This is a genomic window from Microcoleus sp. PH2017_05_CCC_O_A, assembly GCF_020738785.1.
Taxonomy (GTDB): domain Bacteria; phylum Cyanobacteriota; class Cyanobacteriia; order Cyanobacteriales; family Microcoleaceae; genus Microcoleus.
In genome coordinates, this window is sequence record NZ_JAEQCB010000074.1 from 1 (window position 1) to 49,440 (window position 49,440).

The 49,440-nt window shown below is 44.4% G+C and carries 48 protein-coding genes and 1 pseudogene; 28 read left to right on the forward strand and 21 right to left on the reverse strand.

Going from position 1 to position 49,440, the window contains the following annotated elements; genetic code table 11:
- The first annotated feature begins 258 nt into the window (after window positions 1-258).
- The 4 genes from JGK20_RS18110 (at window position 259) to JGK20_RS18125 (ending at window position 3,394) form a co-directional block, all read left to right on the forward strand.
- Complete coding sequence (locus tag JGK20_RS18110; RefSeq protein WP_293224419.1) at window positions 259-1,824, forward strand: APC family permease; 1,566 nt, start codon at window positions 259-261, stop codon at window positions 1,822-1,824.
- Between the two features lie 105 nt (window positions 1,825-1,929).
- Complete coding sequence (locus tag JGK20_RS18115; RefSeq protein WP_293224421.1) at window positions 1,930-2,328, forward strand: P-II family nitrogen regulator; 399 nt, start codon at window positions 1,930-1,932, stop codon at window positions 2,326-2,328.
- Entirely contained in the window at window positions 2,328-2,651 is a 324-nt protein-coding gene (locus JGK20_RS18120) for a YnfA family protein (protein ID WP_293224423.1), read from the forward strand. The genes JGK20_RS18115 and JGK20_RS18120 overlap by 1 nt, the downstream gene beginning before the upstream one ends.
- A 224-nt stretch (window positions 2,652-2,875) precedes the next feature.
- A complete protein-coding gene (locus JGK20_RS18125; RefSeq protein WP_293224425.1) occupies window positions 2,876-3,394 on the forward strand; it encodes a hypothetical protein in 519 nt (172 codons plus the stop codon).
- 287 nt (window positions 3,395-3,681) lie between these two features.
- Here the strand turns inward: JGK20_RS18125 and JGK20_RS18130 are convergent, their stop codons facing one another.
- Window positions 3,682-4,395 (reverse strand): response regulator transcription factor, encoded by a 714-nt coding sequence (locus JGK20_RS18130; protein WP_366039130.1) that lies wholly within the window; start codon window positions 4,393-4,395, stop codon window positions 3,682-3,684.
- Window positions 4,396-4,801: 406 nt separating this feature from the next.
- Here JGK20_RS18130 and JGK20_RS18135 point away from each other — a divergent pair, with 406 nt between their 5' ends.
- The 4 genes from JGK20_RS18135 (at window position 4,802) to JGK20_RS18150 (ending at window position 10,320) form a co-directional block, all read left to right on the forward strand.
- Window positions 4,802-5,662, forward strand: coding sequence for a phycobilisome linker polypeptide (locus tag JGK20_RS18135; protein WP_293182351.1), 861 nt, complete (start codon window positions 4,802-4,804; stop codon window positions 5,660-5,662).
- A 336-nt stretch (window positions 5,663-5,998) separates the two neighbouring features.
- Window positions 5,999-6,751 (forward strand): phycobilisome rod-core linker polypeptide, encoded by a 753-nt coding sequence (locus JGK20_RS18140; RefSeq protein WP_293231642.1) that lies wholly within the window; start codon window positions 5,999-6,001, stop codon window positions 6,749-6,751.
- Between the two features lie 558 nt (window positions 6,752-7,309).
- Window positions 7,310-7,615: a CpeR family transcriptional regulator gene (locus tag JGK20_RS18145; protein ID WP_293182355.1), complete on the forward strand. Its 306-nt coding sequence runs from the start codon at window positions 7,310-7,312 to the stop codon at window positions 7,613-7,615.
- 20 nt (window positions 7,616-7,635) lie between these two features.
- Window positions 7,636-10,320: a PAS domain S-box protein gene (locus JGK20_RS18150; RefSeq protein WP_293182357.1), complete on the forward strand. Its 2,685-nt coding sequence runs from the start codon at window positions 7,636-7,638 to the stop codon at window positions 10,318-10,320.
- 386 nt (window positions 10,321-10,706) lie between these two features.
- On the opposite strand, the gene JGK20_RS18155 is transcribed toward JGK20_RS18150, so the two are convergent.
- The 3 genes from JGK20_RS18155 to JGK20_RS18170 all read right to left on the reverse strand — a co-directional run bounded on the left by JGK20_RS18155 (window position 10,707) and on the right by JGK20_RS18170 (window position 16,701).
- Window positions 10,707-11,879, reverse strand: a complete 1,173-nt coding sequence (locus JGK20_RS18155; RefSeq protein ID WP_293231645.1) for a hypothetical protein — start codon at window positions 11,877-11,879, stop codon at window positions 10,707-10,709.
- Between the two features lie 228 nt (window positions 11,880-12,107).
- Window positions 12,108-15,143, reverse strand: a complete 3,036-nt coding sequence (locus JGK20_RS18160; RefSeq protein WP_293182361.1) for a poly(A) polymerase — start codon at window positions 15,141-15,143, stop codon at window positions 12,108-12,110.
- A 541-nt stretch (window positions 15,144-15,684) separates the two neighbouring features.
- Complete coding sequence (locus JGK20_RS18170; RefSeq protein ID WP_293231648.1) at window positions 15,685-16,701, reverse strand: adenosine kinase; 1,017 nt, start codon at window positions 16,699-16,701, stop codon at window positions 15,685-15,687.
- Window positions 16,702-16,880: 179 nt separating this feature from the next.
- On the opposite strand from JGK20_RS18170, the gene JGK20_RS18175 reads away from it, so the two are divergent.
- The 4 genes from JGK20_RS18175 to JGK20_RS18190 all read left to right on the forward strand — a co-directional run bounded on the left by JGK20_RS18175 (window position 16,881) and on the right by JGK20_RS18190 (window position 20,641).
- Window positions 16,881-18,440, forward strand: coding sequence for a bifunctional aminoglycoside phosphotransferase/ATP-binding protein (locus JGK20_RS18175; RefSeq protein ID WP_293197110.1), 1,560 nt, complete (start codon window positions 16,881-16,883; stop codon window positions 18,438-18,440).
- Window positions 18,441-18,527: 87 nt separating this feature from the next.
- Entirely contained in the window at window positions 18,528-18,851 is a 324-nt protein-coding gene (locus JGK20_RS18180; protein WP_293156260.1) for a hypothetical protein, read from the forward strand.
- 406 nt (window positions 18,852-19,257) lie between these two features.
- Window positions 19,258-20,052: a YdcF family protein gene (locus JGK20_RS18185; RefSeq protein ID WP_293190229.1), complete on the forward strand. Its 795-nt coding sequence runs from the start codon at window positions 19,258-19,260 to the stop codon at window positions 20,050-20,052.
- A gap of 352 nt (window positions 20,053-20,404) precedes the next feature.
- A complete protein-coding gene (locus JGK20_RS18190) occupies window positions 20,405-20,641 on the forward strand; it encodes a hypothetical protein (RefSeq protein WP_293156254.1) in 237 nt (78 codons plus the stop codon).
- Between the two features lie 170 nt (window positions 20,642-20,811).
- Here the strand turns inward: JGK20_RS18190 and JGK20_RS18195 are convergent, their stop codons facing one another.
- On the reverse strand, window positions 20,812-21,792 hold the full coding sequence (locus JGK20_RS18195) for an ABC transporter ATP-binding protein (protein ID WP_293231663.1): 981 nt from the start codon (window positions 21,790-21,792) through the stop codon (window positions 20,812-20,814).
- 110 nt (window positions 21,793-21,902) lie between these two features.
- Between JGK20_RS18195 and JGK20_RS18200 the strand changes: the two genes are divergently transcribed.
- Window positions 21,903-22,091, forward strand: a complete 189-nt coding sequence (locus JGK20_RS18200; protein ID WP_293231650.1) for a hypothetical protein — start codon at window positions 21,903-21,905, stop codon at window positions 22,089-22,091.
- 138 nt (window positions 22,092-22,229) lie between these two features.
- Here JGK20_RS18200 and JGK20_RS18205 read toward each other — a convergent pair whose 3' ends face one another.
- Both JGK20_RS18205 and JGK20_RS18210 read right to left on the reverse strand, forming a co-directional pair.
- Complete coding sequence (locus tag JGK20_RS18205) at window positions 22,230-23,159, reverse strand: phosphoribulokinase (RefSeq protein WP_293197109.1); 930 nt, start codon at window positions 23,157-23,159, stop codon at window positions 22,230-22,232.
- A 165-nt stretch (window positions 23,160-23,324) separates the two neighbouring features.
- Window positions 23,325-23,507: a hypothetical protein gene (locus JGK20_RS18210; RefSeq protein ID WP_293182375.1), complete on the reverse strand. Its 183-nt coding sequence runs from the start codon at window positions 23,505-23,507 to the stop codon at window positions 23,325-23,327.
- A gap of 367 nt (window positions 23,508-23,874) precedes the next feature.
- Between JGK20_RS18210 and JGK20_RS18215 the strand changes: the two genes are divergently transcribed.
- A complete protein-coding gene (locus JGK20_RS18215; RefSeq protein WP_293182377.1) occupies window positions 23,875-25,008 on the forward strand; it encodes an adenylate/guanylate cyclase domain-containing protein in 1,134 nt (377 codons plus the stop codon).
- A 568-nt stretch (window positions 25,009-25,576) separates the two neighbouring features.
- Here JGK20_RS18215 and JGK20_RS18220 read toward each other — a convergent pair.
- Window positions 25,577-25,834 carry a hypothetical protein gene (locus tag JGK20_RS18220; protein WP_293156235.1) on the reverse strand — a complete coding sequence of 86 codons (258 nt, stop codon included), beginning with the start codon at window positions 25,832-25,834 and terminating at the stop codon, window positions 25,577-25,579.
- A 219-nt stretch (window positions 25,835-26,053) separates the two neighbouring features.
- On the opposite strand from JGK20_RS18220, the gene JGK20_RS18225 reads away from it, so the two are divergent.
- The 3 genes from JGK20_RS18225 to JGK20_RS18235 all read left to right on the forward strand — a co-directional run bounded on the left by JGK20_RS18225 (window position 26,054) and on the right by JGK20_RS18235 (window position 29,244).
- Window positions 26,054-28,459, forward strand: a complete 2,406-nt coding sequence (locus tag JGK20_RS18225; protein ID WP_293231653.1) for an ATP-binding protein — start codon at window positions 26,054-26,056, stop codon at window positions 28,457-28,459.
- Between the two features lie 84 nt (window positions 28,460-28,543).
- Entirely contained in the window at window positions 28,544-28,735 is a 192-nt protein-coding gene (locus tag JGK20_RS18230) for a hypothetical protein (protein WP_293182381.1), read from the forward strand.
- Between the two features lie 110 nt (window positions 28,736-28,845).
- A complete protein-coding gene (locus tag JGK20_RS18235; RefSeq protein WP_293190233.1) occupies window positions 28,846-29,244 on the forward strand; it encodes a hypothetical protein in 399 nt (132 codons plus the stop codon).
- 78 nt (window positions 29,245-29,322) lie between these two features.
- Here the strand turns inward: JGK20_RS18235 and crn3 are convergent, their stop codons facing one another.
- The 7 genes and pseudogenes from crn3 to JGK20_RS18275 form a co-directional block, all read right to left on the reverse strand.
- The gene (gene crn3, locus JGK20_RS18240) at window positions 29,323-29,652 is read right to left on the reverse strand and encodes a CRISPR-associated ring nuclease Crn3/Csx3 (RefSeq protein ID WP_293182385.1); all 330 of its coding nucleotides are present in this window, start codon (window positions 29,650-29,652) and stop codon (window positions 29,323-29,325) included.
- Between the two features lie 276 nt (window positions 29,653-29,928).
- On the reverse strand, window positions 29,929-30,882 hold the full coding sequence (locus JGK20_RS34595) for a DUF192 domain-containing protein (protein ID WP_366039135.1): 954 nt from the start codon (window positions 30,880-30,882) through the stop codon (window positions 29,929-29,931).
- Window positions 30,866-32,569, reverse strand: a pseudogene (locus JGK20_RS18255) (NAD+ synthase). Before JGK20_RS18255 ends, JGK20_RS34595 begins: the two are co-directional and overlap by 17 nt.
- Window positions 32,570-32,777: 208 nt before the next feature.
- Window positions 32,778-33,083: an isochorismate lyase gene (locus tag JGK20_RS18260; protein ID WP_293182391.1), complete on the reverse strand. Its 306-nt coding sequence runs from the start codon at window positions 33,081-33,083 to the stop codon at window positions 32,778-32,780.
- A gap of 201 nt (window positions 33,084-33,284) precedes the next feature.
- Window positions 33,285-34,034 carry an NUDIX domain-containing protein gene (locus JGK20_RS18265; protein ID WP_293190239.1) on the reverse strand — a complete coding sequence of 250 codons (750 nt, stop codon included), beginning with the start codon at window positions 34,032-34,034 and terminating at the stop codon, window positions 33,285-33,287.
- Window positions 33,995-34,594 carry a nicotinate-nucleotide adenylyltransferase gene (locus JGK20_RS18270; RefSeq protein WP_293190241.1) on the reverse strand — a complete coding sequence of 200 codons (600 nt, stop codon included), beginning with the start codon at window positions 34,592-34,594 and terminating at the stop codon, window positions 33,995-33,997. Before JGK20_RS18270 ends, JGK20_RS18265 begins: the two co-directional genes overlap by 40 nt.
- Window positions 34,595-34,750: 156 nt before the next feature.
- Window positions 34,751-36,154, reverse strand: a complete 1,404-nt coding sequence (locus tag JGK20_RS18275; RefSeq protein WP_293190243.1) for a nicotinate phosphoribosyltransferase — start codon at window positions 36,152-36,154, stop codon at window positions 34,751-34,753.
- 154 nt (window positions 36,155-36,308) lie between these two features.
- Here JGK20_RS18275 and JGK20_RS18280 point away from each other — a divergent pair, with 154 nt between their 5' ends.
- Window positions 36,309-36,443 carry a hypothetical protein gene (locus JGK20_RS18280; protein WP_293182397.1) on the forward strand — a complete coding sequence of 45 codons (135 nt, stop codon included), beginning with the start codon at window positions 36,309-36,311 and terminating at the stop codon, window positions 36,441-36,443.
- Between the two features lie 95 nt (window positions 36,444-36,538).
- Entirely contained in the window at window positions 36,539-36,688 is a 150-nt protein-coding gene (locus JGK20_RS18285; RefSeq protein WP_293182399.1) for an isochorismate synthase, read from the forward strand.
- A 349-nt stretch (window positions 36,689-37,037) separates the two neighbouring features.
- Here the strand turns inward: JGK20_RS18285 and JGK20_RS18290 are convergent, their stop codons facing one another.
- Window positions 37,038-37,724: a diacylglycerol/polyprenol kinase family protein gene (locus tag JGK20_RS18290; protein ID WP_293231667.1), complete on the reverse strand. Its 687-nt coding sequence runs from the start codon at window positions 37,722-37,724 to the stop codon at window positions 37,038-37,040.
- Window positions 37,725-37,853: 129 nt separating this feature from the next.
- Between JGK20_RS18290 and JGK20_RS18295 the strand changes: the two genes are divergently transcribed.
- The 4 genes from JGK20_RS18295 to JGK20_RS18310 all read left to right on the forward strand — a co-directional run bounded on the left by JGK20_RS18295 (window position 37,854) and on the right by JGK20_RS18310 (window position 39,482).
- Window positions 37,854-38,570 (forward strand): DUF4336 domain-containing protein, encoded by a 717-nt coding sequence (locus JGK20_RS18295; RefSeq protein ID WP_293231655.1) that lies wholly within the window; start codon window positions 37,854-37,856, stop codon window positions 38,568-38,570.
- A gap of 132 nt (window positions 38,571-38,702) precedes the next feature.
- Window positions 38,703-38,909 carry a hypothetical protein gene (locus JGK20_RS18300; RefSeq protein ID WP_293211048.1) on the forward strand — a complete coding sequence of 69 codons (207 nt, stop codon included), beginning with the start codon at window positions 38,703-38,705 and terminating at the stop codon, window positions 38,907-38,909.
- Between the two features lie 2 nt (window positions 38,910-38,911).
- Complete coding sequence (locus JGK20_RS18305; RefSeq protein WP_293231657.1) at window positions 38,912-39,178, forward strand: type II toxin-antitoxin system YafQ family toxin; 267 nt, start codon at window positions 38,912-38,914, stop codon at window positions 39,176-39,178.
- A gap of 13 nt (window positions 39,179-39,191) precedes the next feature.
- Complete coding sequence (locus JGK20_RS18310) at window positions 39,192-39,482, forward strand: antibiotic biosynthesis monooxygenase (protein WP_293216464.1); 291 nt, start codon at window positions 39,192-39,194, stop codon at window positions 39,480-39,482.
- 315 nt (window positions 39,483-39,797) lie between these two features.
- Here JGK20_RS18310 and JGK20_RS18315 read toward each other — a convergent pair whose 3' ends face one another.
- A complete protein-coding gene (locus JGK20_RS18315) occupies window positions 39,798-40,775 on the reverse strand; it encodes a glycosyltransferase (RefSeq protein WP_293231659.1) in 978 nt (325 codons plus the stop codon).
- A 128-nt stretch (window positions 40,776-40,903) separates the two neighbouring features.
- The gene (locus tag JGK20_RS18320) at window positions 40,904-41,374 is read right to left on the reverse strand and encodes a tetratricopeptide repeat protein (protein ID WP_293182411.1); all 471 of its coding nucleotides are present in this window, start codon (window positions 41,372-41,374) and stop codon (window positions 40,904-40,906) included.
- 76 nt (window positions 41,375-41,450) lie between these two features.
- Here JGK20_RS18320 and JGK20_RS18325 point away from each other — a divergent pair, with 76 nt between their 5' ends.
- Both JGK20_RS18325 and JGK20_RS18330 read left to right on the forward strand, forming a co-directional pair.
- Window positions 41,451-42,836 carry a glycosyltransferase family 4 protein gene (locus tag JGK20_RS18325; protein ID WP_293231669.1) on the forward strand — a complete coding sequence of 462 codons (1,386 nt, stop codon included), beginning with the start codon at window positions 41,451-41,453 and terminating at the stop codon, window positions 42,834-42,836.
- Window positions 42,837-42,874: 38 nt separating this feature from the next.
- Window positions 42,875-44,794 carry a hypothetical protein gene (locus JGK20_RS18330; RefSeq protein ID WP_293231661.1) on the forward strand — a complete coding sequence of 640 codons (1,920 nt, stop codon included), beginning with the start codon at window positions 42,875-42,877 and terminating at the stop codon, window positions 44,792-44,794.
- Window positions 44,795-45,233: 439 nt separating this feature from the next.
- Here the strand turns inward: JGK20_RS18330 and JGK20_RS18335 are convergent, their stop codons facing one another.
- A complete protein-coding gene (locus JGK20_RS18335; protein ID WP_293156176.1) occupies window positions 45,234-45,380 on the reverse strand; it encodes a hypothetical protein in 147 nt (48 codons plus the stop codon).
- 184 nt (window positions 45,381-45,564) lie between these two features.
- Window positions 45,565-45,720 carry a hypothetical protein gene (locus JGK20_RS18340; RefSeq protein WP_366039139.1) on the reverse strand — a complete coding sequence of 52 codons (156 nt, stop codon included), beginning with the start codon at window positions 45,718-45,720 and terminating at the stop codon, window positions 45,565-45,567.
- A 166-nt stretch (window positions 45,721-45,886) separates the two neighbouring features.
- Between JGK20_RS18340 and JGK20_RS18345 the strand changes: the two genes are divergently transcribed.
- The 3 genes from JGK20_RS18345 (at window position 45,887) to JGK20_RS18355 (ending at window position 47,610) form a co-directional block, all read left to right on the forward strand.
- On the forward strand, window positions 45,887-46,225 hold the full coding sequence (locus JGK20_RS18345; RefSeq protein ID WP_293182415.1) for a hypothetical protein: 339 nt from the start codon (window positions 45,887-45,889) through the stop codon (window positions 46,223-46,225).
- A 205-nt stretch (window positions 46,226-46,430) separates the two neighbouring features.
- Entirely contained in the window at window positions 46,431-47,006 is a 576-nt protein-coding gene (locus tag JGK20_RS18350) for a DUF4360 domain-containing protein (protein WP_293182417.1), read from the forward strand.
- Window positions 47,007-47,148: 142 nt separating this feature from the next.
- Window positions 47,149-47,610 (forward strand): helix-turn-helix domain-containing protein, encoded by a 462-nt coding sequence (locus tag JGK20_RS18355; RefSeq protein ID WP_293182419.1) that lies wholly within the window; start codon window positions 47,149-47,151, stop codon window positions 47,608-47,610.
- A gap of 498 nt (window positions 47,611-48,108) precedes the next feature.
- Here the strand turns inward: JGK20_RS18355 and JGK20_RS18360 are convergent, their stop codons facing one another.
- A complete protein-coding gene (locus JGK20_RS18360) occupies window positions 48,109-49,362 on the reverse strand; it encodes a URC4/urg3 family protein (RefSeq protein WP_293182421.1) in 1,254 nt (417 codons plus the stop codon).
- Between the last annotated feature and the right edge of the window lie 78 nt (window positions 49,363-49,440).

Below are 49,440 nucleotides of genomic sequence, written 5' to 3' on the forward strand. Positions count from 1 at the left end.
AGGCTAACACTGCATAATTTCAGCCCAAAAGCGTTTGGCTTCCAAGTTTTCACAACTGATAAAAAAATCCGACCCACATCTGCGGAATGTGGGTTATAAGTAATAACTTATATGCGGTCATGCTTCGCCCTCTTCAAAAACCAGATGCACCCGATCTCAGAGCTCACAATGACCAAAAGCAATTTCCTCCGTGGCCTCAGATTCATTCCTTCGCAGGCTTAGGACGGGATCGACAATTTCAAAGCTCAAAAAAAACCCATGACAAACTCTAATGGAGAATTCAAGCCTACCCTAGGACTGGTAGGCATTACGATTAACGCGATGGCGCTGATTGCACCGGGCGCTTTTCTGTGGACGACTTACCAATTGCAAGCCCCGCCGGATTCTGCTAAAAATATGTGGGCTGCGATCGCCCTAGCAACTGCGATCGCCCTGCTGACAGCAAGCTGTTATGCAACGCTTTCTAAAGCTTACCCCGAAGCAGGTGCCGGCAGTTCCTATTACTATGCAGAAGCAGCAATCTTAGCGAAACAGGAACACAAACACTTTCGTTTGGCGCGTTTGGCAAAGTTTGTAACCGGCTGGGCTGCACATTTGTACTACTGGGTGTACCCCGGCATCATGATTAGCTTTATGGGAACGCTTGTCGTTTACATCGGGCAGTTGTTTAACCCTGATTTTGCAGCGGATTGGTTCAGCAAAACCTTAATTTGCTTTATCTTCACTGGGCTGGTGGGCTTTATTGCCCTCCAGGGCGTTACCGGTTCTACGCTGATTAATATCATCATCAATATTGTGCAAATTAGCTCTCTCACCTTCCTGGGATTGTTGATGATTGTTTACCGATTAGGTCATCCGAATGTGAATTATGAACACGCAAATGCTTTTAGCGTTGTGATGCCTCATGATTTATCGGGATTGATTTACCAAGCGACGATCGCAATTCTGTTACTTGTCGGATTTGAATCGGCAACAGCGATGGCTGGTGAGGCCATTAATCCTCAGCGCGATATTCCTCGCGGTGTTATTCTCTCTTTATTTATTCAGGCTTGTATCTGTTATTTCTTCGAGTATTTCGCGGCTAATTTTTTCATTGGCGACCAATATACTGCAACTGTTGATGGCAAAACTGTAACGGGATTTGCCGCTGCATTATCGTCGGGTGCGCCGATCGGCGATATCGCGAAAATTTTGGGAGATACGCTACTATTTGGTAACGGATTTCTGCTGCAAATTACGATCGCCAGCACAGTCGTCATGGCATTGATCGGGACAGCGCTATCGTCGCTGTCAACGGGTGTTCGGATCAGTTATGCCATGGGGAGCGATCGGGAATTACCCGCCGTATTCGGCTTTTTACACGGGCGTTACAATACGCCTCACATCGGAATTTACTTTCTAACTGGACTTTCCGCTTTGATTGGGGCTTATGCGGTGCAGAGTGTGGATAACGTGACGATCGTTACGTTAGTGTCTAACATTGGCACGTTTATGCTCTACGGAATTACCTGTGGAGTAACGTTAGTTGCTACCCTAGAGCATTTGCTAGATGAGGAACACAACCCAATCAAAACTGTTGTGATTCCCGTTTTGGGTTTGGTCACGAATTTACTTATGGTTTGTGGCATTTTTTACTACGGTTTGACTGGAACTGGTAATGCCAAAACTAATTCTATGACTGCGATCGGCATTTCTGTTGCCTTCTTTTTTGCCGGATTTGCTTACCTGATTGGAGACAGCTTGATCAAAGGCAAACCTCTGTTTTTGCCGTCGGATATTAATCATCCCCTGCGCGATAACACCTCTGCATCTAAATCTCCATAGTTAAACAGTTGACCTGTGGTAGGGGCGGTGCCCCCGTGCCCGCCCTCTTAGCTGCCGATTGAGGGCGGGGGATGCTATACCCAAGATATTTGGTAATTGAAATCTATGCAATTAGTTCTTGCGATTATCCAGCCTGCTAAATTGGATTCCATCAAGGAAGCCTTAGTCAAACTTGGTATTCAAGGAATGACTGTCACAGGCGCAAAAGGATTCGGACGGCAAAAAGGGAAACCGCTTGCTTTTTTGGGACTCTTAGATATGGAAGGCAAACCTTTTACGGTTGACTTTCTGCCGAAAGTCAGAATTGAAATTGTCGTGAACGACGATATGGTTGATGCGGTTGTCGATACGATTGTGACAACGGCGAAAACAGGAACTGTCGGAGATGGCAAATTGTTTGTGATTCCGGTAAGCCGAACAGTTCGCATTCGCACAGGCGAAGAAAACGAAGCTGCTTTGACAATCGAAGAACCTGCAACTTTGAGCGATTCCTGGAAAAAATAATGATTCAATCTTTGTTGCTTTTTGTGTTAGCTGGAGTATGCGAAATTGGCGGTGGCTATTTATTTTGGCTGTGGTTGCGCGAAGGCAAAAGCCCTTGGTTAGCCGTAATTGGGATGGTTATTTTAGGGGTTTACGGAGTGGTGCCAACGCTGCAACCGGCTACTTTTGGGCGAGCATATGCGGCTTACGGGGGTGTGTTTATTGTGTTGTCAATTCTGTGGGGCTGGATTGTCGATCGCATTGCTCCTGATAAGTACGATTTACTCGGAGGGTGGATTGCTTTGCTGGGCGTTTTGGTGATTATGTATGCGCCTCGCCGTTAGTTAGCATGATTCGGCATCATTTGGAATGATTCGGCGGTTGAAACCGCTTCTTGTCATACGAAGTCTGCCTCCGCAGACTAAGAGATCGCGGGTTGAAGTTCAGCCACGATCTCTTTTTTGTCAGCTTTTGCTGACAATCAGCTTTTTTCATGCTTGCTTTTTCAAAAAATGTGTTAAATAGTAGTTAAAGATACAGAAAATAATTAAATTATTAGAAATAAACCATGTTTAATACGATTTTGAGCCAGCAGCGACAAGTCCTCGGAACCTTTTCTAGCCGTGAAGACGCAGGACAGGCTCTGGATTGTCTGGTGTTTTCAGGCTTTCCGCTAGCGCAGGTGTTCTTGCTGGGGCAAAGGTGCGAGGAACAGCAAAATTCTTTAAACCTTCCCTCAGAGTCGTTTGGAGCGATCGCAGGCACTGCAACTGGTCTGAAAAAAGGAATGTTTCTGGGCAATTTGGTGGGGGGTGCCACCGGGCTACTGTTAGGAGTGGGACTCCTTGCCCTTCCCGGTGTGGGTCAAGTATTGCTGTCTGGGGCGATCGGCTTTACGCTGTTGAGTGGCGGAATTGGCACGGCTGCGGGTGGATTGATGGGAGCTTTAATTGGATTGGGGCTGACTTCAGAGCAAGCTAAAGCCTATCAGCAGCAGATTTCTCAGGGCAGTGTTTTACTAATCGTAGAAGGCAGCGGACAAGAGGTCGATCGGGCTAAATACTTGCTCGCAAAATCGGCAGTCTAAACTTTAAGAATATCGGGTAAAAATCGAAGTATGACAGCAGTAAGAACCAAGAAGGAAGAAAGAAGGAAGATGAAATACAAAGACGAATCAACCCGAAATAATAAAGCATATTCTATGTAGATGTGGTACACACAATCTTGTCGTAAGTAAGGTGCGTCGCCACCAGTAAATCAGCAAATTATCCAAGATATCGGAGCGACGCACCCTACAAATTAACAGCACACAATATATCTGCTACTGTACTTCATGAATCTGGAATAGGCTGTATCAGTATAGGTGGCAATTTCTTACAAGCTCAGTGGCTTGAGCCTAGAGTTACTGACCGCATTTACAGGGGAATCTGATTGCTTCAGGCGATAGCCCATACTGTGAACTGTCTCAATTAAATCTTCAGCAGCTCCCGCAGCTTTGAGTTTTTGACGCAAACCTCTGATGTGAACCTTGACAGTATTTTCTTCTGGTGGAGATTCCAACGACCAGACGTGTTCGATCATGACACTTCGACTGAGAACACGGCGACCATTTCGCAACAGAAGTTCCAGAAGCGCGTATTCTTTGGGCGTGAGATGGAGTGGGGTGTATCTATAGCTAACTTCATAGGTACTGGGGTTGAGGCGAATTTCTTCCCATTCTAAAATCGGCCCAGAAGTGCTACTACCTCGACGCAATAAGGCTCGAATCCGAGCAAATAGTTTTTGCAAGTCCACGGGTTTGACTACATAATCATCAGCCCCAGCATCAAGCCCATTAATTTCATCACTGAGGGTGTCACGGGCTGTGATCATCAGGACAGGCATAGTATAGCCGTGAGATCGCAATCGATGGCAGAGACTAATTCCATCAAGTTCTGGTAACATCAAATCTAGCAGCAGCAAATCATAGTTGAGCATCTTTGCTTGATGCCATCCAGATTCCCCATCGGTAACTATATCAACAACATAGCGCTGGTCTGTCAAGGCTTCTGCCAACGTTTCTGCAAGGCGCAGATCGTCTTCAACCAAGAGAATCCTCATAATCAAGAGGCTGGGGGAAAGTACAAAGCCACTTATTGACTTTTAGACAAGATTGAGTTAGCGAACCAGAGCGCTCTAACACCAATAGGGCTAGGGCGATCGCCATGCTGGCTCCTCAACATCTTATTCGCATTTGGGCCCCAAATTTTACCGATTTGCGATCGAGATGTCAACAAGTTTTGACCCAAGGGAAGCTCAGAAACCATTGGCCAAAGCTTTCTTAACAAATATTGCCAAAAATCACGATTTATTACTTATTGAGAATCTTTCCGATTTCTTTACCATTTTCTGACTCATTTCTTTACTTGTTATATGTAATTGTAGGTGGGATCGGCACTTGGATGGGGTCAATTCTCCCACCCACTTGATAGTTAATTTGGGAGATTAGTGTTAAATGGCTTTTGGACCAGCTTCAAGATTGGGAGTGAGCCTGTTTGATGAAACCCCACCAATAGAGCGGGTTACAGGTAACTCCAATGAAGACCTTGAAACCATCATTCAGGCAGTATACCGACAAGTTTTGGGAAATGCCTACGTCATGGAGAGCGAACGCCTCACCGTTTGTGAGTCGCAGTTTAAACGCGATGAACTGACGGTACGGGAGTTTGTGCGTCGGGTTGCAAAGTCTGACTTGTATCGATCGCGATTTTTCGATAGTTGTGCTCGCTATCGGGCGATCGAACTCAACTTCAGACATCTACTTGGTCGCCCTCCGCTGGATCTCGAAGAAATGCGGAGCAAAAGTACCATTCTGGATACCAAGGGCTTTGAGGCTGAGATCGATTCTTATCTCGATAGCGATGAATACCAGAATACTTTTGGAGATGACATTGTTCCCTACATCCGGGGATACAAAACCGAAGCTTGTCAAAGCATGGTGCAGTTTACCCATACCTTCGAGTTGGTGCGAGGTGCTTGTAGCAGCAGCTTGAAGGGAAATCTGGCTGGTAAGAGTCCGCGTTTGAATTCCCTAGTAATTCAGGGCACGCCAACCGCCGTAATTTCTCCAGCCAGCAGCGGATCGACATTCCGCAATCCATCCGGTAGCGCTCGGACTCGTCATGGCGCTGGATCGGATGAAAACGGAAAAGTCTATCGCATTGAAGTTACCGGCTATCGCGCCAATGTGGTGAATCGGATTTCCAAGTTTCGCCGCAGCAACCAAGTTTACCTGGTGTCGTTTAACGAGCTATCCGAAACCTATCAACGGATTCACAAACAAGGTGGGACGATCGCTAGTATCACCCCTGTCTAGTTGAAAGTCGATCAATTTTAGATTTTAGATTTTAGATTTTAGATTTTAGATTGAAGAATTATTCGGGGCTTGTAATGAGAATTCGGAGCTTTGCTTCAATCAACAATCAACAATCAATCATCAAAAATCAACAATCATTCCGGTACAACTGGAATTGATATAAGCCGTGTATTGCTGACATATTGAACCATTCTCAATTAACCTTTTACGAACAGGCTCTCCGGTCTGTTCCACAAGAAATCCACTCTTTGTGGAACAGGCCGGAGAGCCTGTTGCTGAAAATGGTGCAAGATTTCAGCTACTACCAACTATTATCTGTAAAGGAGATTAATTGCAATGGCAGATTCGACAAAATGTGAACTGTGGCCAACCAGCGGTGTAGATGAGGTGCAAGCTGTGATTCGCGCCGTCTACAAGCAGGTTTTGGGCAATCCCCACGTGATGGAAAGCGAGCGCTTGGTAACTGCGGAATCTCAATTGTGCGATCGCAGCATCTCCGTGCGTGAATTTGTCCGATTGGTTGCTAAATCTGATTTTTATAGCACTCGCTATTTTCAAAAGTGCGCTCCCTATCGATTTGTAGAACTCAATTTCCTGCACCTGCTAGGTCGTGCACCACAAGATCAAACAGAAATTTCTGAACACATTATCCGCTGTGTTGAGCAAGGCTACGGTGCCGAAATTGACTCCTATATCGACAGCGACGAGTATCAAACCGCTTTTGGTGAAAACGTTGTTCCCTACTACCGAGGCAGAAGCAGCGAAGCAAATACCAAGCAAGTAGGTTACAATCGGATGTCGCTGCTCGATCGGGGTTTCGCCCAAATCGACAGTGCCGTCAAAGCATCTCAGTTAGTTTACGCCGTTGCTACCAACAGCGCTAACGCCATCAAGCCCTCAACCAGTCGAGGAGGCGCTTATGTCGCAACCGAAAAGATGTTCAAAATTGTGGTAACAGGGTCTAAGTTCGATCGACCTCGGCGCCTCAGTAACACGACATACATTGTGGCAGGAGACAATATGACTCCGCAAATTCAGCGGATCAATCGCACCTCTGGCAAAATTGTCAGCATCACTGAGATTCTCTAAATCCAACAAAAACAAGAAGTTTAATAGATGGATTTAAGTCATATTTAGAGGGTTTTTCTGGCTTCTCTAATTAGATTCAGCTATCTCTAAATTTCTAGCAACAATTGGATAGAAATTGAGATTATATCAGTTTCTCAAAATAATTGTACAATCTACATCTTTGGGTCGATATTCTACAATCAACCTACTGTTATTACTGTATAATTTGGGATAACTGGTATTCCCTCATTTTGAGAATATTAAGTATCTCCCGAATTGGAGGATGCCCGATTCGGGAGAATGCCAACTCTATTAATAAACTAGCTGGAGAAAATTTAATTTGAAATCCTCATCACGTTTTTGCGATCGACCATGATTCTCTATACTCCAATACTTAAGACAGTTTGTTTAAAGCCTCTGTAAGTTTGACAGTACCAGCCCTGCAATTTTTAAATTTTTTTCTGCGTTGCCATTAAAAACAAACTTGGAAAAAATAGTTCACAATAGATCCAGCCTAGGTTTCATGTACTCGATTAGCACCTAAAACTGTCCGAAGTATTGATACTCAATCATATTAGAATGTTGCCACCACAAGCCCAAAAAAAGTTGCAATGCTGGATTCGCAGCCGTCATTTAATTTGTTCTGGCAATTTTTACATCTTTGAAACTATAGACTATAGCGCTATTGAGCGATTTACCGAGTCGATTACGGCTTTAGGAGGAACATTAATCTCGGTTCAGCCGATCGACAAAATTTGGATGGGCGATCACCGTCAAGTCATTCTATATCGTGCCAAAGCCAGTTTGCATACGCCTTGTCACAACCTCAAGCAATACTGGTTTAAATATGGTAGTTTCCAGACTAGGTTCGATCCAAGCTCTTGATCTGGCTGATACTGGTTAGCATGGTTGTAGCATTGTTGTTGTCTGTTGGTGGCATCCTGATTTTCATAGGAATTATCCAACCATTTTCTATGCTAAGTAACATTTTTCTAGTTGCGATCGGCGTTTTAGTTGTGGTAGTAATTTGCCCCTGCTTCAAACAGGAAGTAGCCCGACGACAAACAGCCGAAGGGGTGCTGCGCCAACAAACCGATCGCGAACGGTTAGTCAATCAAATTGCTCAACACATCCGACAATCCCTGGATTTAGACCACGTGCTAGAAACCACGGTAGCAGATGTGCAACGCTTTCTGGAAGCCGATCGCGTTCTCATTTACCGCCTGTGGCCAGACGGAACGGGCAGCGCCATTAACGAAGCCGTTTTACCCCCTTACCCCGTCATTTTAGGAACATCCTTTCCACCAGAAGTGTTTCCCAGCGAGTACCATGAGGCTTATTCTCTGGGAAAAACCCGCCTCATAGAAAATATTGAAGAAGCCGATCTCGAAACTTGTCTGACTGATTTTCTCCAACAATTTGGAGTCATAGCAAAATTGGTTGTCCCCATCGTCCAAGAAAATCGGCAGGTTGAGGGGAATCCTTCTGTACCCTATCTTTGGGGGTTATTGATTGCTCACCAGTGCGATCGCCCGCGCATCTGGGAAACCTGGGAATTGGAGTTAATGCAGCAACTAGCGACGCAGGTGGCGATCGCCATTCAACAGTCAGAATTATACCAACAGCTTCAACAACTCAACGCCGAACTAGAACAGCGCGTCCAACAACGTACCGAAGAATTAGCTGAAGCCAACGTCGCTCTACGAGACGAAATTGGCGAACGACAGCGCACCGAAGTAGAACTGCGCCACACCAACCACACCCTAAAAACCCTGATTAGCGCCTCTCCTCGCGCTATCTTCACGCTGGATATAGAAGGGTACGTCAAAATTTGGAATCCTGCCGCCGAACAGATGTTTGGTTGGACTGAAGCAGAAGTCATCAACCATCCCAACCCAATTTTTATCGACGATCCATTAGAAAATTATTCCACTCTCCGCAGCAATCTCCTGCAAGGAATCACATATAGTGTCGAACTGCGCCGCCACAAAAAAGACGGAAGTGCGATCGACATTATCTTCTCCGCTGCTCCTTTAAAGAATAGTGAGAATCAGATTGAGGGCATTGTCGCAGTGATTGCCGACATTACCGAACAAAAGCAACAGGAAGAACAGGTGCGACTCCTCCAATCAGTTGTTGTTAACACAAATGATGGCGTCGTAATTACCGAAGCGGAAGCGATCGATGAAGTTGGTCTTCGCATCATCTATGTCAATGAAGCATTTACCCAGATTACAGGATATAGCCTAGAAGAAGTTTTGGGTAAAACACCCCGGATTTTGCAGGGTAAAAAAACCGATAGCACAGAATTAGACAAAATTCGGATAGCACTTTCGCGTTGGGAATCTGTCACCGTTGAAGTGATTAATTATCGGAAAAATGGCTCCGAATATTGGAATGAATTTAGTATTGTTCCTGTTGGCGATCGCACGGGTTGGTATACTCACTGGATCGCCATCCAGCGAGACACCACCGAACGAAAACAAGCAGAACAAGCCCTGCGACATAGCGAAGAACGGTTTCGATCGCTCATTGAAAATGCTCTAGACATCATTATGATTCTAGATACAGATGGTACGATCGGCTATGTCAGTCCTTCTGTGGAAAAAGTCTTAGGGTATTTAGTATCTGAACTCGTGGGGAAAAAAATATTTGAGCCAATTCACCCAGATGATTTTACCACTACTTATCAAAGTCTCACCAATACTTGGCAAAGTGCAGAACTCAACCGTCCCATTGAATTCCGCTATCGGCACAAAGATAATTCTTGGCGAACCTTGGAAGCGATTAGCCAGCCTTTTATAAACAATGCAGCCACCACACAAATTATCGTCAATACTCGTGACATCACCGAACGAAAACGACTGGACGAAATTCGGTTAGCCCTGGAGCGCGAAAAAGAACTGAGTATTCTGAAAACCCGTTTTTTTTCAATGGCATCCCATGAATTTCGCACTCCACTCAGTACGGCTTTAGCAGCAGCTCAAATTCTAGAAAACAGCCCAGACGAATGGAATGACTCCCAAAAGCGACTGAGAAACCTGCACCGAATTCAGGATTCTGTAAGGAATATGGTGCAATTGCTCGACGATATTTTAACCATCAATCGCGCCGAAACTGGGAAACTAGAATTTAATCCAAAATTTTTGGTTTTGGACAAATTTTGCGAACAATTTGTGGAAGAAATGCGGCTCAGCGCTGGCAGTCAGTATACCATCACCTTTACCTGTGAAGGAAATCCAATTCCCGTTTGCTTGGATGAAAAATTGTTGCGATCGATTCTGTCCAACGTATTATCCAATGCGATTAAGTATTCGCCTAAGGGAGGTAATGTGCATCTTGGTTTAGAGTTTCAGTTGCATCAGGTGCTACTCCAGGTTTGCGATCGAGGAATTGGCATTTTTCCAGAAGATATAAAGCAGTTGTTTGAGCCATTTCACCGAGGTAAGAATGTCCGAACTATCCCTGGTACGGGATTGGGATTGATCGTGGTTAAAAAGTGCGTTGACTTGCATCAAGGTAGTATTGAGATTACCAGTGAAGTTGGTATTGGTACAACTTGTGTGGTGACACTTCCGCTGGTATTATAAAACTATCAATAGGTCAAGGTATGTTGTTGCGCTTCAGCGCTCTTTCCTAATATTTGTAAAGAGCGCCCAAGCGCAACTACGTACCTAATTTGTCTGACTACAATAAAACCGTCCTTTCTGGATAGGATATATACAACTACTAATAGGCTAAGGTATGTAGTTGCGCTTCAGCGCTCTTTCCTAATATTTGCAAAGAGTGCCAAGCGCAACAACGTACCTAATTTGTGTGACTGCAATAAAACCCTCCTGTCAGGATAGGATATATAAAACTACCAATAGGTCAAGGTATGTAGTTGCGCTTTAGCGCTCTTTCCTAAGATTAGCAAAGAGCGCTGAAGCGCAACAACGTACCTAATAAGGAATGAAAATTAAATAACTTACAGTTTTTATTGTTCTTGTGGGATGGGCGTCCCGCCCGTCCCGAAAAGACGGGCGGGACGCCCATCCCACAAACTTGTGTAAGTTATTAAATGGCCGGCTGGGGCTTCGAGCTTGACTGGTGGGGTAGCTTTGAGATCGTCGAAGAGGGCTTTTTCTTCACGAGCAATTGCATTGTAATCATTCACTTTCTGCTTGTAAATATCGAATTGCTCTTGAAAAGCAGCAACGCGCTCCTGCTGTTCGCGCACTCCATCGTTAAATTCTTGCACTTTTTGATTGTAATCAGATTTTTTTTGTTCAAACTGAAACACCTTTTCTGGAGAGCCGTTACCCTGTCGGTAAGATTCTTCAGCTTGTTCCTTAAAACGCATTAAATCCAATTGCAACGCATCTAGATTGCGTTTCTTCGATCCGAGTTCGAGATTGTGCTCTTTGATTGTTTGCTTGGTTTGTGCGAGACTTGCTTCTAAGGTCTCAATTTCAGGTTTGAGTTGCTGGGATTTCTCATCTAATTTTCGCACAATCTCTTGAGACAGATCGGCTAACTTTACCACTTGTTGGCGATCGCGAAAGTAACGCTGATAGTATTGTTCGAGTTCGACATCGCCGAGATAGCCGAGCTCTGTCCCCAGATACGAGTGCAATTCGTTAACATACAAAGCTATATCCTTTTGCTGGTATTGCTTCAATATGCTAGACAAGCGATCGTTTTTGATTTGCAAAGCAGCTTGTTTGAGTTGGGGTGTTAGCTTGTCGCGATCCGATGGACTGAGGCGAGTGTAAGCGGCATGGAGCATTTCATGGGCTGCTGTCACTTCCATCACGCCTTGAAATCGATCGTCTGTAACCGACTGAATCGCGATTTTGCCCGATTTACCGTTGGTGAAATAGCACCCAAAGATAATTAAGGTATCCTTCACCTTTTCTTTTGTTTGACAGATTTTAAAGAAGGTTTGCTTGGGTTCGATGGTTGGAGTTTGCCGGTAGAAAATTTGTTGCGCTTCCCGCGTCATGGTGGTGGCGGTGGCGAGACGTTCGATTGCTGCTGAAGGTGGCGCTACACCAATCCACTCGTCAAGCTGCGAATTTAAGACAATCCTAGAGATGGCCACAACTAGCACAATTATCCAGAAGTTCTGCGATCGAAATAAGTTTTTTATCGACCATTTTATATTCATAAAAATTTTGGTAAATCCATTTCTTTAAAAACTGCTAGGCGCAGATAACGCTGGTAGGTTAGTGACTCGGTGGAGGCGCTAATTTGAGTTTTTATTTGGGAATGTAGGATGCAAATTCATCGGAGCGCTACAGTTGAATTACAATTTTACCATTGAGTTACACCAGACGACCGATCGATCTGCCTTTCTTGTTCAAGAAAAGATGTCAAATGGGTTCTGTAGCCTTTCTCAGGTAGATGAGGTACAATGTGACCAACCCGACTGGACATGATATGAGTCGCGATCGCACAACTCGATCTGCAAGATACTGCTACAATCGTTAGCAGCATTGAACCGATCGATAAACTCATTGCTAATTTGGGCGATCGCACCAGAATCTTCATCTATATTACAGATGATACCTAGCACGACACTAACTAGATTTTGCCTTCTCCGAATTCCAGGCCAAGGTCTGACAGAAATATTTAGTTTTTGCTCTAAATCGATCGCTAATCCAATTATGTGACCTTCAATCCAGCCGCCGCATTTTTCTAAATTACCAACTTCTGCACTACTTACCGTCAATACTAAAAACGCATTTGATTGTTCCAGTAAATCAACGGACTCAAATAGAGTTGTCCAAGTGGTATTTCCCGCCAATACTTCCGACGCAATTTCTGCACCGCGACCCAATTCGCGGCGCAATATTTCTGCGGTCGATCGCGTGACATTTCTGGTACTGTTTTGACAAGGTGCGATCGATGTAATTACAGGCAACCATTCCCGCGATTTTTGTACTTGATACTGTGTTCCGGCTTCAGTTAATGCTATTGGTTGAGTCCAATCGTGTTGGCTGAGGATTTGGAAAAAATGAGCAAGTAATATATCTAGGTTTAAGTGTTCGCTATGAATAGAACTCCAAGCTGTCAGTAATGCCCAAGAAAAATTACCGAGAAATCCCCAAGCATTACCGTGAATCTGACGTGCTTTCGCCCAGGTTCGCACCGCCCTTAACAAGTTTATAAATAAATCCCAGGACAAATGTTGGCTGACTGTATCTACCATTAAATCCGCTTCCAAAGCACCTACTACGGCACTCCAACTGACGGCATCAAAAAATGGTCTAGCCTCTTGAGATAATGGTTCAATTATCTGGAATTGTCCGAGGGTTGTGGCAGAGAGTAAATCGACTGCCACTCCTTCTATTTCCATTCTCAATACTGGTACTCTCCCCGATTTTACCAGTTGGGAGCAATAGCACAATCCTGCTAATCTAGTTTGTACCTGTTTGAGGAATGTTTCTCCTGTTAAAGGGGCAGGAATTATACAAAGTAAATCTAAATCGCTGTGGCTGCTTTGTATGCCGATCCGCGCCGATCCAATTTGCTGTAATAATGGTTGGTAGCCTAAACATTCTTGACAGGCTTGGGTGACGATCGACTGAATTAGTTCTTGATGCAGTGTCTGTGTTTGGCTTAGTTTTGGATCGAGTTGGTTGATTATTTGTATTAGTGATAAGTTAGACTCATTTTCTCGTGTTTTTGCGCCGGGATTTTCTGGGGGAGTTGCCGATTTTAAAGGTATCCGATATCTAATCTCGAATGGTTCGTTATCGCGACGGCTAATTAGGGCGATCGAGTCTACTTGAAATTTGACTGGATGCCATTGGGAAAGTTCGGTTTTGGCGACTTCGGTTGTGTCAAATTGACCTACAGTTAAATGGGGTGTGAATCCGTTAGCTGATTTGCTACTTTGTTCATCACATTGCGGAAATATTTGTTGAAGTATTGCTTGTAATTGATGCAGTGGATCGGCAGGTTGAGGAATCGGATTTAACCATGCCGTACAGCTAGAAGAGTGCGTGAAAGTTTCAAAGTTTGATAAAGTTATAGTAAATGGTTCTAGTTTTGTCAGTGCTTGGGTAATGGCTGCTGCTGCTTCTGAAAAATATGATTCTGGCAGAAAACCATATATTATATTGATATGAGGCATCCAACGATGAAATTGCCGATCGCAACGGCGGCGAATACTTTGAATTGCAGGTAAAATGTCATCCGGTGGAATGATGACAACTGCACTTTTATAGACAGGTGAGATGGTTTGCAAACAGGTGATGGATTCTAGTTGGGTGAGGAGACCAAAATGATCTGAGGGATAGATTTTTCCTTCTGTATCTGGTATGGGATTGCAGGCAAATAATTCTATTTGACGAGATATCCAATCTCGGTTCTGACTCCGTAACATCATCCTATCTAACCGTCCCGCAAGTCCAGTTAGACTCATTAATGCTGCCAAAGGATTAGCCTGGGGATGGAAAGTGTATCCCGGATCTTCGGGATGCAGTGTTTGCCAAAGATCGATAAAATTGTTTGTCGTTAATATCTCTGCTGGTTCGTTGTCTTTGGCATTGAAATCGCCAACAATTAGACAATCTCCCGGCTGTGAGTTTAGGTATTCTAGCAAGATATTAAGTTGCTTATACCTGACTTTTTCAGAATTTTTATTGTAATCGCTGGTGAAATGGACGGCGGCGACATTGAGAGTTTTACTATTCAGCAACCACTTTCCTACTAATACCCGCTTCCGTGGCGAGTAGCGATATTCTACTAAAGTAAATGGCAATCGCGATAGCACTAATAAACCGTGCCATTCCAGCGTTTCGCCTTGGGGAGATTCGGAGATATGATAAGCCTGAACCCAATCCTCAGCTAATAATTTTTCTAATAAACGCGGTGTTACTTCTTGAAGGGCGATAATATCGGCATCACACTGACGCAGATGCTCTATAATTATCGGAATTCGCTGGGCTGTCTCGGTAAGTTCTGACTCGTAGAGATCTGATAATACGTTATAACTGACAATTTTTAATCTGGTTATCGTTACCGACTCTAAGGGCAAATTCCTGGCTTGCCAATTTTGTTGATTGTATTGGTAAATAGATCTAGTCGGGAAGTCTTTCACAAAGGTGGGATTTGATTGTTGAGGATCGATTTGCAGTTGCTGGTTTGCCGATTCTATATTTTCCGTGGCGACAACCCATGCCGCGACTGGTAATTCTCCAGTAGTAAACAAGTCTACCAGCCGATCGCGATCCCAAACAATTGTTTCCCCACATTTAACATAACGAATCCGATGCCAGGGAATATCGCCATCGACTGCCCATTCTGACAAAGGCTTTTCCCGCATATTACCAGAAATGCGATCGCTAAAACCAAGGCTAAAGGCACGATGGTCTAAACGACTATCCCATAAAATGCGATCGTAAATCTCGCGGATTGTCGCCATTTTGGGTTTTGGGGACTTTGGCTGTGACATGGCATGATGCGGTTATAGTTACGCGTATAACACGAATATAACTATATTGTACTACACGAAAAAGGCGATCGTGTCGGGTGCGATGGGTGTCGATAAGGTAGCTTATTCCCATTTCCCATTGAAGGTTCGTAGTGTGGACTTTAGTCCGCAACATACTGCGGACTAAAGTCCACACTACGAACAATTTTTGTTATGTTAATCGACCGGACTTGATATTACAGGCAATTATTAACTTGAAAAAATTGAAAGGGGATGATAATGCCTATCAGCTTCGGATTGGTGACTATCGAATAGGTTTTTATTTTGATGGCGAAACTGTTACTTTTGCCAGGGTGCTTCACCGGAAAGATATTTATCGCTACTTTCCACCATAAAACTGTTTTCACTCTGACAGAACGTTTTAGGTAACTTCTCCTTGTCCTTTGAAGTAGTAGATTAATGTATTTGTATCCGATTAGTTCCACAGGCGATCGCCCCTTACGACAAAAAGTGCGATCGCCATTTTCAACTACTAACCAGAAATCACCTGGTTCAGCAAATGAGCCTGAGAACCCTCAAGACGAGGGCCGTGAATCTGCACCACCATTGAAGCCAAATAATTGCCCCAACGAGCCGCTTTTTCAGCGCTCAAACCATTAGTAATTCCAAACAAAACACCGCCTGCAAAAGCATCGCCAGCACCCACAGTATCGATCGCCTTTACGGGAAATCCAGCCACATCTACAATCTGTTTGTTTTCCACCACCATGCAGCCTTTGTCCCCATTTGTGATAAAAGCCAAATCCGAAATCTCGCTCATCTTGCGAGCGCACTCTTCCAGAGATTCCTCCTTGAAAAAGCTCCGAACTTCGTCAGAGTTGCAAAAAATGACATCGCAATATTCCGAAACCACCTTGTGAAAATCATCCGCAAATCGATCGACCAAAAAGCCATCCGAAAAAGTAAAAGCCACCTTCACACCCAGACGCTTAGACTGTTCCATCGTCTCAATACTAGCCTTTCTGGGCTCGGTCGCATCCCAAAGATAGCCCTCAACATAACTGTACTTGCAATGAGACAGGCGATCGACATCAATATCAGTCGCCGCCAGAGTAGTAGAAACCCCCAAATTAGTACACAGCGTGCGTTCCGCATCCGGCGTAGTCAGCACGACACAAGTACCCGTGGGCCCATTCGACTCAGTAGCAGGATGCACATTAAAATCAATCCCAGCCTCCAGCAAATCTTGGCGGTAAAATTCGCCGTTAGTATCCTTAGCAACCTTCCCCGAATAATAGCCTTTACCGCCACTCTGAGCCAAACCAATCATCGTATTTGCCGCAGAACCCCCCGATCGCATTTGCAGCGAATTGTGTTCCAAATCGTGCAAAATTCCCCCCTGTGTTTCCGAATTCATCAGCGTCATTGCGCCGCGATTCAGCCCGTGCTTGACCACAAAATCATCTTCGACTAATGCTAGGATGTCTACAAGGGCATTGCCCACGCCAAACACATCTACGGAACCGGATTCTGGATTGTTTTCTGTCATCACTAATTTTTGGTTTACACTAACTATCAACTCTATAATAAATCGGATGAAAGTCAATATCCTTGCATCCCCAAATCCAAATCCTCAATCCCCAATCCCCAATCCCCAATCTAAAAATCCCCAATCCCCAATCTAAAAATCCTCAATCCAAAATCTAAAATCTAAAATCCAAAATCGATATGACTTCTCTCCCACCTCTGATTCAGCAGATGTTGCAGCCCGGGTTTTACCCGCACGGGGTGACAGAACCAGTGCAACTAATTCAGACTCACATTTCCTTTGTCCTGCTGACTGGAGATTATACTTACAAAATCAAGAAACCAGTCGATTTTGGCTTTTTGGACTATTCGACTGTGGAGAAACGGCAGCATTTCTGCATCCAAGAATTGGAAATGAACCGACGCACAGCACCGGAAATTTATCTCGAAGTTTTGCCAATTATTCAAAGTGGCGATGCGTTTCAATTTGGCAGTAATTCACCAGATGTAAATCCCACCCAAGTTGCTGTAGAATACGCGCTTAAAATGCGGCAGTTTCCTCAAGATTCACTGTTGCTCAGTTTGTTGGAACACGGACTATTGACCGAGCAAATTATGGCAGACTTAGGGCGCGAAGTTGCTAGGTTTCACAGCACGGCAGTTAGTAATAGCTACATTCGCAAATTTGGCGAAGTCACTCAGATTCGTACAGCAATAGATAACAACTACCGGATTTCCCAAAAATATATCGGCGGGCCGCAGACTGCGAGTCAATATCGGGAAACTAAAGATTATACTGATGCGTTTTTTGATGAAAATCAAGACTTGTTCGAGCGACGGATTGCTAACAATAAAATTCGCGAGTGTCACGGAGATTTGCACTTGCGGAACATCGCTTGGTGGCAAGATAAAATATTGCTGTTTGACTGCATTGAATTTAACGAGCATTTTCGCTTTGTGGATGTCATGTACGATATTGCTTTCACAGTCATGGATTTGGAATCGCGGGGGCGCAGAGATTTAGGCAATGTTTTTCTCAATACTTATGTCGAACAAACAGGCGATTGGGAAGGACTGCAAGTGCTGCCGCTGTATTTGAGCCGTCAAGCTTATGTGAGAGCAAAAGTAACTTCGTTAATGTTGGACGATGAAGCGGTTTCTACTAATGAAAAAGCACAGATTTCACAGAGTGCCGCTCATTACTACAAACTGGCTTGGGAATACACAAAGCCGCGCTCGGGAAAGTTAACTTTGATGTCTGGTTTGTCTGGTTCTGGGAAAAGTACAGCGGCTCGATATTTGGCCCGCCACACTGGGGCGATTCACATTAGATCCGATGCTGTTCGCAAACATTTAGGGGGAATTCCTTTAAATGAACGCGGTGGTCAAGATTTGTACTCGGATGAGATGACGGCACGGACTTATGGTAGATTGTTAGAGTTGGGGATAATGCTGGCTGACCGAGGTTGGGATGTGATTTTAGATGCTAAGTTCGATCGCCAAAACTGGAGAACCGATGCGATGAATCTGGCTCAATCCCACGGCTTGCCCCTGCAAATCGTTTACTGCACCGCACCAATGGCAGTATTGCGACAACGACTGCAACAGCGCAGAGGCGATATTGCCGACGCCACAGCAGAACTATTGACCTCGCAGCAAGCAGAAGCAGAACCTTTTACACAATTAGAGCAAATTTCTCTAAACGTTGTAGATACCGCACAAGACTTAGATGTACAATTAAATTTGATTTGTGGGAAGTAGTTGGAGTGCGATCGCCCGCGATGAATTTCATTCTCTGCTAATATTGTCAATATCTTTCTGTATTATTACAAAAATAACTTGCAGCTCATGGCAAAATTTAACGGAGACTCCAAGGGGTTTAACCCCGCGCTGATCTGGTTCGTGTTGTTTACCGTTGGGTTTCGCTTAGTAGGATGTAGTCTGCCCGTGAGTATTGGCCTTGGTGTCCTCGGCGGCGTGGCAGCAGGCTTAATGGTCGCTTGGTGGCACAATGAACTACTACTCAACCCGAATACACGTTCCAAGGAGAAAACCTCGGATGCTATCCTCAATAAAGAAGTCGTGGAAGTAGACGGGCATAAATACAAAACCTCCCGGCGTGAGCCTACTTCATTCTTTGACTGGCTATCAGAGCCTGAGGATCGTCGCTAGCACCGATTTGTTTTTAGTATTGAGTTTTGAGCTTTAATTTTAACAGTGTAAACTTCAAAACTCAATCATAAAAATTAAACTTTTAGACCAAAATAGTTAGCAGATCCCTGCCACTCCCAAGCTTGCCTATTTTAAAAATATAGCGGTTCTCAGAAAGATGAAGTACGTTGTTGGGCTTTAGCCCTCTGAGTTTATCTGAGTTTAGTGGTTATATAAGCTGTCAGTCATACCTCATCTTTTTGAGAAAAGCCATATCTGCGTTTATCTCGGTACATCTGCCTTTAATCTGTGGTTTTCGTATTAATAAAATCTTGGCAATAACTCTACCAATGCCCAATGCCCAATGCCCAATTCCCAATTCCCAATTCCGAATTCCCGCTAACGAGCAATTTTAATTACTTCCTGAATGTTTGTATTTCTGTCTAAACTTTTACCGCTGTTTATTTATCCTTTGGGGTTCAGTTGCCTGTTAATGATGGCGGCTTTAATCGTGCTTTGGAAGCATCCCAAATGGGCGGCAGCACCAATGGCTGGGGCTCTAATTATTTTACTGCTTGGGAGTAGCGGTTGGGTGTCAAAATCGTTAGTGCGATCGCTCGAATGGCAAAATTTACCAACCGCCGAGTTCCCTCAAGCTGAAGCGATTATCGTGTTGGGTGGCGGTGTGAAAGCAGGACTAGCGCCCCGCCCTTGGGTAGAATTGGGGGAAGCGGGCGATCGAATTATCTACGCTTCCCGGCTTTACCGTCAAGGCAAAGCTCCCCTGTTAGTGCTCAGCGGCGGTAGAGTAGATTGGAAAGGTGAGGGCTCTCCCGAATCGGCAGATATGGCAGAAATTGCCCAAACAATGGGCATACCGGCATCAGCAATTCTGCAAGATCCCGATTCCCACAACACCTATCAAAATGCCGTCAACGTGCGGCAAATCTTAGACGCAAAAAACATCAAAAAGCCCGTTTTGCTAGTGACATCGGCGATGCACATGACTCGATCCCTCTTGATTTTTCAGCGCCAGGGAATAAAAGTAATCCCAGCACCAACAGATTTTCAGATAACCCAGCAGGATATCGCCACATCTCAAAGCAACGGGCTAGCATTCGCCCTCGACTTATTGCCGGATACCTATTATCTACACCAATCTACTAAAGCTCTAAAAGAATACATCGGCTTAATCGTATATCGCCTGCGGGGATGGCTTTAATGGATTTTAGATTCTGGATTTTGGATTTGGGATTGCAGAATTTTAACTAATATCAAGCAAGAACAATCAATGCAACAATATTGATGATGATTCTTGTGGGATGGGCGTCCCGCCCGTCCTCTCTGGACGGGCGGGACGCCCATCCCACGAACTTCTGTAAATTATTTAATTTGCGATCCTAAAAATCTACCCAGCGACGCACCAGCACGACAATCTCTGAATAAACCAACTCAACGCACGATTTTTTATAAATCTTATAAATTCTAAAATCCCAAATCTAAAATTCGAGGATTTAATGTGTTAACTTAAAGTAATCACACCAAATATTTGCCACAGTCGCCCCCAAACAATTATGTTGCCCCACGAGCTACAAAACATTGTCCCAGAACCGACTCCAACGGCTGAAATTTTTCAGAGACATCAAGTTGTCCGTGAGTTTTATGACGAAGTTAAATACCGTCAAGAATTTGAGCTTTATTGCCAGTGGTATTATGCTACAGCCAAGCAGCACCAACAAGAATTGCAGAAAATGCAGGGAGATTTTAATATATTCGCTTGGTTCCGTCGCGGACATACTCCGGGCACGTAAAAGCGCGGGGATTCTAAGGTCAAACTGCGATTGCATGGCCTGTCTAACATCACCTAACTCGGGCGGTTGATGCCAAGAAAAACAAGCAAGTTATTCTTGGCAGGGTTTTCATCCTGTCCATCGATCGGATCTGGCCTCGGCGGTAGCCGTTTTCAACAAATATCCCTATTTCAACTGCTCGAATAAATACCTCTTTCTTGCAGTTGCTGAATAAAAAACTCTTCCAAAGAAGGCTTAGCCAAATTCATCCCAATTAGCTGCCCTCCCATCACGCTCAAATTAGCAATAAAGTCCTTCGGATGTCCCTGCAAATGACCGTACCATAAATCATTATCAACTTCCATATCCGGTATCCATTTTTGCAGAATATTCAAATGGCCACCCTTACCTTGAACTCGGTAAGTTTTAGTATTACCCAAAAGTTCATCGATCGCACCAACACAGATTAACTCACCGCGAGCCAAAATTGCCACCCGATCGCAAATCTTCTCCACATCCGAGAGTACGTGCGAATTAAAAAAAATCGTTTTCCCTTGATTTTTCAGCGATAAAATTATCTCCCGCATCTGATAGCGCCCCATCGGATCTAAACCAGACATCGGTTCGTCCAAAAATACTACATCGGGATTGTTAATCAAAGCTTGAGCCATGCCGATCCGTTGCAGCATTCCCTTAGAATACTGGCGCAACTGTTTTTTAATTGCCGCCGATTGAGCTAGCCCAACTAAATCTAGTAAATGCGGAATTCGCTGCCGCTGAATCGAGGGGGGGATTTGAAATAAGCCCGCCGCAAATTGCAAAAATTCCCAGCCCGTGAGATAATCGTAAAAATAGGGATTTTCTGGCAAATAGCCGACTCGTTGCTTCACAGTGCGATCGCCCAAAGGCTTCCCCAACAACAGCGCCCTGCCAGAAGTCGGCCGCACTATCCCCAGCAAAGTCTTCAGCAGCGTAGTTTTCCCCGCTCCATTCTGCCCTAACAGCCCGAAAGTTTCCCCCTCAGAGACGGTCAGAGTGCAATTTTTGAGCGATTCAATCTTTTCGTTCATCCAGAAGCCGGTACGGTAGAACTTCCCCAGATTAAATGTTTGCACCACTGGGGTAGCCCCGGGCATCTGGGTGGGAGTTGGCGCATCTATAACAGGTTCCATTTTCGTCATATAAATAAGTAGCACCTGATTATATTCTATTGCATAAGTCCCTTAATAATTGCTCCATTTAATGTTAAACTAATATTAGCTGCACTTAAAATATTCTGAATATGGAACGTTCAAAAATTATTGCTATTATCACCGGCGTCATTTCTGTAATCCTAGCAGTTGCCTACCTGCTGCTCGTCACTCTCCTCGACTTCCGAGGCGAAATGGTTCCCGCACCTCAAAGTCAGTTGCCAGTATCGCTGCAAGTTCAGCAATTGGCTACAGTCAATCAGACTTTGCCCTCATATTAGTTATTGGTTATTGGTTATTGGTTATTGGTTATTGGTTATGGCAATAATAACTAACAACCAACAACTGCCAACTGCCAACTGCCAACTGCCAACTGCCAACTGCCAACTGCCAACTGCCAACTAACAACTAACAACTAACTAATACACATGAATTGCTTTCATCATGTGATATGCAACTAGCAACTGCGTCAAAGCTAGCGGGTAACTTTGCAAAACTTCGCCAGTTGTGCCGATTAGTTTGCCAATTTCCGGGTTGCCTTGGGCACTGCAAAATCCCCGCAGGTGGGGCATTTCGTTGCACAAAATCTTTTCCAGTTCGTTTACTTGTTCGCTCGTAGCGTGGGAGTCTACTTCTAAAACATCTACTGGTTTCCCCATATCGCGATCGAGTCCCAAACGAATGGCCGGTTTAAAACTATCGCTGCCTTGAGCTAAAATCTCAGTAAAATCAGGGTGAGGAATTGTTGGTCTCAGGACTAAACGCACGCTCAAATTTGATTCTTTGTCGGCTTCTGGCGGGTAAAAACTAACTACAACATCGGCAAATTTGCGCTGGGGGCGAATATAATTTTCTGAATCCGGTTCCCGCTTTTCCATTTCTGCAAGTACCTGTTCTTCAGTATAACCGCGCTTCATAATATCGCGCTTAACTTTCCACTGAGTTCGCAACTCTTCTGGGGGAGCAAGATACACTTTGACATCGTAAGAATCGCGGATGGTTCGGGTTGAGTAACCCAGCAAACCTTCAACTATTACAAATTTTTCTGGCTTGATGTATTCCGGGGGATCGAATGTACCTGAGTGGTGGTTGTATATGGGTTTGAGAATTGCTTGACCTGTACGCAGCAGGCTGAGGTGCTGCTGCATGATGTCGAGGTAATTGCAGTCGGGATGCAGTGCTGTGAGCCCGATTTCGGCGCGCTGCTGTCTGTCATACCTATGATAGTCGTCTGTGCAAATCACAGTGACATTTTCTGGCCCCAATACTTGGGCAATTCCCCGCGTCAGGGTGGTTTTGCCTGCTGCGCTGTCTCCGACAATACCGAGAATGATTGGTCGATCGCTCATTGTTGTTACCCCGACGGACAATAGCAAATTTTTTCTTAATCTTAAATCTTATCAAAATTGTACTCGATCCGATCGCTAATCGCATGGTTTGACTTGCTCCCTTCCCGAGTTTCCCCATGTGTAAAATTATTGTATTATTTCTTAATAAAATGTGGCACCAGAGACTCAGGGATGATATGACGAAAAAATCACGCCCATTTCTCGATCGCCCGCCATGTCGATCGTACTTTTAAATCCAGCTATACTAAGAATTTCGGGAAAATTAGCCCCGCCAACTGTGCCAGTAAGTCCATGAGTGTAGTGTAAATTGCAACAGCGGTGGGAATAGTGCGATATGTTTGTTTTCAAAACGAGTACCAAGCAGTCAATCAACTTACCAGTCAATCAATCTACATGGAGGGCGATCGAATTTACCCACAACATGAAGTTTTTGGCAAAGCTTTTGTTGTGCCTGACAAATTAGTATACATTTGAGTCAAGGAGGCATTCGTACATCAAAAATAGGGCCAATCGCTCTTTCTCCCTGCTTCAACAAGTAGTTTCATGAAAAAAAAGATTTCGATGCACCGTGCGTAAGTTTTGAATTTAAACCAATCTTATAGCGGTTCTCAAAAAAGTGAGGTATGCCCGATGCCCGATGCCCTATCCCCGATGCCCATGAGTACCTCATCTTTCTGAGAAAGGCTATAAGTTTAACTAACTTCCTAGCAAGCTGATGAATCAACTATCTTTTGAAAAATTCAGGGGCAGTATTTTAATTATTGACGACACTCTTAACAATTTAAGTTTACTGGAGCGAATCTTGTCGAAAAAAGGCTATGAAGTACGACTTGCATCTAGCGGCCAACGGGGACTCGAAGCTGTGGAGTTGACTCAACCTGACTTAATTTTGCTAGATATTATGATGCCTGGGATCGATGGCTATGAAGTTTGCAGTCGCTTGAAAGCTAGCGATCGCACTCGCGGCATTCCCATTATTTTTCTGAGTGCTTTGGTAGAAGTTTCTCATAAGGTGAAAGCCTTTAATATTGGCGGGGTGGATTACATTATTAAACCTTTTGAAGCAGTAGAAGTGCTAGCTAGGGTTGAAAATCAATTGCGGCTGCGGGAATTAGAACTGCAACTTACGCATAAAAATCAGATGTTGCAGCGGGAAATTGCTTCTCGGGAAGAGGCAGAAATTGAAACGCGGTTGCTCTTGGAAACAACCAAATTTCAGAAAGAAGAAATTGAAGAATTGCTCTTAAATATTTTGCCTAAACCGATTGCCGATCGCTTGCAGGAAGGACAAAGCATAATTGCTGACAGCTTTTCGGATGTCAGCGTTTTATTCGCTGATTTGGTGGGATTTACAAATTTTGCATCTCAAAAAAGTGCGGCAGAAACGGTGAAAGTTCTCAATCAAATTTTTAGTCAATTCGATCGGTTATCGTTAGAGCACGGTTTAGAGAAAATCAAAACTATTGGTGATGCTTACATGGTAGTCGGCGGTTTGCCCCAACCGCAAGAAAATCACGCAGAGGCGATCGCCCAAATGGCACTCGATATGCAAGCTGCTCTCGCTAGCTTCAATCTCAAACACAATCAAACTTTTAGTCTCCGCATTGGGATAAATATTGGTGGGGTGGTGGCGGGAGTCATTGGTTTAACTAAATTTAGTTACGATTTGTGGGGGGATACAGTGAATGTTGCTCACCGGATGGAATCAAACGGTATTCCGGGAGAAATTCAGGTGACTGCTGCGGTTTATGAGCGTTTGAAAGATAATTTTTCCTTTAAAATGCGCGGTGCTGTTGAAATTAAAGGTAAAGGAGAAATGATGACTTATTTGTTGCTCGGGCGAAAGTAGTCAGTAGTCAGTAGTCAGTAGTCAGTAGTCAGTAGTTAGTAGGGGCGGTGCCCCCGTGCCCGCCCTCTTAGTAGTCAGTTGTCAGTTGTTATTTGTTGGTTGTTATTTGTTGGTTGTTATTTGTTGGTTGTCAGTTGTGAGTTGTTGGTGATAATTAATAACAACCAATTCCCGATGCCCTCTTTGGCCGATGCCCAATGCCCAATTTCCAATTCTCATATATTAGATTTACTGAACATTAACAAGTATTTTTAGGCACACTGCATTGGCGCATTAATACGCAAGACACCAGTGTTTTGCGTTCATATAAGGCATTTAATATTAACCGCAGAAACTTATACGTAAGTAATTAACTCTAATCCCGATCGTCCCAGTATAAAATACTATTCCGTAGCAGCTCAGTGAAATTTTAGCTCGAAAGCTCGAAAATTATGCTGTTTATGCCCTAAGATAGATACACTAACTATTTTCAACTTAATTCCTGGCTTGGGGTCAGCCAATATGGATGCAACAATAGATGCAGTACATTTGACTGCGGTAATGCCTGGAGATCGCCCGATCGCGAATTTTACACCGATTTATCGAACCGCTTTCGGGGCTGTGGGCGATTGAAACCGCTAACCCGCCTGTAGCAAACTCTTGTAGTTTCCCGATCGGCGCGAAACGACCAAAAATCTAGATATTCCGGGCGCAATTCCTGCCCGCAGTATAAAAACCTACGCCCGCAGTTACCGATTTGTTGTGGACTTCTGCGAGGCGGTTGTGCCAGAATGCGATCGTCGAGTTGCATCGCGTGACAGTTAATTGCATCGCTCGAAATAGTCATCAAGCAAACAGATATTCCAGGACGAAATCGAAAGGAGGTCAGTTATTTTAAAATATATGAAAGATTCCTATCTGGGAAGTTTTATTTATAGTAACCTGCCAGATAAAATGGGATAAATCTTAGCACAAATAGACGCCGGATCGGCAATAAATTCCAGCCGCAATCCGAAGTAGTTAGACAGGGAGATACCAACAAGATTCATGGGAAAGTTGTGTTGTAATGCTAGTAACTATGATGCACGAATTTTACGATGCGCTGGCAGATTTAGCAATCTATGAAGATGCCGCACCGACAAAGCGAAAACAAATCCTAAAACGTGTTTTTGTAATTCAAAAAAACCTCAAAGAATTCGCGCAGCGTAACCCGAATAGTCACCAGCACAAATTAGATCTGGTTGAAGCAGAATGGCTTCGCATTTTTGGGAAGACTACAGAAGCAATGGAACTTTACGATCGAGCTATTGCCGGAGCTAAAGCTAACGATTTTTTGAATGAAGAAGCTCTTGCTTGCGAACTCGCTGCTAAGTTTTACCTGTCATTGGGAAGAGAAAAAATTGCTATAGTCTACATGATAGACACCTATGATTGCTATCTGCGCTCGGGAGATCGAGCCAAAATTGATGAATTAGAAAAATGCTATCCTCAATTGTTGTCAGCGATTTTGCAGCCTGCTAAACTCGCTACAGATTCATTAGCAACCTTCGCGATACCTGTCAAACAAAATGAATCTGTACCTTCATTGATGAATCCGTCTGTGTCGGCGACAGTCTCAGATTTTGGGAATTTTTCAACTCTGCTAAAAGCTTGTCAAGCGCTTTCTAGTGAAAGAGATCTCGATCAACTAATTGCCAAACTGATACAACTGGCGATGAGAAATACAGGCGTTGACAAAGGAGTGCTGATTTTGCAAAACGGCAATCAATGGGAAATTGCTGCTGCAAGAGCGATCGACAATTTGGGTGTCGATCGGGCGATCGACTTATCATCCGCAACACTCGATAAAAACAGCGATATCCTGCCCCTAAACATTGTTGATTGCGTTAAAGAATTGTTAAAACCTGTGATTTTGCGGGACATTCCTCAACAATGTGATTGGGAGTCCGACTCCTACATCCTCAAATACCAACCGCAGAGCCTGTCGTGTTTGCCGATTCTCGATCGAGACAAGTTAGTCGGCATTTTGTATCTAGAGAATCTGTTAACTGCAAGAGTTTTTACGCGCGATCGGCTGCAATATCTCAATCTCCTGTGTTCTCAAGCAGCCATCAGTTTGTCAAATGCTCTGCTATATAAAAATTCTCAGGATTACAGCCAAAAATTAGAGCGAATGCTAACAAAAGTCAGCCGAACAGAAGTTCAGCTTGCCGAGCAAAAACAAATGCTGCAAGCGATTCTTGATGTCGCTCCGATTTGGATTTGGATGGTTAATCCTCATGGAAAAGTACACTTTTTCAACAACACTTTTTGTCAAGATATCGGTGTGCCTCTCTCCGCTTTACTAGCTGTCGAACATTACAAAGATATACTAGGAGAAAATGCAGCGAATTGCCTGGTTTCAGATGCAGCCTGTCTTGCCCAAGATTCGCCCCATTACTCCAACGAAACTCTAATGTTTGTGGACGGCAAACTGCACTATTTAGAAGTCACGAAAGTGAAGTTGAAAAATTCCGATGGCGAGACGATCGGGATTATTGCTTTGGGTGTTGATGCCACCGAGCGTAAGCGAGCACAGGAACTTTTGCAAGAGCAAAATCAGCGCCTCGAACAAACTTTAAAAGACTTACAACAAACGCAACTGCAACTCGTACAAAATGAGAAAATGTCGGCTTTAGGTAATTTAGTTGCCGGAGTCGCCCACGAAATTAACAATCCTATTGGGTTTATTTCGGGCAATTTAAGTGAAGCTAAAAGAAGTTTCGGGGATGTAATAGAACACTTAGAATTGTATCGCTCTGATGCACCCAAATCGGAAATTGCGAACCATGCCGAAGAGATAGATCTCGATTATCTCTTGGAAGATTTACCGAAGATGATTAATTCCATGCAAGTCGGGTGCGATCGCATTTCCAGCATCAGCACCAGTTTGCGTACATTCTCCCGAGGCGATAAAGACTACAAAGTTCCTTTTAATATTCACGACGGCATTGATAGCGCTATTTTGATTTTGAAACACCGTCTAAAAGCTAACGAAAATCGCCCGCAGATTGAAGTGATAGCTAAATACGGTAATATCCCTAAAATTGAATGTTTTCCCGGTCAATTAAATCAAGTTTTTATGAACTTACTTGCCAATGCGATCGATGCCTTAGAAGAGTTAAATATTGGACGCACTTTTCACGAAATTGCTGTCAATCCCAACCGCATCACGATTTGCACTAATTTAATTGGGGAAGATTATATTATAATTCAAATTGCTGATAACGGAACCGGGATGCCAGAAGAAGTAAAAAAACAGATATTCGACCATTTGTTCACGACAAAAGCTGTCGGGAAAGGAACGGGATTGGGGTTGGCAATTGCCCATCAGATTGTGGTAGAAAAACATGGCGGCACTATCGAGGCGAAGTCCCAGTCTGGAGTTGGCACTGAGTTTGCGATCGTTTTGCCTGTGAAAGTGAAAGGATAAATATTAATTAAAATTAAAGGTTTTTTGGGCGATCGCGTGATAAAATATAATTTTACCACTCTATTTTATTAGAGGGTCTTTTCAATGCCCTACAGCCAATTTAGGCTTGAACAAATCAAGTCAGAATTTGGAATAACTTTTTGCGAGCAATTCGGACTGTTTGCAGAGATTCCAGAAGCTACCTACAGCCAGTTTTTATCAGAAACCCTAGAGTACAATATTCCGTTAGCTCTGGCAATTAACTCGGACAAATCTCGATCGGAAATGATTGTATAGCCTTTCTCAAAAAGATGAGGTATGACTGACAGCTTATATAACCCTTAAATTAAGAGGGCTGAAGCCCAACAACGTACCTCATCTTTCTGAGAACCGCTGTAGCGCCAATTTTGATTGAACTCAGAAAACAATTTGACAATGGAATAGGCTTATTTTCCGGTAAAGATTTTACGGTAGATAGCCTGAGAGGTTTAAACGGATTTTGCGATTTCCTGATTAGCAAATCGCCGGAACAGTTAATTATCGAAGCGCCGGTTATTGCTTTAGTCGAAGCCAAAAATGATAATATAGAATCTGGTTTGGCTCAATGTATGGCTGAAACGATCGCAGCTCAATTGTTTAACCAACAAACAGGCAATGAAATTAAGAAGGTTTACGGAGTTGTGACAACGGGAAGTCTCTGGAAATTTATGCAGCTAGAAGAACAAACTATATCGATCGATATAAATGAGTATTTTGTAGGGAATCCTGGGAAAATTATCGGTATTTTGAAAAGTTTTATCGAATAACGTTGTACAATTTGTTTGTAGTGAGGACTTTAGTTCTTCTATGGATGCGGACTGAAGTCCTCACTACGAACCAAATTACTAAGTTGGTAAGTTCAATTTGATTATTTGTCCCACTGATACTTCGTGCTTATGAGTTGCTACTACCACGGCGCCTTCTAGTCGCGGATCGTAACATCCAACCCAAGCAGCAGGATGGCATTCGTGCACTAAATACCCGTACAGCCAAATTGCTCCTCTACCTTCAATGACAATTCCTTGGCTGAATTGAACATTTTGAGGGATTTTCAAACCTTGTAAATCATCTGGTATAATAATACCGTCTTGAGTAGTAATTCGTAAGCGTAAATGTTGGTAGGCTAAACCGTCTTGAGTTTGATTGGGGATTATTGTTAATTCAATAGGATTCATTGGATGCAAAAATGTTGAATGTTTTTACAGAATCATATCATGTCCGATAGCATGGGCGGGGGCGGGTTTATGAGATTGTAGATTATGGGCAATTATTGTTGGTGAACCCGCCCCTACAAAATTTAACATCATACAATTCCGAATCAAACAGACATGATATCATATATAGCATTTATCAGAAAGATGAGGTATGACTGACAGCTTATATAACCGCTTAAACAAAGAGAGCCCAAGCCCAACAACGTCCGCGAACCTATCTGAGAAGGGCTATACCTTTTAGGGCAAATTTGGAATTCGATCGCCCACTTTGAGTCCCAACTGGGCCGCCCTACCGCCTTTGAGCTCGATCACTCCGTCAACGGGAACATCGGGGCCGTAGTTGGGGCAGGTGTCGCTCAAACAGGGCGGTACGTTGGGAATTATCGCCTGCACTACCCCTTCGCGCAGAAAAATCATATCCAGCTCGATTTGCACGTTTCTCATCCAGAAACGCACATTGCGCGGGGGGGCGATCGCGAAAAGCATTCCCCTGTCATCGGGCAATTCTGTGCGAAACATTAAGCCAATTGCTTGTTCTTGGGGAGTTTTTGCCACTTCCAGCCCGATCGCCCGATCGCCTATAATCGCATTCACTGAAACTGGTAAAAGTTGAGCCATATCCATCCCACCAAACATTGAGATAAAGTTTGATTCAGTCAAATTAAATCTTCCTGAAACTACTCCTAAATAGTTACCAGAATTTTTATTTTGCATCACAGTTTGGTTCTCAGAAATAGAAATGTTCAAATCGCTAAACTTGATGCCTTCTGTCAAGACAATTTTATCATTGCCGCTGCCAAAATCTGTAATAACATCGGCTTGGGTGACAGTAGATGCAGGGGATGTGTTTTCTAGCACAAATAAATCATCGCCCGCGCCTCCTGTCAAGATATCTTTGCCATCGCCGCCGATTAGTAAATCGTTCCCCCGATCGCCATTAATCGCATCTTCACCTTGTCCTCCATAGATTGTATCGCTTCCCTGGCCTCCAAACAGGGTATCGGCACCTTCGTTTCCGGCGATCGAGTCATTGTCGCGATCGCCAAAAATCAGGTCATTCCCTGCCAAACCTTGGATAGTGTCATTCCCCGCAAATCCTCTCATAGTATCGCTTCCGGGAGTTCCCAGAAGAAAATCGAAGCCGAAAGTACCGCCGATGTTAACCATTTTGCGTTTAATGATGCGTTTCATAAGAGGAAGATTTGGCGATCGGCATCCGCCAACCGGTACCAAAAGCTCGATCGCTAATTTTCAAACCTGGCGCTGCTTGTCGGCGTTTAAACTCCGATTGCCTGACTAATTTTACTACACGCTTAACCACCGCTTCATCATGTCCCGCGGCGATAATTTGTTGGGCAGATTCGTGATGTTCAATTAACCGCTGCAAGATGTCATCCAAAACATCATAAGCAGGCAAAGAATCTTGGTCAACTTGCCCCGGTTTCAGTTCAGCACTCGGCGCTTTATTAATAATATTAACTGGAATGATTGCGCTGTCAGGGGACGAGAGTACAGCCCCTACATATCCCCCCGCATTCAGCCACCGACAAAGCGAATAAACGCGAGTTTTCGGCACATCGGAAATGACTGCCAATCCGCCATTCATATCGCCGTAGAGAGTGCAATAACCCACCGACATTTCCGACTTATTGCCCGTGGAAAGCAGCAAATGTCCGAATTTATTAGAAATCGCCATCAACAGATTGCCGCGAATGCGCGATTGGATATTTTCCTCGGCAATTCCGAAAGTGGTATTGAGAAACAAATCGCCGAGAGTGCGATCGTAAGTTTTCATCAAATCGCCGATCGGCAACATTTCGATCGCAATTCCGAGATTTCGGGCTAACTCCAAAGCATCATTAACCGAATGATCCGAACTGTAAGGAGAAGGCATCAGCACCCCTAACACATTTTCGGGCCCGATCGCGCAACTGGCGATCGCCGCCACCAAAGCCGAATCTATCCCGCCACTCAAACCAAGTACAACCTTAGAAAAACCGCATTTGCGAACATAATCTCGGACTCCCAAAACCAAAGCCGCCCAAATTTCCGCATCCCCGAATGGCGGTTCAAAACTTAAATCTCCCACCCCCGAGCAAATCTTGTTTGTTTTCATCATATTCCAGCACTGCAAAATCAGTTTCAAAAGAAGCCAATACTTGAATCAAATTCCCCTGACGGTTCACCGCAAAACTGCTACCATCAAAAATAATATCATCATTTCCCCCTACCTGATTAGCATAAACAATCGGTATTCCTGAACGGATGACACTGTGCTGCAACATCGCCGATCGCACTCCCCGCTTGCCAACAGAATAAGGCGATGCCGACAAATTCACCACTAAATCCACACCCAATTTTGTCAAAGATCGCCCGCATAACTGCGTTTACCCCAAAACTCCTCATTATTCCACAAATCCTCACAAATTGTCACACCAATTTTGAGTTCACCAATAGTGAAATAATTACTGTTTTGTCCAGGTTCAAAATATCTATCTTCATCAAATACATCATAGGTAGGCAACAAGCGTTTATGAAAAACTTGTTGCACTGCGCCATTTTGCAACAAAACAGCACTGTTGAATAATAACTTCTCGCCTAGTTTCACAGCATCAGCATTAGGTATGGCAGTGCCGACAATGACTGCTAACTCCGGTGGCAAAGCTTGCGCCAGTTGTTCCAAATGTGCGGTGGCAATTGCAATGAAACTCGGGTTCATCAACAAATCGCGGGGCGGATAACCCAGCAGGGAAAGTTCTGGCGTTAGTAATAAGTTTGCGCCCTCAATCTGCGCTTGTTTCGCCGCCTCCAGAATTAGGTTGGAGTTGCCACAGATATCACCAATAGTAGGGTTGAGTTGTGCGATCGCAATTTTCATATTACCAAGTCACCTAATAAATCTTGCTAGCAGTCCGCTCGCGCGGACTCAATTTCCTATAGTCTTAGACTTGAATGTAGGGAAACATTACCAGAAAGAATTGGTTGAAAGCCTCTCCCTTTTAAGGAGAAAGTTAAATCAGACGATTCATTACTTCAATCCACTTCCTTCTAGGTAGAGGTCGTTGTCAACTGTCAACTGTCAACTGTCAACTGTCAACTGAATCAGATTTGTAACGCTTCAATTCTTCCTCAATAAAATGATTGACCAAATCCCGGTAGAGTTTTTCTACCACATCAGGATTCAAACCCGATTCCAAAGCCCACTCGCGTCGCTGTTGTAACATAGCCTGAAAGCGATCGGGCGCTCTAACGCTCGCTTCACTCGTTTTGAACCTGGCTGCTGCAATGACGTATTGAAATCTCTTGCTCAAAGCATCGATCACTTCTCGATCGATGATATCAATTTCCTCGCGAACTTCATGAATATTAGCACATTGATCTGGGTCTTTCATCTGCTGCACTCCTTAATAGATTGTTTTCTCATATTACTCAATTGAACTCGTAATGTCAGTCGATTTTAGATTTTAGATTTTAGATCTTAGATTGACTCCACGGATTAATCTGAGAGATTTAACCTTAGTCTAAAATTTGGCGATCGACTCTCAGCAAGCGTCGGTGGCGGCTATTTTTAGGCGAGGTCATCCAAGGAACAGCTATATAAACACTAGGGGCTTATTTTTGAAAGGAGCAAAAGCGGCAGCATCAAAGCGGTACAAACTAGCAGGACGCCCTGCACCTCGCGAAACCTTAACACGGGTATCGCACAAAAAGCCCAATTTCAACAATCGAGCTCTAAAATTAGAATAATCAGAAAAATTTTCCCCCAAAATAGTAGTATACAATTGATACAGATCGCTCAAAGTAAAAAGCTCTGGCAAAACTTCAAAAGCTACGGGACTGTATTCAAGTTTGTTGCGGAGTCGCCGGTATCCGTATTCGAGAATTTGATTGTGATCGAAGGCTAGCTTCGGAACTTGTTGGACGGGATACCAAGCAATGCCGCCGACGCGGTGCCCGACACCTGCAACTACACTTCCAGCAATCAATTCAGCTTCTTCAAACCGCACCAAAGCAAAGTAACTCACCGAAAGATAGCGATCGCCCCTGGTGAATTCTCTCGGATCGCGTCCCGGTTCTCCAAAAGTATACAGTTGCTCCAGATACAAATTTTCTACTCGAATTTTTTCCGACAAAATCCGGTAAGCTGCATTTTCCAGAGACTCTCCGTGGCGCACCAAAGTACCGGGAAGACTCCAAGAATCGATAAACGGTTCGTCTTGCCGCATTACCAACAGCACCAACAAGCGGTTCTGCACGGTATCGACGGAGAAAATTACATTATCTACTCCTACTTTAAAGTCAGCTAATGAGCAACCTTCGCTCTTTTTTGTGCCTCGTGCCATGCGTACAAATGCTCCCGATTAATGTAATCTTCGATAGTCGGAGTCAGGGCTTCCGTGTCTCCTGTTTCCCGATAGGAAGTTGAAGAAACATCGGGAGCGTTCAAAGATGCGATCGCCACTTCTGCACCCATGCGCTTCAACTGCCACAAATCTAACTGTTCTGACGGATAACCAGGCCGCGGTACTATCAGTAACTCTACTTCTTTTAACAACTGTTCAAATTTGTACCAGCGAGGCAGTTGTCCCACCAAATCCGAGCCTATTACCATCGTCAACTCTGCATCCTGCCACTGCAATCTTGCTTGTTCCACGGTTTCTAGCGTCCTCGGACTGCTGAGTTCTGGATGCAAGCAAAGGTTGTGTCTGGGCGAATTAATTTCTTGAATCATTAACAGCAGCATTGCCGATCGATGTTCTAGGGATGTTTGGTGCGACTTGAAAGGATTGTCCGACGCCCAAACTGCTACCCAATCAAAATGCTGAGCAAGCCAATTCAAGATTGTTTTGTGTCCCGCAGTAGGTGGATCGGCACTGGTTCCAAACAAGGCAATTCTTTGCATAGGGAATTGGGAATGGGTAATGGGGAAATAGGTACGTTGTTGGGCTTTAGCCCTCTTTATCTATATCTATAAAGAGGGCTAAAGCCCAACAACGTACCTGATCGATGCTATAAGCGAGATATTTCATAAGTTTTAGTCTGACGTTGACACAAATAACTAATGACTCTTTTTCGTTTTTTGAGTGAGAGTCTGCAAATCTGTAGAAATTTCCATCGGTGGCGAAATCGGGTTATTTAATTGGCGAGTTTCTGCCGGGAGACTGGCGACAGAAGCAGCAGTTCGTTTGGCGATATCCTCCAAACTTTCGGGTTCGTGCAATCGTTTGCCATCCTTGACAACCAATTGCATTAATGGTAAATGATGCTCCGAATTGTAAATATTGTCCGCTGCCAGTCCCAAACAATCTCCGATAATTTCTCCATCTTTCATGGTTCTAAAAATTTGCTTTTTCCCTGGATATGTTACCTTGCCGCTGGCCTCTTTCATCACGGGCATTCCGTCTATTTCCACTAACTTATAAACACCGTTGATAGGCGAACCGGTGACCAACTTTGTTCCCAAACCGTAACCGTCAATGCAAGCACCCGCACTTTTTAATCTAGCAATTTCGTGTTCGTCCAAATCACCGCTAGCAATAATTGGCACGCCCGGAAGGATCGATCGCACTTCCCGAGACAATTTTACCAAATCCCCCGAATCCAGCCGCACGCCTTCCAAGGGCATTTCACCGCTGTTGACTCGCGATGCTAAAGTCCGCGCCGCCGCCACAGTATCGTAAGTATCGATCAATAGCGGCGCCCCCGGAAAATAGCGGTGAAAAGCTGCAAAAGCCTCATCTTCGCTGCCTTCGAGAGCCGACACAGCCATTACTAAAGCATGGGCGATCGTACCGACAGGTTTGCGGCCCAATTTCAAAGCAGCCAAAACATTAGAAGTACCATCGATCCCAGCAGCCAGAGCAGCCCTAGCAGCCCAGACAGCAGCTTGAGGCCCAAAAGCCCTGCGCGTCCCGAATTCCAGCAACTTAGCCTCCGGGCCCGCCACATCGCGCAGCCGCGCAGCCCGCGTCGCAATTAAAGTTTGATAATTGATTGCATTCAACAAATAAGTTTCAACTAACTGAGCCTGCCACAGAGGAGCCTCGATCCGCAAGAGAGGTTCATTGGCAAATACCGCCGTCCCCTCGGGTACCGCCCACACATCCCCAGTAAAGCGGGCCCAAGCGAGTAGATCCCAAAATCGCTCGGGGGCCCCGGCAAAAATTCCGGTGGACTGTAAAGCCTGAATTTGCGCCTCTGAGAACCGCAATTTTTCTAGATAGTCGATCGCCTGAGCCAAACCCATGGCGATCGCATAACCAAAACCATCTGGTAGCCTGCGCGCGAACAATTCAAAACTCGCAGGGCGATCGTCGAGGCCTTCCCCGACGTAACAAGCCGCCATCGTTAGCTGGTAGAGATCGGTCAACAGGCTGTAATCTGCTGGAGAAACCGTCAATTCCCGATCTTCTAAGATTTCCTCAAAACCTGTGACGTGCAGGCTTTCTGTCGCAGTTTTCATCAAAAAAACCCCGGACAAACTTTGTTTATTTAATTATAGTGACAAATACCATATCTTTTTGTAAAGGTTTGATTAAGATTTCAGAGAGAGTCGGAATATTTTATGATTTATGCCCTCTAATAGGGGTTTTTGTGTAGATGGGTACAAAATAATTATGGTAGAATCACTAAAAAGTTCGCATTTAGCAATCTCAGCAAATCGATCGCAAAATATATATGAGGAGATTGGGGCGATCGACCAAAACACTGAATTGGTAAAAGCTTCAGTTTGCTTCGATGTTGCAGACTAATAAGTAATTCAAACAAATATTGCTAAAGCGATCGCAGGGCAGAAACTCAGACTAATCTATAAAGTATCAACAGCCAGAAAAAAGAGGCGGTTCTTATGAATCTTTCTAAATCTGTGGTAGGCGCAATGCGTTACGTTTCGGAAGCTGCATCGAGGATTTTTAGACGGAGCGATGACGATTATCCGGCTACTGGCGTTCAGCCTTTTGAAGGTACGCCACCCAAAGGCTCTAAATGGGACAGATGAAAAGGCGATCGGAGTATTTCTAGTGAGATAGGCAAAGACATTCGCCTCACCCAATAACGGTAAGTTTTTCAACTACTTTGAAATATCTTCAATTTTCCCCAGCTAAACAAAGTTTAGCTGGGGTTTTGCCGTTAAAAATTGGTAGTAATGATCAAGATTTTCAAAGGTGGTACCCGCCACGTGATTTATCCGTGGAATCAATCCCAAATCAAAAATCGAAAATCCTCTCTTCCCCCGAATTTATCAGTGGGGTCGCCTCTAAAATCTAAAATCTAAAATCTAAAATCTAAAATCGATTGACGTTGATGTTTTGAGTTTTATGAGGACTGAAGTCCTCACTACGAACCAATTACCAAAATTGATTGAGCAAAAAGGCGATCGCCCCACTGCCGATTGGCACAGTCAAATTGTCAATTCCCAACTTAGACACCGACTCCAAAGTAGCAGCAACCAAAGCTACAACAGCCGACACAGCCCAAGTTTGCCAAATATTGCCTTGCACGAAGAGCAAAATCAAACTGCTAACAGCAAAACTCACCAAATACATAGTTGCAGAACCTTCCCAACTCTTCTGCATTCCCCAAACTCGATAAAGATGTTTGCCGTATTTCTGCCCAATAACAGCGGCCAATCCGTCCCCCCAAGCCATCACTAAAATGCCCAAAGCAGCGTATTCTTGATGTTGTAGCGGCCAAAACCAAGCGACGAGAACGCTGATACTGACAGCATAGAAAAAAGTCCCGAAACTCTTGCGGTGGATAGTGTTCAGACTTGGCAAAATCGGAACTTGGTAGGAAATTAGGGCGATCGCACCAGCCAAAAAACCAGCCGAAATCCCCACCCAGTCGGGTATTTGCAGCCACCAAGCCAGCAAAATCACGTTTCCAGTACCGATGTGAACCACCTTGCGCGATACCTCGGCACCGACAGCAGTAAAGCGATTTAACCCTTCAGCCACCAGCAAAATTACGCCCAACCAGGCTCCCACGAGGGAAATTTGCAACCACACAGTCGGAATTTCAGACAATATAAACACGATATTTAGGAAAAACTGCGATCGGGCACTATGTACTACTTTAGTGGAAAGCGCGATCGCGATCGTTGAGGGTGCGATGTCAAAAAGCGCTACAATTGACTCTGTTTCGCAAGCTGCTGAAGGTTTGAGATGCTCAGAGAAATCGATCGAGATATTTGGGTTGCCGAACAACCGTTACGGTACTTTGGACTCAGCGTTGGCACGAGAATGACCGTGATTCGGCTGGCTAATCGCGAGTTAGTCGTTATTTCTCCGATTCAAGTCAATGATACAATCGTGAGTCAGCTTAGCGAACAGGGAACCGTTAGCCACATCATAGCGCCCAATCTGTATCACTATTTGTTTGCAGCCAATTTCAAAAAGCTCTACCCAAACGCGAAATTCTGGGCTGCACCGGGTTTGGAAGCTAAAAAACCAGATTTGGCGATCGATCTAACCATCCAGGGTGAAGCAAATAGTTTATGGAAGGGGCTAGAATATGTATTTTTTGATGGATTCAGAACCCTTAGTTTAAGCGGTTTTGATTCACTCAATGAATGTGTATTTTTTCATGCTGCAAGCCGCACTCTGATCTTAACTGACACGGCCTTTCACTTTGATGAGAGCTTCCCAATTATCACACAATTTGCGAGCAGAGCGATCGGCGGATATAAAAATTTGAGTCCATCGATACTGGAGCGAATTGCGACAAAGGATAAAGAAAAAGTGAGAGAGTCAGTTAAGAAGGTTTTAGGTTGGGACTTTGAGCGAGTGATTGTCGCTCACGGCAGCATCATCGAGACTCAGGGAAAGCAAAAGTTTAAAGAGGGGTACGAGCAGTTTTTAGGTTGCTCTGTGAATGTTTGAAATTAGAGGAAAATAGGTTTTATGCCTGTGCAGGATGTCTCGATCGTTCATGAAGTAGACTCGGCAGTTGAAACCGCGTTTACTTTTTTCATGTTAGATTAATCGAATAAACACGATAGGGATTTTTAGACTATGACTTTCAGTGATGTAGTTGAAGCTATAAAAATTCTTTCCGCTGATGAGAAGCAAGAAATTCAACTATTGTTGAAACAATATCTCCGTGAAGAACGCCGTGAGGAGATCTCTGAGAATTTTAAGTCGGCGCAAGTCGAACAACAAAAAGGTTTGCTGAAATTTTCTGCCAACATCAATGAACTGAAACAACTGATAGAGGAGTAATCATGGAAGTCAGTTTCAGTTCTTCATTTAAACGTGCTTTCAAAAAGCGTATTAAAGGCAATGCAGATTTAGAGGCAAGGTTTTGGCAAAAATTAGAGCAGTTCACGATAGATCCATTTGATCCGACTTTGAAAACTCACAAACTGTCGGGGAAACTTAATGATTTTTGGAGTTTTACCGTAGATTATGACGAAAGGGTGCTATTCTACTTTACGGAAGATGGTAAAACTGTGTTTGTAGATATTGGTAGTCACGATCAAGTGTATTGAGAGGAAAATAGGTTTGATTAGTATACAATATGTCTTAATTATTCATGAAGTCGAAAATTATGCAGCTTGGAAAAAGGTATTTGACAATGCTGCAAATATCCGAAAAGAAGCTGGCGAGCGCTCGTATCAGGTTTTGAAGTATGAGAATGAACCTAACAAAATTGTTCATTTCTCCGCGTGGACATCAACAGCAGATGCCAGGGCATTTTTTGAGTCGCCTGCACTGGTTAAAATTAGAGAGGAAGCGGGAGTTAAAGCTCCTGAATTTATCTATTTAGACCAATTAGAGTCAGGAGTATTGTGAAAGACGCATTCGTATAATGTCAGTATAAAAGACTCGGCGGTTGAAACCGCGTCTACACAAACAATGTCCGCCTCCGCGGACTCAAGAAAATCAAGAATTAAAACCGCTTTTTCGGTAGATTTTGTCTCCATAAATGTGATTTTAACTACCCACTCTTCAACCTGCGGAGGCAGGTTTTGTCTGTGTAGACGCGGTTTCAACCGCCGCTTCAACCGCCGCTTCAACCGCCGTTTCAACCGCCGCTTCAACCGCCGTTTCAACCGCCGTTTCAACCGCCGTTTCAACCGCCCGGTATTCTATCGAAATCTTCTCTCTTCACAACTCGCGTTTCAACAACTCCCGCACAGCCGCAAAAGCCCTCCCCCGCCACTCAATTGGCAGCAGCGACAATCCCAAAGCAGCCCACATTTTAGTCTCAGAAACCGACTTCCCAGCTCGCACCATCCGCCGCCCTTTTGCCGTTTCACCCACCTCAATTAACCGCAAACCAAGCGCTAATTGAGTTTCTGCAATCCTCTTGATCCTGACTGTTTCCAACTTCTCGGAATCAAATTCGTAGCTGGTCAAATAGCGCAATTTATCGCTCAAATAGGGAATTGCCCGATCGCATCCTTGCTGTCCTGCATGAAATCGATACTCCATCAACAGCTCGGGCAAGTAATAGCACTTTTTGCCCGCAAGCGCAAGTCTCACAAACAAATCGTTATCTTCGCAATTTTGCCAATTGGGCCGCAGAAATCCGACAGATTCCAGCGCGCGGCGCCGAAACAAAGTTGCGCCTATTTGCAAACTTTGCCTCAGAAAAACTGTAGGGAGTAAATCTTCAATAATTCCCGCCGACAACTCGGTGCGGCCCCACCGCTGCGAATTCAGTTGTGTCTGGTTTTCGTCAATGTTGTTGTTGAGATCAATGACCCAGTGGTCGGTACTGACAAAATCTATGTTGGGGTTTTTATCCAAAATAGCAGATGTCCGCTCTAGAAATTGCGCGCTCAGGCGATCGTCATCGTCAAACTTGATAAAATATTCGCCCCTAGCCGCCGCAAAGCCCGATCGCATATTATTACTTTTGCCGATATTCTGCGGGTGCCGAATGTAGCGAATCGGGCGATGGCTGGGAGCCCCGCAAGCTACGACAAATTCCGACATCAACAGCGCAGTCGTGTCCGTCGAACCGTCATCGCAGACAATTAACTCAAAATCTGTATAAGTTTGATCTAGCACGCTGGCGATCGCACTAGCCAGCAAATGCACTCGATTGCAAGTAGGAATGCAAACACTAATTTTCGGCATTAAAACCATTTTAGATTTGGGATTGAGATTGCGAAAAAAATTCGCAATTGAGTTCAGGGAAAGAAACCACCTATGCCCTATGCCCTATGCCCAATGCCCAATGCCCAATGCCCAATGCCCTATGTCTTTTAATTTAAACGAGCTGTACATTCCAGAATTAACTTTTGATTCACCAATGCAAAAGGTTGAATTTCCAAAGCGCGACGAAAAGCTCGAATAGCACTTCTGTATTCTCCCAGGGCAGCGTAGCACAAACCCAGACCGTGCAACGCCCCAAAATGCACCGGATTTAGTTGGAGGACTGTTTCGCAGTCTTTGATCGACCTTTGATAATTGCCTTGGGTATAGTGAAGTACGGCGCGCCGGTTCCAAGCTTCAGCAAAATCCGGCGCTTCCGCAATCAGTTTTGTCAGCAAATCCAAAGCGTGCCGAACATCTCCTGCATCTAGGGAAACTTGCGATCGCCTGAGAACTTGCATCCCGTAGTCACCCTTCTGGTTAAACCAAGTGCGCCAGAGTTCTGTAGTAGCCCGATCGCGCACGCTTTCGTCAGACTTTTTCAAATCTTCGAGCAGCGCCTTAACAGATAATTCATCCATAGGTGGGAGGATTGTTAAACAGGTTTTATCAATCAATTTTATCGTGACAGTGGCAACTTTATTTATTCAACATCCCATGCGAATTTTGATGCTTTCTTCAACTTTTCCCTATCCGCCAAGCCGCGGCGGAACTCAGGTAAGGACATTTAATTTGTTGCAATACTTGAGCCGGCGGCATGATGTAATTCTTGGTACTGTGCGATCGCCAGATGTCACTGACTCACAAATCGACGCATTGAGGCAACAAGTTACACAATTAGCAGTTTTCCTCCACCCGCAGACACCCCCCCAACCCCCCCTTGCTAAGGGGGGGCTAAGACTCAATCAGGAGACTACTGAGGGGGGGTTCTTTCCTCCCCCCCTTAACAAGGAGACTACTGAGGGGGGGTTCTTTCCTCCCCCCCTTAACAAGGGGGGGATTGATGAGAAAATGAACGAAATAATAGGAAAATTCCACAGATTTAGTCAATTTTTGTTATCCGGGACGCCTCCGAACGTAATCTCCAGCTACTCTCAAGCAATGCAAAATTGGGCAGACAATTTAGTCATAGCAGGCAAATGTGATGCTGTTACCTGCGAACACAGCGTTAACGAGATTTATGTGCGTCCAGAATGGCGGCAAAAACTGCTAACTGTTGCAAACATTCACAGTTCCGTTTGGGGAACTTGCAGGGAAATGTTAGCCACCGGGACTTCCCAAAAACCCCTGCGCGATCGACTAAATTTACCGCTACTCGCCCGCTACGAAAAACGTTACTGTACCAAATTCTCCCGTATTGTCGCCACCACATCCACAGACAAGCAGCAACTGCTAGAATTGCTGTCCTCTGGCAGCCTCGGAGGGAAAGCAGATTTTTTTGTCCCTCCCATTGATGTGATTCCTAACGGCGTGGATTTGGCAGAATTTCCCTATCGGTCGATCGATCCAGGAGGACACACCTTAATCTTTGCAGGCGCCATGAACAATTTGCCCAATATAGACGCGGCCAGGTTTCTCAGTTTGCAGGTACTCCCAAAGTTGCAGCAGCGGTATCCCGATGCTACCCTCACCCTAGTCGGCACCTCGCCAGTTCCCGAAGTCCTCGCCTTGGGGAAACTTCCGGGAATTCAAGTAGTAGGCAGGGTGCAAAGGGTGGCAGAATATTTGCATCAGGCTGCTGTTTGTGTGGTGCCGATGCGGATTGGTTTTGGAATTAAAAATAAAACTTTGGAGGCGATGGCGGCTGGAACGCCTGTAGTTGCTAGCGATCGAGGTTTGGAGGGTTTAACCGTCGGTGGCGGGCCTTCCCCGACAAGGGCCTTGCGGGCAAACGAAGTTCAGGAGTATGTTGAGGCGATTACCAGTTTGTTTGAAAATTATCAGCTAAGACAGGAACTCTCTCTGAGGGCCCGATCGCTCGTTGAAAGCCAATATACCTGGGATATCATAGGTCGGCAGTACGATCGGCTATTCCAAATTTAAACTCTAAATTCTAAAATCTAAATTCTAAAATTTCGACGATGGAACACAAAATAAACTCCTCAAAAAATCGAGCCAAACCCCCAGAAAATCGCAAAGTTACTCCTTCTCCGACAAGACGCCGCCGCCAAAACCGACGCGCCAAAAAACTTCAAGAGTCCCAGCTTCCCATACCTGGTTCCCCAACTCCCGCCAGATATCCTTGGAAAAGACTGGTAGCTAATTTGACAGCCCTCAGCGTCTTGTGCGGCTGTGCAGCTTTGATGGGAGGTGGCGCTTGGCTGAGTTACCAGCTAATTGTCGATCCCAACGGGAACAGATTGATATCTCAGTTTGTACCCGGATGGTCGCGCCTGCCTACAGGTAGCAGAGATACCATCCAAACTCTCGATCAAATCAAAGCCAGCATCCGCAAATTGGGATTCATCACCGGCGAACCCCTACCGCTTCCTGTTGAGAAATCCGCAGATAATTCTATTTCCGATTTGCTGTTGCCGGTGATGGTGGAAAGAACAGTTAATGCTTCTACAGTTTGCAAAAATCCTTGCCGTCAAATTGTCGAACTTCGCGTGTACAAGCGGGTGCAACTTCCCGATCGCGATTCCGATACCGTACAGTATTTTCAGCTAGCAAGTTCTGTGAATATAGAAGGCCCGGCGGAATCTTTTGTCATTGCTTCTTTGGATGACTCTGGATCCAACAATCAAGCCTCAAATCAGTCGCTACCGCTAACAGAACTGCGCCGCTTTGACGGCAAGCCCCCCGAATTGGGCATTTGGTTTAATGTCAGCGGTAAACTCGTGCGGGGCGACAAGAAAATTCCCTACGGACAAGTCGTTCGCTACAACCCCAGTCAAAATCATTTAATCTCGCTGTTGGATTGGGCGAGTGCGGCCGGACAAGCGCCGAATTGGCAGCAAATTGTTAAGGGGCAAAACCCCCAGTTGGCGATCGACCAAACAATTGGTTTAGAACCGCAATTTACCATTTATCAAATTGGTTCGCGCAAATTTATCCCGAACCCAGTTCAATTAACCGCGATTTCCTTAGAAGAATTTGCCTTCAATGACCAGACTTATAAAAATGGGCTGCGACTGGCAAAAAGCGGACTTTGGTCTCCCGGATTAAATGTCATGCGTTCAGCTAAAGCCAAAGCCGGTCAGAATTGGCCCGCAGTCGCCCAAGCTCAACTAGAGACGATCGAATTTCATGCTAAAATTACTCGTGCTCAGGCGATCGCATCTTGGGCCAGTCCCAGCCAACAAGTTCTCGCAGAATTGATAGACGGCCGCTGGAGTCAAGCTTTGCAAGTATTTGAAGCCGATCCCAGCAACACTCACGAAATTGCCACCACCCTCAAAAATGAAGGCGGGCGGATCATGAACCGCGTAGACGCCGCCTTGAGAGTCAACGCGGCTGACGCCGATGTCAAAGCTTGGGGTACCCTGATTGTAGCCTCTCAAGACGGAACTCGCGAGGCGATGAATTGGCTCGACCAGCAACCAGATACTGACAGCGAAACTCGAACTAGAATTCGCAATTTGGTCAATAAACTTGAGGAAGCAATTTCTGTGGCTGAAAGTTTAGAAGACCACAAAAGTCAAATTATGGGTTCTGCTACTTTAATTAGCAGTATTAATCCCGCTGAGTGGCTGGAACCAGAAGCGAAAAACGAGTTAAAATTGACCGGAGAACAAGTTTGGTATCAGGTACAAGTAGCCAGTTTTTACGACGGAACCCGCTGGGTTAATCCGCCCTTTGCCGATGTAGAAGTCCGCTCTTTTCCTGCTACTCAAATCAAATGGTTGTGGGGGCGCCTGGGCTTGCAGGCTGACCCCAAGATTAAGATAGAAGTAGCGATGGCTAACGGTCAACAAAGAGTCGCTGTGGGAACCGTAAAAGCGGTGCAGATTCAAGACGGAAATCTGCGATTGCTAGCGGCGGTTGATAAGCGATCTTGACAGTTGACAGTTGACAGTTGACAGTTGACAGTTGAGGGCGACCTCTACCTGGAAGTTTGAGGATTCGAGTAATGAATAGTCTTGTTTTAATTTCTCCCGCTTAAGGCAGAGGCTTTAAACCATGTTTTTCTGGTAATCCGGGAAAAAACCTTCGGCAGAAATAAAAGTCACGGACACACTCTTGGTACAAAGAAACCAGTTTTTTTACCATTTCTGCCCGTCGCAACAGAAGTATTTCCGCAAAAAAACCCAGTTTCCGGCCACCCGTGCGTTCAAAACAAGGAAGAAGCAAAAAGTTTTCTTCTCCCCCTCTCCCCCTCTCCCCCTCTCCCCCTCTCCTTCTCTTCTCTCGATCTCCCCCTATAGAGATCCGACAACAATGCAGACAACAATTTTGTTAAGTTAATTTACACCACTTGCACACAAAAACCCAGAGATGTTAGATCGCGGCCTTTTTAGAGAGTGCTGCAATCATCTGTCGTTTGACCGCTTTAGCCCAAAGCTCAAACTCCAAGCTGTTGATATCGTTAATTTTCACTTCCTCAGCAGTCTGATGTGGGGCTTGCTTCTGTGCTGTAGTCTCCATTGTTTTTTTCCTCGTTCAAAAAAAGTTATTAGTCGATCGTAAGCAGTGAGCATCATACCTCTATTTTATGTAGTAATTGCTGCCATTAGTTATACTAAATACATAGAATTTAACGATTAGATGCAGTAAATACATCTTGATAATGCAATTTGTGAATAAAATCTTAAGAATCCTGTAATCCTTGCTATATATAGGTTTTTCCTGACATAAGTACAATATCGATTCCCTCCAGCGCCGCCAGCAAGGACAAAAACTTAATAGACTTCGGATTCACTTGTTTAAGCCGATCGACTGCCGCCACTGCTGAGTTAGCAGCAACCAGAATGCGATCGACAATCAAAACATCTCACTTTAGCGATCGGCATTTCCATTTCTTCGTATTTCAGCAGCAAATCTCGCGTCACCTCACAGGCTAGCAGCATCCCAATTTCTTTCAGCAGTTAACGAAATTTTCCCGTGTGCGCTTGAGCTTGCAGCACGAGAGTTAACTTGTGCTGTATCAAAAGATGGTCGATAACACTAACTCATTTTTTTGTGAAGAGTTAATCTACCTTACTATCATCTCTCCCTACCTAGATCTGCCTGAGAATACATCTCTCCTCTTTTTTACCGTTACCCGCTACCACACAGATCATTTCACTACAGCTACAAAGCCTATAATTCCAGAATGCAAGCATCTTTTCTCAACAAATAGCCACGGGAAAATATTTGCTGCTGAAAAAACATTTTTCCGCGCAGCAGCAGACAAAAAAAACAGAGCTTTGTTCCCGCAAACACCTGTAAAAAAAAATCAATTTTTTATCATCGAATTTTCCGGAACAATCTCTAAATGCCATGAATCTTAGAAAGTATCAGGACAAAACAAGTATTAGTCCATCAACTAATGCTACTTGATCAAGCTCCGAGCCAGGTACAGCGATCTAGCTCCCAGTCAGAGTCTGACTGCCTTTTCAGTAAAGGCTTGCCATCTCCTAATTGGAAGGGTATCGCCTCAATCTTCCTTGAATAATTCAGGTTTGTCCTAACAAAAAAACATTAAGGAGAACATCCATGAAATTTGTAAAACTATTGCTAGCCACAGTATTAACCACTGCTGCTATCAGCCCAGCCTTGGCTGCTAACCCATCAGTTCAAATATTAGGTGCAAGCTACGGCGGTAGCGGTTGCCCAGACAGATCCGCCAGCGTCAGCGTCAGCCCCGACGGTCAAGAACTCAGCATCCTATTTGATAAGTTTGTAGCCCAAGGAAACGTCTCAGCAGAGACCCGGAAAAGCTGCAATTTGAGCATTCCCATCAAAGTACCCCAAGGCTTCCAAATTTCGATTTACGATGCCGATTATCGCGGTTACGTTGCTCCTAAAACCAGCGGAAACCTCAGAGCAGAATACTTTTTTGCTGGAGCCAAGGGCCCAGTTTTTTCTCGCACTTTCAACGGCGAAACCAACTACAACGTTCGAGATAGCTTAGCCACTGTAGCAGATGTGTGGTCTCGCTGTGGCGACAGTGTAAATATGCGAGTAAATGCTTCGATGACAGCCCGCGGTGCCGGCACAGCCACCGTTGACTCCTTCGATTTAGCTCATCGCGGTTTAGTTTATCACGTCAAATATCGCACTTGCCGCTAACCATAACCGCTAAAAAACATAACACGCATGACCCGATTTCTTTACGAAATCGGGTCATTTGTGCGCTCATCAAAACTGCTAAAGCTTAGAGAATTTACCCAAAGATATGCTACAATGACGCTTAGGCTTTGAGGAATGTTCTATGAAAGTAAACTACCAAGAAAGAATTGATGTAACAGCCGAGGAATTAAAACAACTTCTGTCGCAGCAACGAACCTTGACTAATCGCTCAAAAATCCAGGCACTTTATTGGTTAAAGGCTGGATATAGCCAAAGCCTTACAGATGTAGCTGAACGTTTAGGTGTACATAGAATTACTGTACATAGATGGTTAAAACAATATAGTGCTGGCGGTCTGCAAGAACTGTTAAAAATACGGCAAGCAACTGGTAGACCCAGAATAATTCCCTCAGCAGTAATAGCAGGAATTGCAGAAAAGTTAAGTGAGGAATCCTGTGAATTCACAACTTACAAAGAAATTGCGGCCTGGGTAGAAGATAACTATCAAATATCAGTCAAATATCAAACATTACACAAGCAATTACACTATCGCATGAAAGCAAAATTAAAAGCACCAAGGCGTTTGAATAACAAAAAAAAATGATGCAGCTATCGAATTTAAAAACAACTCCTCTGAAAAATAGATACTGCAATAAAGGTACGTAGTTGCGCTTAAGCGCTCTTTCTTAGATATAAAGCAATACAGTTGACTAATATACTGCTATTCTTTCTTAGATATAAAGCAATACAGTTGACTAATATACTGCTATTCGTGAAACTCCTCTGAAAAATAGATACTGCAATAAAGGTACGTAGTTGCGCTTGAGCGCTCTTTCTTAGATATAAAGCAATAAGGACAATCTTAAGTAAACTGTATTGTATTATAAAGAGCGCTTAAGCGCAACAACGTACCTAATAATTAACATCAATATTGACTAATATTAAACTAGAATTCGCTTAACCACGATTTCTTGGCAAAAAAATACAGCTTTAAAAAATCCTTGCTACAACAATTCAGTTAGACTTTTTCAGTGCCATCGGACTTGCATTCCGAACCTTCCTTCTTCTGACTTCACGCTTGACTTCTGTCAACTGTCCACTGTCAACTATTAAAAAAAGTCCCGTTACTTTCAATATGAATTGGCGGTACTCCAGCAGCCCTCAATTCTGTGGCAATTTTTCGCCCCGCCGCCCAAGTTCCTCCCTGCAAAATCTTCACCAGTGGCAATTTTGTCGCACTCAAATCCAGCTTGTATCGCATAGCTGCTGCAATTTTATCTAAAAGAATCACAGTGACCGATCGCCATTCTACTACAACTTCCGAACCCGGCAAATACTTCTGCTCAAAAATAGCCGAATCTTTTGCCCGTAACAGCCCCATATCCAAACACAAACCGCCGTTACGATACCCCGCTAATCCCGTCAACTCGTCCAATCGCACGACGTACAAACCGAGTTCTTGCAGCGGTTCCAACAGCGAATAAGTCAACCACTGCGAGAGTTGGTGAAACGGCACAAATTCATCTCCCAGATTTTCTCCTTGCAAAGCCCGATGCCGCCAAACCTCACCTAAATTAACGCCACCAATGGCATATTTTCCCGGCCAATTTTCCCCAAAACCTGTCAAAACAGCGCTCAATATTTTAGCACAATCCACAGTTTTGACTCCAGAAACCAGACTGTCAAGCAAGTATTGTGCCAAATTGCCGGGACGCTGGTTCTCGCTGCCAAACAATAATGGATGTTGGCAAATTGCATTCCCCAAACGCTGCAACAATTCTAATCTGCCTGTTAAACCAACTAGCGGATTGTCTCGACTTACTTGAAATCCGGCCGCTAAGGTTTCTAATTTTAATTGAGAAAGCCCGCGAAAATCGGCTTGCCAAGGAAAATCTGGATTGCTGGAAAAAATACCCTGACAAAACATCCGAAAAGTGGCTACTGCCAACCCTTCTGAACGGCGATAAACTTCTTTGGTTTCTGCTTCGCAATACTGCCAATCTGCGCCGGTACTGGCATCGAGTAAAACGCTGACAATGGCTAAATCAAATTTTATCTTTGCTTGTTCTATGACTGAAAATTCTGTTAAAGCTGCATCGAATTGAGCGAGGCGCGGTTGGTTGCCGGCTTCAAAATGCCGCCACTGACTGTGAAACGGAATATTAAAATCGGGATACTGTTGGCGGGTTGTGTCGATTACATAATTTGCTGCTTTGTCGAGTTCGGATAAATCGACACAGAAGAAATTGAGTTTATTTTCGGAGGCTAAGTTAAAAAGCCGATCGCACTTTTGGCGAATCGCAGTTGGTGTTCTCAGATATTTTACAGCCTCTAGCTCAATATTATTCAACTTCATCGAAAATTTTTGGTTTGAAACCCCGTGCTTTGAGCATCGGCTTTACATTTTGGCTAGGCTTTTCCTAGACTAGCCATA

Coding starts and splice junctions, on each gene's coding strand:
- JGK20_RS18110 (WP_293224419.1), top strand. CDS start 259: ATGACAAACTCTAATGGAGAATTCAAGCCTACCCTAGGACTGGTAGGC.
- JGK20_RS18115 (WP_293224421.1), top strand. CDS start 1,930: ATGCAATTAGTTCTTGCGATTATCCAGCCTGCTAAATTGGATTCCATC.
- JGK20_RS18120 (WP_293224423.1), top strand. CDS start 2,328: ATGATTCAATCTTTGTTGCTTTTTGTGTTAGCTGGAGTATGCGAAATT.
- JGK20_RS18125 (WP_293224425.1), top strand. CDS start 2,876: ATGTTTAATACGATTTTGAGCCAGCAGCGACAAGTCCTCGGAACCTTT.
- JGK20_RS18135 (WP_293182351.1), top strand. CDS start 4,802: ATGGCTTTTGGACCAGCTTCAAGATTGGGAGTGAGCCTGTTTGATGAA.
- JGK20_RS18140 (WP_293231642.1), top strand. CDS start 5,999: ATGGCAGATTCGACAAAATGTGAACTGTGGCCAACCAGCGGTGTAGAT.
- JGK20_RS18145 (WP_293182355.1), top strand. CDS start 7,310: ATGTTGCCACCACAAGCCCAAAAAAAGTTGCAATGCTGGATTCGCAGC.
- JGK20_RS18150 (WP_293182357.1), top strand. CDS start 7,636: ATGGTTGTAGCATTGTTGTTGTCTGTTGGTGGCATCCTGATTTTCATA.
- JGK20_RS18155 (WP_293231645.1), bottom strand. CDS start 11,879: ATGAATATAAAATGGTCGATAAAAAACTTATTTCGATCGCAGAACTTC.
- JGK20_RS18160 (WP_293182361.1), bottom strand. CDS start 15,143: ATGGCGACAATCCGCGAGATTTACGATCGCATTTTATGGGATAGTCGT.
- JGK20_RS18170 (WP_293231648.1), bottom strand. CDS start 16,701: ATGACAGAAAACAATCCAGAATCCGGTTCCGTAGATGTGTTTGGCGTG.
- JGK20_RS18175 (WP_293197110.1), top strand. CDS start 16,881: ATGACTTCTCTCCCACCTCTGATTCAGCAGATGTTGCAGCCCGGGTTT.
- JGK20_RS18180 (WP_293156260.1), top strand. CDS start 18,528: ATGGCAAAATTTAACGGAGACTCCAAGGGGTTTAACCCCGCGCTGATC.
- JGK20_RS18185 (WP_293190229.1), top strand. CDS start 19,258: ATGTTTGTATTTCTGTCTAAACTTTTACCGCTGTTTATTTATCCTTTG.
- JGK20_RS18190 (WP_293156254.1), top strand. CDS start 20,405: ATGTTGCCCCACGAGCTACAAAACATTGTCCCAGAACCGACTCCAACG.
- JGK20_RS18195 (WP_293231663.1), bottom strand. CDS start 21,792: ATGGAACCTGTTATAGATGCGCCAACTCCCACCCAGATGCCCGGGGCT.
- JGK20_RS18200 (WP_293231650.1), top strand. CDS start 21,903: ATGGAACGTTCAAAAATTATTGCTATTATCACCGGCGTCATTTCTGTA.
- JGK20_RS18205 (WP_293197109.1), bottom strand. CDS start 23,159: ATGAGCGATCGACCAATCATTCTCGGTATTGTCGGAGACAGCGCAGCA.
- JGK20_RS18215 (WP_293182377.1), top strand. CDS start 23,875: ATGAATCAACTATCTTTTGAAAAATTCAGGGGCAGTATTTTAATTATT.
- JGK20_RS18220 (WP_293156235.1), bottom strand. CDS start 25,834: ATGACTATTTCGAGCGATGCAATTAACTGTCACGCGATGCAACTCGAC.
- JGK20_RS18225 (WP_293231653.1), top strand. CDS start 26,054: ATGCTAGTAACTATGATGCACGAATTTTACGATGCGCTGGCAGATTTA.
- JGK20_RS18230 (WP_293182381.1), top strand. CDS start 28,544: ATGCCCTACAGCCAATTTAGGCTTGAACAAATCAAGTCAGAATTTGGA.
- crn3 (WP_293182385.1), bottom strand. CDS start 29,652: ATGAATCCTATTGAATTAACAATAATCCCCAATCAAACTCAAGACGGT.
- JGK20_RS34595 (WP_366039135.1), bottom strand. CDS start 30,882: ATGAAACGCATCATTAAACGCAAAATGGTTAACATCGGCGGTACTTTC.
- JGK20_RS18260 (WP_293182391.1), bottom strand. CDS start 33,083: ATGAAAGACCCAGATCAATGTGCTAATATTCATGAAGTTCGCGAGGAA.
- JGK20_RS18265 (WP_293190239.1), bottom strand. CDS start 34,034: ATGGCACGAGGCACAAAAAAGAGCGAAGGTTGCTCATTAGCTGACTTT.
- JGK20_RS18270 (WP_293190241.1), bottom strand. CDS start 34,594: ATGCAAAGAATTGCCTTGTTTGGAACCAGTGCCGATCCACCTACTGCG.
- JGK20_RS18275 (WP_293190243.1), bottom strand. CDS start 36,154: ATGAAAACTGCGACAGAAAGCCTGCACGTCACAGGTTTTGAGGAAATC.
- JGK20_RS18280 (WP_293182397.1), top strand. CDS start 36,309: ATGGTAGAATCACTAAAAAGTTCGCATTTAGCAATCTCAGCAAATCGA.
- JGK20_RS18285 (WP_293182399.1), top strand. CDS start 36,539: ATGAATCTTTCTAAATCTGTGGTAGGCGCAATGCGTTACGTTTCGGAA.
- JGK20_RS18295 (WP_293231655.1), top strand. CDS start 37,854: ATGCTCAGAGAAATCGATCGAGATATTTGGGTTGCCGAACAACCGTTA.
- JGK20_RS18300 (WP_293211048.1), top strand. CDS start 38,703: ATGACTTTCAGTGATGTAGTTGAAGCTATAAAAATTCTTTCCGCTGAT.
- JGK20_RS18305 (WP_293231657.1), top strand. CDS start 38,912: ATGGAAGTCAGTTTCAGTTCTTCATTTAAACGTGCTTTCAAAAAGCGT.
- JGK20_RS18315 (WP_293231659.1), bottom strand. CDS start 40,775: ATGCCGAAAATTAGTGTTTGCATTCCTACTTGCAATCGAGTGCATTTG.
- JGK20_RS18320 (WP_293182411.1), bottom strand. CDS start 41,374: ATGGATGAATTATCTGTTAAGGCGCTGCTCGAAGATTTGAAAAAGTCT.
- JGK20_RS18325 (WP_293231669.1), top strand. CDS start 41,451: ATGCGAATTTTGATGCTTTCTTCAACTTTTCCCTATCCGCCAAGCCGC.
- JGK20_RS18330 (WP_293231661.1), top strand. CDS start 42,875: ATGGAACACAAAATAAACTCCTCAAAAAATCGAGCCAAACCCCCAGAA.
- JGK20_RS18335 (WP_293156176.1), bottom strand. CDS start 45,380: ATGGAGACTACAGCACAGAAGCAAGCCCCACATCAGACTGCTGAGGAA.
- JGK20_RS18345 (WP_293182415.1), top strand. CDS start 45,887: ATGGTCGATAACACTAACTCATTTTTTTGTGAAGAGTTAATCTACCTT.
- JGK20_RS18350 (WP_293182417.1), top strand. CDS start 46,431: ATGAAATTTGTAAAACTATTGCTAGCCACAGTATTAACCACTGCTGCT.
- JGK20_RS18355 (WP_293182419.1), top strand. CDS start 47,149: ATGAAAGTAAACTACCAAGAAAGAATTGATGTAACAGCCGAGGAATTA.
- JGK20_RS18360 (WP_293182421.1), bottom strand. CDS start 49,362: ATGAAGTTGAATAATATTGAGCTAGAGGCTGTAAAATATCTGAGAACA.